General features: G+C 62.7%; 53 protein-coding genes and 1 tRNA gene (2 of these 54 running past the window's edge). 20 read left to right on the forward strand and 34 right to left on the reverse strand.

What is annotated here, in order from left to right; translation table 11 throughout:
- The 3 genes in view from tssK to tssM are tightly spaced (at most 22 nt apart) and all read left to right on the forward strand, a layout consistent with a single transcriptional unit that may run on beyond the window.
- Positions 1-1,206, forward strand: partial view of a type VI secretion system baseplate subunit TssK gene (tssK, locus tag ACIPZF_RS00635; protein ID WP_400794266.1) — the 3' portion only. It extends 126 nt beyond the left edge of the window; only the last 1,206 of its 1,332 coding nucleotides appear in the window; its start codon lies off the left edge, out of view; the stop codon is at positions 1,204-1,206.
- Positions 1,207-1,228: 22 nt separating this feature from the next.
- Positions 1,229-2,509 (forward strand): type IVB secretion system protein IcmH/DotU, encoded by a 1,281-nt coding sequence (gene icmH / locus ACIPZF_RS00640; protein WP_400794268.1) that lies wholly within the window; start codon positions 1,229-1,231, stop codon positions 2,507-2,509.
- Between the two features lie 9 nt (positions 2,510-2,518).
- Positions 2,519-5,926 (forward strand): type VI secretion system membrane subunit TssM, encoded by a 3,408-nt coding sequence (tssM, locus tag ACIPZF_RS00645; RefSeq protein WP_400794270.1) that lies wholly within the window; start codon positions 2,519-2,521, stop codon positions 5,924-5,926.
- Positions 5,927-5,947: 21 nt separating this feature from the next.
- Here tssM and ACIPZF_RS00650 read toward each other — a convergent pair whose 3' ends face one another.
- The 4 genes from ACIPZF_RS00650 to ACIPZF_RS00665 form a co-directional block, all read right to left on the reverse strand.
- Positions 5,948-7,015, reverse strand: a complete 1,068-nt coding sequence (locus ACIPZF_RS00650) for a serine/threonine-protein kinase (RefSeq protein WP_400794272.1) — start codon at positions 7,013-7,015, stop codon at positions 5,948-5,950.
- Positions 7,008-7,907 carry a DUF3365 domain-containing protein gene (locus tag ACIPZF_RS00655; protein WP_400794274.1) on the reverse strand — a complete coding sequence of 300 codons (900 nt, stop codon included), beginning with the start codon at positions 7,905-7,907 and terminating at the stop codon, positions 7,008-7,010. Before ACIPZF_RS00655 ends, ACIPZF_RS00650 begins: the two co-directional genes overlap by 8 nt.
- A gap of 150 nt (positions 7,908-8,057) precedes the next feature.
- Positions 8,058-9,017 (reverse strand): MBL fold metallo-hydrolase, encoded by a 960-nt coding sequence (locus ACIPZF_RS00660; protein ID WP_400794276.1) that lies wholly within the window; start codon positions 9,015-9,017, stop codon positions 8,058-8,060.
- A 61-nt stretch (positions 9,018-9,078) separates the two neighbouring features.
- Positions 9,079-9,642, reverse strand: a complete 564-nt coding sequence (locus ACIPZF_RS00665; protein WP_400794278.1) for a lipocalin family protein — start codon at positions 9,640-9,642, stop codon at positions 9,079-9,081.
- A gap of 152 nt (positions 9,643-9,794) precedes the next feature.
- Between ACIPZF_RS00665 and ACIPZF_RS00670 the strand changes: the two genes are divergently transcribed.
- Together ACIPZF_RS00670 and nudC are read left to right on the forward strand one after the other, a co-directional pair.
- Positions 9,795-10,607, forward strand: a complete 813-nt coding sequence (locus ACIPZF_RS00670) for a crotonase/enoyl-CoA hydratase family protein (RefSeq protein ID WP_400794280.1) — start codon at positions 9,795-9,797, stop codon at positions 10,605-10,607.
- A 34-nt stretch (positions 10,608-10,641) separates the two neighbouring features.
- Positions 10,642-11,472, forward strand: coding sequence for an NAD(+) diphosphatase (nudC, locus tag ACIPZF_RS00675; protein WP_400794282.1), 831 nt, complete (start codon positions 10,642-10,644; stop codon positions 11,470-11,472).
- Here nudC and ACIPZF_RS00680 read toward each other — a convergent pair.
- The 5 genes from ACIPZF_RS00680 to ACIPZF_RS00700 form a co-directional block, all read right to left on the reverse strand.
- A complete protein-coding gene (locus tag ACIPZF_RS00680; RefSeq protein WP_400794284.1) occupies positions 11,440-12,219 on the reverse strand; it encodes a TSUP family transporter in 780 nt (259 codons plus the stop codon). The two genes, nudC and ACIPZF_RS00680, sit on opposite strands and share 33 nt — an antisense overlap.
- A 156-nt stretch (positions 12,220-12,375) precedes the next feature.
- Positions 12,376-13,206 (reverse strand): alpha/beta fold hydrolase, encoded by an 831-nt coding sequence (locus tag ACIPZF_RS00685; RefSeq protein WP_400794286.1) that lies wholly within the window; start codon positions 13,204-13,206, stop codon positions 12,376-12,378.
- 187 nt (positions 13,207-13,393) lie between these two features.
- Positions 13,394-14,749, reverse strand: a complete 1,356-nt coding sequence (locus ACIPZF_RS00690; RefSeq protein ID WP_400794288.1) for a glutamine synthetase family protein — start codon at positions 14,747-14,749, stop codon at positions 13,394-13,396.
- 9 nt (positions 14,750-14,758) lie between these two features.
- Positions 14,759-15,310: a helix-turn-helix domain-containing protein gene (locus ACIPZF_RS00695; protein WP_400794290.1), complete on the reverse strand. Its 552-nt coding sequence runs from the start codon at positions 15,308-15,310 to the stop codon at positions 14,759-14,761.
- Entirely contained in the window at positions 15,303-16,592 is a 1,290-nt protein-coding gene (locus ACIPZF_RS00700) for an NAD(P)/FAD-dependent oxidoreductase (RefSeq protein WP_400794292.1), read from the reverse strand. Before ACIPZF_RS00700 ends, ACIPZF_RS00695 begins: the two co-directional genes overlap by 8 nt.
- 123 nt (positions 16,593-16,715) lie before the next feature.
- Between ACIPZF_RS00700 and ACIPZF_RS00705 the strand changes: the two genes are divergently transcribed.
- The 3 genes from ACIPZF_RS00705 to ACIPZF_RS00715 all read left to right on the forward strand — a co-directional run bounded on the left by ACIPZF_RS00705 (position 16,716) and on the right by ACIPZF_RS00715 (position 19,903).
- On the forward strand, positions 16,716-17,603 hold the full coding sequence (locus ACIPZF_RS00705) for a LysR substrate-binding domain-containing protein (RefSeq protein WP_400794294.1): 888 nt from the start codon (positions 16,716-16,718) through the stop codon (positions 17,601-17,603).
- A gap of 93 nt (positions 17,604-17,696) precedes the next feature.
- Positions 17,697-18,806 carry an agmatine deiminase gene (gene aguA, locus ACIPZF_RS00710; RefSeq protein WP_400794296.1) on the forward strand — a complete coding sequence of 370 codons (1,110 nt, stop codon included), beginning with the start codon at positions 17,697-17,699 and terminating at the stop codon, positions 18,804-18,806.
- On the forward strand, positions 18,806-19,903 hold the full coding sequence (locus tag ACIPZF_RS00715; protein ID WP_400794298.1) for an extracellular solute-binding protein: 1,098 nt from the start codon (positions 18,806-18,808) through the stop codon (positions 19,901-19,903). The genes aguA and ACIPZF_RS00715 overlap by 1 nt, the downstream gene beginning before the upstream one ends.
- Before the next feature lie 116 nt (positions 19,904-20,019).
- On the opposite strand, the gene ACIPZF_RS00720 is transcribed toward ACIPZF_RS00715, so the two are convergent.
- The 8 genes from ACIPZF_RS00720 to ACIPZF_RS00755 form a co-directional block, all read right to left on the reverse strand.
- A complete protein-coding gene (locus ACIPZF_RS00720; RefSeq protein ID WP_400794999.1) occupies positions 20,020-21,963 on the reverse strand; it encodes a DNA topoisomerase III in 1,944 nt (647 codons plus the stop codon).
- Positions 21,964-22,118: 155 nt separating this feature from the next.
- On the reverse strand, positions 22,119-22,553 hold the full coding sequence (locus tag ACIPZF_RS00725; protein WP_400794300.1) for a GNAT family N-acetyltransferase: 435 nt from the start codon (positions 22,551-22,553) through the stop codon (positions 22,119-22,121).
- Entirely contained in the window at positions 22,546-23,712 is a 1,167-nt protein-coding gene (locus ACIPZF_RS00730; RefSeq protein ID WP_400794302.1) for a JmjC domain-containing protein, read from the reverse strand. The genes ACIPZF_RS00725 and ACIPZF_RS00730 overlap by 8 nt, the downstream gene beginning before the upstream one ends.
- Positions 23,713-23,793: 81 nt before the next feature.
- Positions 23,794-25,164: an adenylosuccinate lyase gene (purB, locus tag ACIPZF_RS00735; protein ID WP_400794304.1), complete on the reverse strand. Its 1,371-nt coding sequence runs from the start codon at positions 25,162-25,164 to the stop codon at positions 23,794-23,796.
- A gap of 138 nt (positions 25,165-25,302) precedes the next feature.
- Positions 25,303-25,929: a high frequency lysogenization protein HflD gene (gene hflD, locus ACIPZF_RS00740; RefSeq protein WP_400794306.1), complete on the reverse strand. Its 627-nt coding sequence runs from the start codon at positions 25,927-25,929 to the stop codon at positions 25,303-25,305.
- Positions 25,926-27,050, reverse strand: a complete 1,125-nt coding sequence (gene mnmA, locus ACIPZF_RS00745) for a tRNA 2-thiouridine(34) synthase MnmA (RefSeq protein WP_400794308.1) — start codon at positions 27,048-27,050, stop codon at positions 25,926-25,928. Before mnmA ends, hflD begins: the two co-directional genes overlap by 4 nt.
- 59 nt (positions 27,051-27,109) lie before the next feature.
- Positions 27,110-27,550: an NUDIX hydrolase gene (locus tag ACIPZF_RS00750; RefSeq protein WP_400794310.1), complete on the reverse strand. Its 441-nt coding sequence runs from the start codon at positions 27,548-27,550 to the stop codon at positions 27,110-27,112.
- Between the two features lie 202 nt (positions 27,551-27,752).
- The gene (locus ACIPZF_RS00755; protein WP_400794312.1) at positions 27,753-29,978 is read right to left on the reverse strand and encodes an NADP-dependent isocitrate dehydrogenase; all 2,226 of its coding nucleotides are present in this window, start codon (positions 29,976-29,978) and stop codon (positions 27,753-27,755) included.
- Between the two features lie 415 nt (positions 29,979-30,393).
- Here ACIPZF_RS00755 and icd point away from each other — a divergent pair, with 415 nt between their 5' ends.
- Entirely contained in the window at positions 30,394-31,650 is a 1,257-nt protein-coding gene (icd, locus tag ACIPZF_RS00760) for an NADP-dependent isocitrate dehydrogenase (protein WP_400794314.1), read from the forward strand.
- 73 nt (positions 31,651-31,723) lie between these two features.
- On the opposite strand, the gene cspD is transcribed toward icd, so the two are convergent.
- Complete coding sequence (cspD, locus tag ACIPZF_RS00765; RefSeq protein ID WP_400794316.1) at positions 31,724-31,975, reverse strand: cold shock domain-containing protein CspD; 252 nt, start codon at positions 31,973-31,975, stop codon at positions 31,724-31,726.
- 230 nt (positions 31,976-32,205) lie between these two features.
- On the opposite strand from cspD, the gene clpS reads away from it, so the two are divergent.
- Together clpS and clpA are read left to right on the forward strand one after the other, a co-directional pair.
- A complete protein-coding gene (gene clpS / locus ACIPZF_RS00770; protein ID WP_012315251.1) occupies positions 32,206-32,568 on the forward strand; it encodes an ATP-dependent Clp protease adapter ClpS in 363 nt (120 codons plus the stop codon).
- Between the two features lie 30 nt (positions 32,569-32,598).
- The gene (gene clpA, locus ACIPZF_RS00775; RefSeq protein ID WP_400794318.1) at positions 32,599-34,869 is read left to right on the forward strand and encodes an ATP-dependent Clp protease ATP-binding subunit ClpA; all 2,271 of its coding nucleotides are present in this window, start codon (positions 32,599-32,601) and stop codon (positions 34,867-34,869) included.
- A gap of 166 nt (positions 34,870-35,035) precedes the next feature.
- Here the strand turns inward: clpA and infA are convergent, their stop codons facing one another.
- From infA to aat, 3 genes are all read right to left on the reverse strand, one after another.
- Positions 35,036-35,254: a translation initiation factor IF-1 gene (gene infA / locus ACIPZF_RS00780; protein ID WP_002553999.1), complete on the reverse strand. Its 219-nt coding sequence runs from the start codon at positions 35,252-35,254 to the stop codon at positions 35,036-35,038.
- Between the two features lie 102 nt (positions 35,255-35,356).
- On the reverse strand, positions 35,357-36,064 hold the full coding sequence (locus ACIPZF_RS00785; protein WP_400794320.1) for an arginyltransferase: 708 nt from the start codon (positions 36,062-36,064) through the stop codon (positions 35,357-35,359).
- A gap of 56 nt (positions 36,065-36,120) precedes the next feature.
- Positions 36,121-36,801 carry a leucyl/phenylalanyl-tRNA--protein transferase gene (aat, locus tag ACIPZF_RS00790; RefSeq protein ID WP_400794322.1) on the reverse strand — a complete coding sequence of 227 codons (681 nt, stop codon included), beginning with the start codon at positions 36,799-36,801 and terminating at the stop codon, positions 36,121-36,123.
- Positions 36,802-37,113: 312 nt separating this feature from the next.
- Between aat and ACIPZF_RS00795 the strand changes: the two genes are divergently transcribed.
- The 6 genes from ACIPZF_RS00795 to cysG all read left to right on the forward strand — a co-directional run bounded on the left by ACIPZF_RS00795 (position 37,114) and on the right by cysG (position 44,736).
- A complete protein-coding gene (locus ACIPZF_RS00795) occupies positions 37,114-39,639 on the forward strand; it encodes a DNA translocase FtsK 4TM domain-containing protein (RefSeq protein ID WP_400795001.1) in 2,526 nt (841 codons plus the stop codon).
- A gap of 61 nt (positions 39,640-39,700) precedes the next feature.
- Positions 39,701-40,324: an outer membrane lipoprotein chaperone LolA gene (lolA, locus tag ACIPZF_RS00800; RefSeq protein WP_400794324.1), complete on the forward strand. Its 624-nt coding sequence runs from the start codon at positions 39,701-39,703 to the stop codon at positions 40,322-40,324.
- A 12-nt stretch (positions 40,325-40,336) separates the two neighbouring features.
- Positions 40,337-41,662, forward strand: a complete 1,326-nt coding sequence (locus ACIPZF_RS00805) for a replication-associated recombination protein A (RefSeq protein WP_400794326.1) — start codon at positions 40,337-40,339, stop codon at positions 41,660-41,662.
- On the forward strand, positions 41,659-42,033 hold the full coding sequence (crcB, locus tag ACIPZF_RS00810) for a fluoride efflux transporter CrcB (RefSeq protein WP_346612129.1): 375 nt from the start codon (positions 41,659-41,661) through the stop codon (positions 42,031-42,033). Before ACIPZF_RS00805 ends, crcB begins: the two co-directional genes overlap by 4 nt.
- 30 nt (positions 42,034-42,063) lie before the next feature.
- A complete protein-coding gene (gene serS, locus ACIPZF_RS00815; RefSeq protein ID WP_400794328.1) occupies positions 42,064-43,344 on the forward strand; it encodes a serine--tRNA ligase in 1,281 nt (426 codons plus the stop codon).
- Positions 43,345-44,736 (forward strand): siroheme synthase CysG, encoded by a 1,392-nt coding sequence (gene cysG / locus ACIPZF_RS00820; RefSeq protein WP_400794330.1) that lies wholly within the window; start codon positions 43,345-43,347, stop codon positions 44,734-44,736. It begins immediately after the preceding gene.
- A 34-nt stretch (positions 44,737-44,770) separates the two neighbouring features.
- Here the strand turns inward: cysG and ACIPZF_RS00825 are convergent, their stop codons facing one another.
- The 8 genes from ACIPZF_RS00825 to ACIPZF_RS00860 form a co-directional block, all read right to left on the reverse strand.
- On the reverse strand, positions 44,771-45,727 hold the full coding sequence (locus ACIPZF_RS00825; protein WP_400794332.1) for a glutathione S-transferase family protein: 957 nt from the start codon (positions 45,725-45,727) through the stop codon (positions 44,771-44,773).
- A gap of 92 nt (positions 45,728-45,819) precedes the next feature.
- Positions 45,820-46,824: a glycosyl transferase family protein gene (locus ACIPZF_RS00830; protein ID WP_400794334.1), complete on the reverse strand. Its 1,005-nt coding sequence runs from the start codon at positions 46,822-46,824 to the stop codon at positions 45,820-45,822.
- Entirely contained in the window at positions 46,821-47,156 is a 336-nt protein-coding gene (locus tag ACIPZF_RS00835) for a TusE/DsrC/DsvC family sulfur relay protein (RefSeq protein ID WP_400794336.1), read from the reverse strand. The genes ACIPZF_RS00830 and ACIPZF_RS00835 overlap by 4 nt, the downstream gene beginning before the upstream one ends.
- On the reverse strand, positions 47,153-47,449 hold the full coding sequence (gene tusB / locus ACIPZF_RS00840; protein ID WP_400794338.1) for a sulfurtransferase complex subunit TusB: 297 nt from the start codon (positions 47,447-47,449) through the stop codon (positions 47,153-47,155). Before tusB ends, ACIPZF_RS00835 begins: the two co-directional genes overlap by 4 nt.
- Entirely contained in the window at positions 47,449-47,808 is a 360-nt protein-coding gene (gene tusC, locus ACIPZF_RS00845; RefSeq protein WP_400794340.1) for a sulfurtransferase complex subunit TusC, read from the reverse strand. Before tusC ends, tusB begins: the two co-directional genes overlap by 1 nt.
- A 1-nt stretch (position 47,809) precedes the next feature.
- The gene (tusD, locus tag ACIPZF_RS00850) at positions 47,810-48,202 is read right to left on the reverse strand and encodes a sulfurtransferase complex subunit TusD (RefSeq protein WP_400794342.1); all 393 of its coding nucleotides are present in this window, start codon (positions 48,200-48,202) and stop codon (positions 47,810-47,812) included.
- 85 nt (positions 48,203-48,287) lie between these two features.
- Positions 48,288-49,667: a nucleobase:cation symporter-2 family protein gene (locus ACIPZF_RS00855; protein ID WP_400794344.1), complete on the reverse strand. Its 1,380-nt coding sequence runs from the start codon at positions 49,665-49,667 to the stop codon at positions 48,288-48,290.
- Positions 49,668-49,852: 185 nt separating this feature from the next.
- Positions 49,853-50,524, reverse strand: a complete 672-nt coding sequence (locus tag ACIPZF_RS00860) for a Bax inhibitor-1/YccA family protein (RefSeq protein ID WP_400794346.1) — start codon at positions 50,522-50,524, stop codon at positions 49,853-49,855.
- Positions 50,525-50,658: 134 nt separating this feature from the next.
- Here ACIPZF_RS00860 and ACIPZF_RS00865 point away from each other — a divergent pair.
- Positions 50,659-50,746 (forward strand) — tRNA-Ser (locus ACIPZF_RS00865).
- A gap of 64 nt (positions 50,747-50,810) precedes the next feature.
- Here ACIPZF_RS00865 and arfB read toward each other — a convergent pair.
- From arfB to ACIPZF_RS00885, 4 genes are all read right to left on the reverse strand, one after another.
- Positions 50,811-51,224 (reverse strand): alternative ribosome rescue aminoacyl-tRNA hydrolase ArfB, encoded by a 414-nt coding sequence (gene arfB, locus ACIPZF_RS00870; RefSeq protein WP_400794348.1) that lies wholly within the window; start codon positions 51,222-51,224, stop codon positions 50,811-50,813.
- 68 nt (positions 51,225-51,292) lie between these two features.
- Complete coding sequence (locus ACIPZF_RS00875; RefSeq protein ID WP_400795003.1) at positions 51,293-51,733, reverse strand: YqaA family protein; 441 nt, start codon at positions 51,731-51,733, stop codon at positions 51,293-51,295.
- Between the two features lie 148 nt (positions 51,734-51,881).
- Positions 51,882-52,142, reverse strand: a complete 261-nt coding sequence (locus ACIPZF_RS00880; RefSeq protein ID WP_400794350.1) for a DUF3077 domain-containing protein — start codon at positions 52,140-52,142, stop codon at positions 51,882-51,884.
- A gap of 148 nt (positions 52,143-52,290) precedes the next feature.
- A complete protein-coding gene (locus ACIPZF_RS00885; RefSeq protein ID WP_400794352.1) occupies positions 52,291-52,533 on the reverse strand; it encodes a hypothetical protein in 243 nt (80 codons plus the stop codon).
- Between the two features lie 349 nt (positions 52,534-52,882).
- Between ACIPZF_RS00885 and ACIPZF_RS00890 the strand changes: the two genes are divergently transcribed.
- Positions 52,883-53,761, forward strand: coding sequence for a LysR substrate-binding domain-containing protein (locus ACIPZF_RS00890; protein WP_400794354.1), 879 nt, complete (start codon positions 52,883-52,885; stop codon positions 53,759-53,761).
- Positions 53,762-53,769: 8 nt separating this feature from the next.
- Here the strand turns inward: ACIPZF_RS00890 and ACIPZF_RS00895 are convergent, their stop codons facing one another.
- A complete protein-coding gene (locus ACIPZF_RS00895) occupies positions 53,770-54,987 on the reverse strand; it encodes an amidohydrolase family protein (RefSeq protein WP_400794356.1) in 1,218 nt (405 codons plus the stop codon).
- A gap of 234 nt (positions 54,988-55,221) precedes the next feature.
- Between ACIPZF_RS00895 and ACIPZF_RS00900 the strand changes: the two genes are divergently transcribed.
- A protein-coding gene (locus ACIPZF_RS00900) for an MFS transporter (RefSeq protein ID WP_400794358.1) crosses the window boundary here: on the forward strand, positions 55,222-55,961 show its 5' portion. The gene runs 415 nt beyond the window's last position; the window shows 740 of its 1,155 coding nt (coding positions 1-740); it begins with the start codon at positions 55,222-55,224; the stop codon falls past the right edge of the window.

Below are 55,961 nucleotides of genomic sequence, written 5' to 3' on the forward strand. Positions count from 1 at the left end.
TGGGGCTTTTCGCGTCTGGAGATCGATGAGCAGCACCTGGCGTTCGGCAAGCTGGCGCTCAAGGCATACAGTGGCGTAATGCCTGACGGTACTGCAGTCGGCTTGCCCTTCGACGAGATGCCGCTGGCGCTTGAGATCCCCGCCGAGGCGCGCGACCTGATCGTGGTATTGGCGCTCCCCACTGCGCGCCATGGGGTAGCTGACACAGATGACAGCGCCAGCGTCGAAAATTTTGCGCGCTTTCGCAGCGTCGAGTATGAAGTGTGGGACAGTAACGGCCTGGACAACAGCGCGCTGTTGAACGTGGGCAAACTGCGCCTGCGGCTGGCGCGCGCCGGGGACGTTGCCGACGCTTACACCACACTCGCTGTGGCGCGGGTGCTGGAGCGCCGCGCCGATCAGCGGGTGCTGCTGGATCCCGAGTTCTGCCCGCCAAGCACCGACGTGAGCGCCGCGCCCAGCCTGGGGCAATTCGCCGAGGAACTGCTCGGGTTAGTGCAACAACGTGCCGACGCCATCGCCAAGCGGCTGGCGCAACCGGGCACCAGTGGCGTGGCGGAGATCGCCGACTTTCTGCTGTTGCAGCTACTCAATCGCAGCGAACCGTTGGTTCGCCACCTGACGAGCATGGCCGGGCTACACCCGCAAGCGTTATACCGTGAACTGAGCCAGTTGGCGGGAGAGCTGGCGACCTTTACCCACGCCGAGAAGCGTGCCACCCGCTACCCCCCATACCGTCATGACGCCTTGGCCGAAACCTTCTCCCCGTTGATCCTCGATCTGCGCCGTGCCCTGGCCACGGTCAGTGACGCGCGGGCCGTGCAAGTTCATCTGGAAGAGCGCCAGTTCGGTATCCGCGTGGCGGTGTTGTCGGACCGCACGTTGCTTCATTGCGCCACCTTTGTCTTGGCTGTGCGCGCGCAGATGCCGAGCGAAGCGGTGCGCAGCGCTTTTCCACGACAAGCCAAGTTGGGCTCTGTCGAGAAGATTCGCGACATGGTCAACCTGCAATTGCCCGGTATCGGCCTGAGCGCGTTGCCGGTTGCGCCGCGCCAAGTCCCCTTCCATGCAGGTTTCACTTATTTCGAACTCGACCGCAGCAGCCAGCAGTGGCAACAAATGGCTCAGTCGGCGGGCTTCGCCCTGCATGTGGCTGGCAGTTTCCCCGGGCTGGAAATGCAGTTCTGGGCCATTCGTAACGGTTGATCAAAAGCGCAGGTGCACAAACGTGAACGTGAAAGATCCCCTGGCGGCTGGGCTGGACCCCGATCGCACGATGCTGCTGCCCAGGTCCAACGGTCGCCCGGCAGTCGCGGGTTTGCCGAGCAGGCAGGGCAACGCGTTCGAGGCGGTCACACCCTGCGCAGCAGGCCTCAATCCGCTGGTTCGAGCCGCCCACCCGTTGTTGGCGTTGGTGATGCCGCTGCGCTGCATGGCGCGCCCCCCGGACATGGCCACGCTGCGCCAGCGCCTGATGCACGCGATCCGCCAGTTCGAAACCCAGGCTCGGGCCTGCCGGGTGGAGGTCCAGACCATTGCCGTTGCGCATTATGCGTTGTGTACCCTGGTCGACGAGACCATTTCCTGCACCGCCTGGGGGGCGGGTGTGTGGAACAGTCGCAGCTTGCTGGTGACCTTCCACAACGAAGCCGGGGGTGGTGAGCGGTTCTTTCGGGTGCTTCAGCGCATCAGCATGGATGCACGTACCCACCTCGAATTGCTGGAACTCATGTACCTGTGCCTGGCGCTTGGCCTGGAAGGGCGGTATCGCGTGATCGACCGCGGCTCCGATCAACTGGCGGTATTGCGCGAGCGTCTGTACGGGCAGATTCGTTTGCAGCGAGGGGCTATCGAACACGACCTGTCGCCTCGCTGGCGTGGTGCCGCCACGCGGTTCAAGCCAGTGCGCAAAGGCATGCCGTTGTGGGCAATGGCAATCGGGGCTGCAGTGTTGGTGGGTGCGCTTGAGCTGACCTGCCGTTGGCTGCTCGACCGTAGTTCGGCATCGCTGCGCTCGCAACTGGCCGAAATCCGCCTGGCAGCACCAGTAATAACGCCGATTGCATCGATGGAGTTGTCGTCTTTGCTGGCCGATGACATCGAGCAAGGTCTGGTGAGCGTGCGCGAAACAGCCGGCCGCTGGGTGATTTCCCTGAGTGGACAAGATGTTTTCAACTCGGGCAGTACCGTCGTTCTGCCCAGCGCGCAAGCGTTGTTGCAGCGCATAGGTGACGCACTGAGCAGGATACCTGGTGAGGTCCTGGTAGTCGGCCACACCGACAACCAACCACCATCGCCCCGCGCGCGGCTGAGGACCAATGCCGAGCTTTCCGAAGCGCGGGCCCGCGCCGTGGTGAATTTACTGGGCAGTCGGACTGGCCCATCGACCCGTTACCGCAGCGAGGGGAGGGGCGCAGCCGAACCGCTCGCGCCCAACGATTCACCGGCAAATCGTGCGCGTAATCGACGGGTGGATATCACCTTCTCCAATCCAGTACAGCCGCAGTAAGGACAGGCGATGTCTTATTTCATACCCTTACTCGATGTGTTCAAACGCGTGTTGCAGTGGCTGGCCAGTGCCTGGTTCTTCTCGTTGATCGGGGTGCTGTTGATCGCTGCGCTGCTGTGGTATCAGGGGCCATCGCTGACATTCGATGGATACGCACCGTTGGCCTCGGAACACTGGCGATTGGCTGTGATTACACTGCTATTGGTCGCGTGGGGGCTGTATGTCGCTTGGTGGCTTGCTCGGCGCGCCAGGCGCGAACCAGGGTCAAGCGACGTTGAGCGGCAAATGCAGGACGAGGTCGGGCTTCTGGCCGAGCGCATGGACGCAGCGATGGCGCTGTCGCGTAGAGGCAAAACTCGGCGGCAACAGGCCCTGAACCCTTTGCCGTGGTACCTCATCATGGGCGCCCCGGGCAGCGGCAAAACCACTGCCATCGCTCACTCGGGCCTGCAGTTCCCGCTAAGTGAAACGCCAGGTGCAACGGCTATCGACGGATCAGGCGACACCCGCCCTTGCCGCTGGTGGTTCAGCAACGAAGCGGTGTTTCTCGACACGGCAGGACGATACACCTGCCAGGAACACCCCACGGATTCGACAGCGTGGAACGCCTTGCTCGACCTCTTGCGAAATCACCGGCGCCGTAGCCCGTTGAATGGCGTGATCGTTACCCTCAGTGTGAATGACCTGTTACAGCCCAGCGATGCTCAGACCCTGCAGTCCAAGGCCATCCGCTTGCGTATCGACGAGTTGTACAAGCGGCTGGGTGTTGTCTTGCCCGTCTATGTCATGGTCACCAAATGCGACTTGCTGCCGGGCTTCGCCGAGTTTTTCGAACACCTGGGCCGTGATCAGCGCAGCCAGGTTTGGGGGATGACGTTCCCGATGCGCCAGGCTCAGCAACTGGACGCGGGGCTGGCGAGTTTTCCGGCGGAGTTCGATGCGCTGGAGCGCCAATTGCAGGTCCGCGTACTCGCTTGCATGCAACAAGAGCGCGAACTCTCCCGGCGCGCCTTGCTGTACGATTTCCCCAACCAGTTTGCCAGTATCAAAGGCGAGCTCGGGCACTTCATGACCCGTGTTTTCCAGCCCAATCGTTACCAATTGCCGACCCTGGTAAGAGGCGTGTATTTCACCAGTGGCACTCAGCAATCCCGAGGGCGCAGCTACTTCATCACGCGCCTGATGCAAGAGGTGATCTGCAAGGAAATGGGATTGATCGGCTCTCGTCTCACGCGCGAGCGCCGTCGTTGGCTACGAGCGGGGAGGTTGTGCCTGGTGGTCCTGACTGCGCTGCTGGCGCTGGGCGTTGGTATCGGCTACCAGCATAAACAGTCCGCAGTCGAACTGATGCAGCAACGCACGCTCGAGCTGGCAAGACTGACCCGGGCTTTCACCGACAACGGCAACGTTGTTGCGGCCCTGCCACTGCTCGATGAAGCCCGTCAATTGTCAGCGAACGCGCTCGTGCGTGAAGAGCGCCCCGGGTTGCTCGAACGCATTGGGCTCAAGCAGGTCGACCCGCTCGGGGATGAGGCGTTGGCACTGTACCGACGTCTATTGCACGGCACCTTGATGGTGCCGCTCGTTGCCAACCTGGAAACCGCTTTGCGCCGTGGCGATACCGCCAATCAGGACTTCTTGTTCGAGACCCTGCGGGTCTATCTGATGCTTGGCAAGCGGCAGCATTTCGATGCCGTTTCGGTGCAGGCGTGGGCCGATGTCGCCTGGTTCCGGGAGCTGTCCCAGGCCAGCGAGATGCAGCGCCAGGCGTTGTCGTCGCACCTGGCGGCCTTGCTCGAGGATGGCACTGCAGGCCCTGAGCCGCTCGACAAGGAACTGGTCGCCCACACTCGCCTCACGCTTGCCTCGCTGTCACTGTCACAGCGTATCTACAGTCGCCTCAAGCGCCAGGTGCTTCAGCAGGATCTGCCAGCCTTCAGTGTCGACAGCGCTGCCGGGCAGGATGCATCGTCGCTGCTCGGCCGCGGTAGCGGAGCGCCCTTGTCTCGTGGCGTGAGTGGGCTGTTCACGGTGGCCGGCTATCGGGCGTTGCGGACGATGCATGAGCAAGCGGTCGCCAATATGGCCAAGGAAAGCTGGATTCTCGATCGCCATGAAGCAGCGTTGGCCGCAGGCAACACGCAAGGCATGATGGCTTCTGTGCTGGGCTTGTATTACGCCGATTACATCGGCGAATGGGATAACTACCTCAAGGATCTGCAGCTGGTGTCGTTGGGCACCTTGGGTCAGGCTGCGAGGGTCAGCAACGCGTTGTCCGCTGCAGATTCGCCGCTGCGCGCCGTCCTGATGGCCGCTGCACGTGAGACCAGGCTTGAAGACGCTACCGCGCAGGAGAATGACCAGCAACTGCAGCGTCAGACTGGCACAGGGCTGGACATCGCTCACGAACGTTTGCAAAGCTCATTGGATGATGGCGCCCCAGGCAGGGTAGTGGAGCCATCCAGCCACCCTGTGAACCAGCATTTCGCCAGTTTGCACGCCTTGATCGATCGGCCGGGTTCGCCGCTGCTTGTCGAAAGTCTGGATTTGCTGAAGGAAGCTGCGCAGTTCTTCGCCGGTGCCGAGGACGCTCGCCACGCAGGCACTTCCGCACCGAGCCCGGAGGTACTCGGGCGCATCAAGCGTATGGCGGAGCAGCTGCCCGTTCCGCTTTCGACCATCTTGCTCGCTATCGGCAACCAGGGCGGCGCGCTGGCGCTGGGTAATGAGCGTGAGCGGCTCAGTGCCCTGTGGCGTGTCAGCGGCGCGGCATTCTGTCGCGATGCCATCGCCGGCCGCTACCCCCTGGTGCGCGGCGCCAGCCGTGAAGTCACCGCCGATGACTTCGGTAAGTTTTTCAGCCCCGGCGGGCTGATGGACGAATTTTTCAATAATCAGCTGGCACCCTACGTTGATACGAGCACCAGCCGCTGGCGCTGGAGAACGACTGGCAATGTGTCCATGATCAGTAGCCAGGCCGTACTCGACCAGTTCCAGCATGGCGCACGCATACGCGACATGTTCTTTGTCAGCGGAGCGCGACAGCCGTCCTTGCGCTTTGCCCTCAAACCCCTGGAGGCCGACGCGGCGCTGGGTGAGGTGAGCCTGGATATTGCCGGCCAGCCTGTGGTTTTCGATACCGACACGCCCCTTGGCTTCACGTCCATCACCCTGCCAAGTGGCAAGGGCAAAGACTTGGTGCAACTGCATGCAGGCGATGGCTTGCGCAGTGAGGGCCCGTGGGCTTGGCTGCGACTGCTGGACCAAGGTCGGCTCAGCGTCGAGGAAGGTGAGCGTTTCGTATTGAGCTTCGACTTTGCGGGGCGCAAGGTGCGTTATCTGTTGCAACCCAGTAGCGTGGTGCATCCATTCCAGCGTGACACCCTGGAACAGTTCCGTTGCCCGGCACCTTTTTAGTCATCGACTGGAAGCCACGATTCACAGTGGTGGTTGCAGAAATGCACGGCGCTGAGCATCTTCGTCGATATGTTGAGCCAGTGTCTGCAGCAACGCCTGGCGAGTCATGCAGTCCTTGAGCGCGTGGCGTACCAGGATGCGCGCGATCGGGCCGATCAAGTAAGTCAGGCGTTTTTCGCACTGTTGCAGGAAGTCTGGGTCCAAGCCGGTGGCGGGCGTGCAGGGCAGATCCAGCCGTGTGCGGTCGTCATCCTGCATCGGCGAGTCTGGCAGCGGTGGCGATGGCAGGGCTTGCAATGCGCTGAGAAAATCCAATGCCGAAGCGAAGCGATCGTCCGGGGATTTCGCCAGGGCCTTGGCGATCAGGCGATCACACTGCAAGCCCAGTGCCGGGTTGAGACGCGACGGTGGCACCGGTACCTGGCTGAGTACCTGGTGCATGACCATGGCTGCCGACCCCGAGAACGGCCGTTCGCCGGTGAGCAGCTGGTAGAGCAGGACGCCAGTGGAGAACAGGTCCGAACGGCCATCCACACTGGCACCGCGAAACTGTTCGGGTGACATGTAGCAGGGCGTGCCGACCATCGAACCGGTTTGCGTCATGCTCGTATTGTCCAGGTGCGCGACGCCGAAATCGGTGACCTTCAGCTGCTGGTCAGCAGTGATGACCAGGTTGGCGGGTTTGATGTCACGATGAATGACACCCTTGCAATGAGCATGATGCAACGCGAGCAGCAACTGACACATCCAGCTGATCACTTGGGGTATCGGCTGCGTTTGTCGGTGTTGTAGCAGGGTATCGAGGGCGATACCGTCGACGAACTCCATCGCGATGTAGGCGAAACCGCCAGCCTCGCCGTACTCGTAAACCGTGACGATGTTAGCGTGATTCAGCCGGCCAGCGGCTTGGGCTTCATTCTGGAAGCGGCGCGACAATTGCTGCAGATGGCCATCGCCGAGCAGCTCCATGCGCACTGTCTTGAGCGCCACGATCCGAGCAATGTCCGGGTCGAAGGCCCTGTAGACGGTGCCCATGGCGCCTTCGCCAAGCACGCTGTCGATGCGATACTTGCCCATTCGTTCAAGCATGATCGGCGCCCGACTTCGCTTCGAGCATGTTCATGGCGCAGGCCAGGCTGGTGCGCATGCGCGTGAATGACTGGCCCATGCGCGCCAGATCATCAGGGGCACCTGGCGTTATTTCCGGCGTTGCTCGCTCGCCCAGGCTGACGCGCTCGGCAATGTCGGCCATCGCCTTGAGGCGCCGGGCGACCAAGCGGTGGAAGGTCCAGCTCAACGCGCAAAACAGAAACACATCGATCGCCAGCAGCCACAGCATGAGGCTGTTCAGGCGCTCGCTGGCTTGTTGCAGCGGTAGGCCAAGCGGTACCGATGCATAGCGCATGCCGATGATCTCGTTGAGTTGCCAGTCAAAACCGTGGTGCCTGCCGTAGAGGTCGGTCACTGTCTTGGGCGCGGAGTCGGGCGAGCCATGGCAGATCAGACAGGCTGCGTCGGCGACCTGGATGGGCTGTGCGACGAAGAGGGTCAGGCCATCGCCATGATCGCGTTCACCGACCAGTTCCTTGGCCTGAGGTTTCTCACGCAATTGCTCGATGACTTCAGTTTCCCAGCCGGTCGCCTGATTGCCCGGGTTGGGCGGGTTCAAGGTGGCTTGTCGATAGACGTGACCCGGATAGGCCATGAGCATTTCGCGCATCTGTTGGCTGGCGGCCAGCGATGGGGTCAACTGGGGCAGAAACTCGACCTCCAGGCGCTCTGCCAGCAGTGGCACGACATGCTTGACGGTATAAGCGTTGCTGGCCGCCGCAGCGCCGAGGAGCAGGCGTGCCCTTTCCAGCGATTGCTGACGTACGCTGTTCTTCAAGTAGTAGTTGGCGAGGAGGCTGCCGGCGACAAAGGCGACGATGAGCACAGCCAGGAGCACGACGTTGAATCTGATTGCCAGTGACGATTTCATGGAGGCTTCCCTTGCATGGCGTCTATGGCGACACCGTTGAAACGAGGGCAGCGTAACGATTCCACGGTGATGGGGAACGGTAATTCTCTCAATGCCTTTGAGGTGAAGGGATTGAATGAAATCATGGAATACAAGGGGAGCGTCGGGTGTTCAGGTGACGGGAAGCAGGATTCCATCACGTCCGATATGGTAGCGCTGCAGGTCCCGCGCCAACGTCAGGTGCCCGGTGTAGTGGGCCAGAGCTTCATTGCGCACATCATCGATGCAGGGGCTGCGCCGCGGGTCGCTTTGATAGCGGGCACTGAAATGGGTGAGCACCAGGTTGCGTACCTTCGCCACTTCGGCAAACTGGGCGACGGCCGCCGCCGTGCTGTGGCCGAAGGCATTGCCGCTGCGCTCGACGGTGGGCTGGGTGAAGGTGGCTTCGTGCACCAGTACATCAGCGTCTTGGGCTACAGCAGTCAAAAGGCCAGGGTCGTCGTTGTCGCCGCATACGATCACCCGCCGGGCGGGCCGTGAGGCCAGCAGATAGTCGCGGGCATCGAGCCGCTGCCCGTCGACTTCGACCGACAGCCCCTTGGCCAGGTCACCCCACAATGGGCCGCGCGGGATCCCTTCGGCATCCAGGCGCCGTATGTCCAGGCGGGGCTCGGGGTTGAGCTCGGTGAATACATAACCGACACTCGGGACCCGGTGCGATAGCTGGACAGTGCTGACCCGCAGCGTATCGCTGTGCCAATGGTCCAGCCCCTCGACTGGCAGCAGGCGCAGTTCGAAGGGCAAGTAGCTGTCGCTGGCCGTCAGGCTCAGGCGTACCCATTCGCGCAGCGCATCCGGCAGGATCAGGTCCAGGGGTTGCCTGCGCCCACTCATCGCGGCACTGGCCAGCAGGCCGGGCAAGCCGAAACAATGATCGCCATGCACGTGGGTGATGAAGATGGCCCGCAGGTCACGCATGGACAATGGCGTGCGCAGCACTTGATGCTGAGTGCCTTCGCCGCAATCGACAAGGTACCAATGCTGACCCGTAGGTTCGATGACTGCGGTGGCGCTGACGTTGCGCATGCGGGTGGGCACCCCCGCCGAGGTACCCAGAAACTGCAGGTCCACTGTCTGACTCCAGCATTTGCGGGACCCTACCTTAGCCGGACTGAGCCGGGCCGTCGATGGGTCATGGGGTGGTCGTATTCTCTTGGCGCCAGATCAGCTTGCTGGTGTCATACCCTTGCTTCTGCGCGATCGCTACCAGTTGCTCACGCGTCTGGTCGGTGATGGCTGGCGAGCGCGACAACAGCCACAGGTACTCGCGATTCGGATGCCCGACCAGTGCCACGCGATAGTCCTTGTCGTGATACAGCACCCAATAGTCGCCCTTGGTCAGCCCAGGCGCCAAGCGGCTGAACCAGTTGTCGAACTGCACCCAGAGCTTGTCCGTCTTGCCGGATTGCTGGGCCTCGGCAATGCCCTTGGCCTCGTTCCACTCGCCGTCGTTTTCCTTGCAGCGGTTGGTCACGTCGATACGCCCGTCTTCGCGCAAACCATAGTGCGCCTCGGACTGCACGCAGTTGCGCTGGAAGAACATCGGCAAGCGTGCCAGCTCATACCAGGTGCCCTGATAGCGCTGCAGGTCGACCTGCTGGGTGGTGGGTGGGGCGCGGTGTTCGTCGCTGGAGCCGGCGCAGCCCGCCAGGGCCAGCGTCATGCAGGATAGGACAAGGGCCTTGCGCATTGCCATGGCAAATCTCCTGGAAGCGGTTGTAATGCTTACCTGTGCTTCGATGCGCACGCCGAGTAAAAGTTGTATGCAGTCTCGCTTTTGGCACAAGCACGGCAACGCGCCTGGGTTACCATCGGCGACGTGACCCTTTGCCTGCAGGAGTGCAGCCCGTGACCGAGTACAGCGCATTCAAAGTCGAACTGACCGACAACATCGCTCATGTCCAGATCAATCGCCCGGAAAAGATCAACGCGATGAACGCGGCCTTCTGGGAGGAGATCGTCGATATCTTCCAGTGGATCGACGACACCGACGCGGTTCGCGCAGTGGTCATCAGCGGCGCGGGCAAGCATTTCTCTTCAGGCATCGACCTGATGATGCTGGCCTCGCTGGCCGGCCAGATGGGCAAGGATGTAGGCCGCAACGCGCGGTTGCTGCGCCGTACCATCCTGCGCCTGCAGTCTTCGTTCAATGCCGTGGACAATTGCCGCAAGCCGGTGCTGGCGGCCATCCAGGGCTATTGCATCGGCGGCGCCATCGACCTGGTGTCGGCCTGCGACATGCGCTACTGCAGCGCGGATGCGCAGTTCTCGATCAAGGAAATCGACATGGGCATGGCCGCCGATGTCGGCACCTTGCAACGTTTGCCACGTATCATCGGCGACGGCATGATGCGAGAGCTGGCCTTCACCGGGCGCACTGTCGAGGCTGCCGAAGCGCTGCGCATCGGCCTGGTGAACCGGGTCTATGATGATCAGGCCGCGCTGCTCGACGGGGTCTTTGCCATCGCCCGCGAGATTGCCGCAAAATCGCCGATCGCCGTGGCCGGCACCAAGGAAATGCTCAGCTACATGCGCGACCATCGCATCGACGATGGTCTGGAATACATCGCCACCTGGAATGCCGCGATGCTGCAGTCCGAAGACCTGCGCGTGGCGGTGGCGGCGCACATGAGCAAACAGAAACCGACGTTCGCCGACTGACCGGGCCGGGGGACGCAACACAGGACCCCCCAACATGTCAGCACGCTGGACTACCGCAGTACTCGACCCGCAGATCACCGGGGGCTGGGCCGTCGCCCGCAGCCCGGAAGGGTTTTTGGTGGACGCCAACGGCGCGTTGTTCCCCCGCGACTGGCTCAAACGGCAGGACCTCGACGTGCTGGCCGAGCATGGCATCGGCCATTTCGACGGCGAGCCGGTGTTCCTGCTGGAACTGCGCAGCGCCGCCGAAGTGCCCGGCTGCGGCTGGCGCGGCCTGCGGGCGTTCATGCTGGAAGGCGACTTCGACCTCTATAAAGTGCTGGGCTACGCCGCGCAGATCGGCACCTGGGCCCGCGAGCACCGCTTCTGTGGCAGCTGTGGCCAGGCGATGACGCAGATACGCTGGGAGCGGGCGATGTATTGCCAGCCTTGCGATTTGCGCAGCTATCCACGGATTTCGCCGAGCATGATCGTGCTGGTGACCCGTGGCGACGAGATCCTGCTGGCCCGTTCACCGCGTTTCGTCACGGGCGTCTACAGCACCCTGGCGGGTTTCGCCGAACCAGGCGAATCGGCCGAGGACTGCCTGGTGCGCGAGGTGCGCGAAGAGGTGGCGGTCGAGGTGCGCAACATCCAGTACGTCGGCAGTCAGTGCTGGCCATTCCCGCATTCGATGATGCTGGGTTTCCATGCCGAGTACGCGGGTGGCGACATCGTCATGCAGCCGGATGAAATCGAGGATGCCCAGTGGTTCAACGTGCACGACCTGCCGCCGCTGCCGGCCGGGCGCTCCATCGCCCGTTACCTGATCGATCTGTATGTGGCGCGCCGCCTAGGCCTGGCCGAACCAGTGCTGCCACGCTAGGCGCACGGTCAAGGCCAGCACCACGGTGATGAATACCGGGCGGATGAACTTGCTGCCGCCGCTGATCGCCGTGCGTGCGCCGAAGAACGCGCCGACCATCACCGACAGGCCCATGCACAGGCCGACCACATAATCCACCTGCCCGGAAATCACGAATACCGTCAGCGCCGCGATGTTGCTGACGAAGTTCATGCTGCGCGCCACGCCGCTGGCGCGGACCAGGTCGATGGGGTAGAGCAGCAGCGTGCTCACGGTCCAGAACGCTCCGGTGCCAGGGCCGGCCACGCCGTCATAGAAGCCCAGGGTGAAGCCTTGCGGGAACTGCCACTTCTTCTTGATCGGCGCATCGGCATCCAGCGGCGCCTTGGGCGTGCCGCCGAACAGCAGGTAGATGCCGCACGCGAAGACGATCACCGGCAGCATCTTGTTCAGCCATTCGGCCGGCATGTAGTGGGCGACGACCGCACCGATCGAGGCACCGACCAACGTCGCGAACAACGCCGGGCGCCACTGCGCCGGGTGGAACAGCTTGCGTTTGTAGTAGGTGAAGCCGGCGGTGGCCGAGCCGAAGGTCGAGCTGAGCTTGTTGGTGCCCAGCACCAGATGCGGCGGCATGCCGGCGGTGAGCAGCGCCGGGGTGGTAAGCAGGCCGCCACCGCCGGCAATGGCGTCGATGAAACCGGCGACGAAGGCGACCAGGGCGAGGATCAGCAGGGTGAGGGGTTCTACGGTGAGTTCGAAGGGCATTGGGGGGCTGGCAGGCAGGGAGATAGAGGTGTGGATGGTAAACCTGGGAAGTATGGGTTGCCAGTGCCGGCCTCTTCGCGGGGCAAGCCCGCTCCCACGGGCTCAACACTGTGGGAGCGGGCTTGCCCCGCGAAGAGGCCGGTACAGCCATTCAAATCAGCTCTGGATGAACGCCAGCAAGTCCGCATTGATCACATCGGCATGGGTGGTCGGCATGCCATGCGGGAAGCCTTTGTAGGTCTTCAGCGTGCCGTTGGGGAGCAGCTTGGCCGACAGCGGCCCTGAGTTCTCGTACGGCACGATCTGGTCATCATCGCCGTGCATCACCAGCACCGGCTGGCTGATACCCTTGAGGTCCTCGGTAAAGTCGGTCTGGGAGAACGCCACGATGCCGTCGTAGTGTGCCTTGGCACTGCCGATCATGCCCTGGCGCCACCAGTTGGCGATGACCCCTTCGGCCGCTTGCGCGCCAGCACGGTTATAGCCATAGAACGGCCCGGCCGGCACATCCCGGTAGAACTGGGCGCGGTTGTTCGCCACCTGCGCCTGGAAGCCGTCGAACACAGACTTGGGCAGGCCGCCGGGGTTGCCTGGGGTTTGCACCATCAACGGCGGCACGGCCGCGATCAACACGGCTTTGGCCACTTTGTCGCCGGGGTAGCGGGCCATGTAGCGCACCACCTCGCCGCCACCGGTAGAGTGGCCGACATGCACCGCACCCTGAATGCCCAGGTGCTCGACCACGGCGGCCACGTCATCGGCGTAATGGTCCATGTCGTGGCCGTCCCACACCTGGCTGGAGCGCCCGTGGCCGCGACGGTCGTGGGCCACTACGCGAAAGCCTTTGCCGAGGAAGAACAGCAGCTGCGCGTCCCAGTCGTCGGCGCTGAGCGGCCAGCCGTGGTGAAAGTGGATGACCGGCGCATCGCGCGGTCCCCAGTCCTTGTAGAAGATTTGAACGCCATCCTTCGTGGTCACGTAGCTCATGGTCGCGTCTCCTCTGTGCAGGGGGGTTGCCGAATGAGCTATTGAGAATAGGAGAGATTTTCGTGTTGTCATCACCGGCCCTTTCGCGGGCGGTCCGACGTCTCGGCAAGCCCGCCCCCACAGGTTGGCCTGAGCACCTGTGGGAGCGGGCTTGTCCCGCGAAAGGGTCGTACTGACAATCAAAAAATCACAGGAACCACCGGTACTCGCGGGCGCTGACCTCGTGCATGAACGCCAGGTGATCCTGGCGCTTGTTCTCGCAGTACACCATCACGAATTCCTCCCCCAGCCCCTCATTCACGGCCGGGTGCCCACGCATACTCGCGACCGCACTGAGCATATCCTTGGGGAAGTCGATCCCGCTGGCGCGGTCTTCGTTCAGCGGCGCGATCGGCTCCTGCCCGGCCTCCAGCCCGTGCTCCATGCCGCACAGGATGGCTGCCAGCACCAGGTAGGGGTTGGCGTCCGCCCCTGCCAAGCGGTGCTCGATGCGCAGGTTGCGTGCGTCCGAATCGGGAATGCGGATGCACGCGTCACGGTCTTCAAAACCCCAGCTGGCACGGCTGGCCGCATTGACCATGGCGCCGTAGCGGCGAAACGCGTTGTGGTTGGCGGCAAAGATCGGCATGCAATGGGGCAGCAAGGCCAGGCAGCCGGCCACCGCATGGCGCAGCGGACGTTGCTGGTCGGCCGCCAGCAGGTTGTTGCCTTCCTTGTCGTACAGGCTGACGTGCACGTGCATGCCACTGCCCGGCGCCTGCAGGTAGGGTTTGCTCATGAACGAAGCGCGCAGCCCGTGCTTGAGCGCCACGCCGCGCGTGCTGCGGCAGAACAGGGCGGCCCAGTCGGCGGCGCGCAGGCCATCGTCACAGTGACCGAAGTTGATCTCGAACTGGCCAGGGCCGAGTTCGGCGGTGATGACGTTGGCATCGACCCCTTGAGCGTTGGCGGTGTGCACCATGTCAAGGAGCACATCGCTGAACCGCGACAAGCGTTCGATGTGCATGTTCGGCTGGTCATCCGGGTCATCGCTGAATGGGTCGCGCGGAAACTGCGGCAGGCCTTGCTTGAGCGCTCGGTCGAACAGGTAGAACTCCAGCTCGAATGCCACCACCGGGCGAATTCCGCGACGTTCAAGGCGCTGCAGCACGCGGGCAAGCACTTCGCGGGGCTCGAATTCGATGGGGGCGGCGGTGCCGTCGGAGCTGATCAGCATCTGGCCCAGCGGTTCGCGCTCCCAGCTGACCGGCTTTAACGTACCCGGCACCAGGCGCCGCAGCGCATCCGGATCGCCGTCGTTGAAGCAGTAGTCGCCAATCGGGAACAGCCCACCTTGCACGCCCAGCAGCACGCAGTTCTGCGGCAGCTTCAGCGGGCTGCCGCTGGCGACCTTTTCCAGCATGTCGATGGGGTAGCGCTTGCCGTAGAAGTGCCCGGGGATGTCCAGGCTGAGCAGGTCGATGTGGGTGACTTCGGGGTAACGGGCGCGGAAGGCGCGTACTTCACTGAGCAGATCGGCAAAGCTTGTCGTTGTGGTTGTCATGCTGTGCTCTCATCGGAATACCCAGAGGACGCGGGTCGTCTGGTCGGTCAGGTTGGCGTAACGGAACTGGCTGTGCGGGGGCAGCTGAAAGCTGTCGTTGGGGCCAAGCGTCACCGCGCCGTCGCGGCCCGCCAGCCAGACCGTCAGCTCGCCCTCCAGCACGAAACCGCCTTGCTCGGAGCTGTCGTTCAAGTGCCCCTCGCCGCTGCTGGCGCCGGGCGCCAAGTGGCTTTCGAGCATGGCGAAGCTGCCGTTGAGCGTGGGCGACACCAGCACATCGCTGATGCCTTCGGCGTAGTAGATCGTGCGCCGTTCGCCTGGGCGGGTGACCCAGTCCAGCTCGCGCGGTTGGCTGGCCTGGTAGAAGTAGGTGGTGGGTACGTGCAGCGCTTCGCTGATGGCGGTCAGGTCGGCCACGGTGGGCTGCGACAGGCCGCGTTCGACCTGGGACAGGAAGCCCAGCGAGCGCTTGACCTGGGTCGCCAGCTCGCCGAGGGTCAGCCCCCGGTGCTTGCGCAGGTCGCGGATCAGCTGGGCCAGGCCTTGGGCATCCTCAGACATGGTCACGCATCCTGTACCAGGCCTTGGCGGCAGCCTCCAACGGGGCGGCCAATAGATCGCCGCCTGGGAAGCAGCCATTGTCGATGCCCTGGTACAACGCCAGCAGCTCGTCGTCGCCGAGGATCGCGTCGCTCACCGCCCGCGCACCGGCCAGGGTCGGCAGCACGCCATGGCCAGAGAAGCCCTGCAGCCAATAGCGCTGGCCCTCGCGGCCGATGTCCGGGGTGCGCTGGATGCTGCAGTCGATGTGCCCGCCCCAGGCATAGTCGATGGCCACGCCGGCCAGTTGCGGGAATACCCGCTCCAGGTAGGGGCGGGTGGCGCTGGCGACATCCTTGGGGATACCACCCAGGTAGGTGCAGCCACCGCCGAACAGCAGGCGGTGGTCCGGGGTGAGGCGGAAATAGTCGGGCACGAACTGGTTGTCGATCACGCAACTGTTGCGCGGCAGCAGCGAGCGGGCGAGATCCGCTTCCAGAGGCGCGGTGGCTACCTGGTACGAACCGACCGGCAGCAGGCGGCGTGACAGCGTGCGGTCGAGGCGGTCGATGTAGGCGTTGCAGGCCAGTACCAGCACGTCACAGTGCACTTCGCCCTGCACAGTGCGGGCGACGTAGCCGCTGGCGGTCTGTTGGTAATCAACGACGTGGCTCTGCTCGAAAATCTGCCCGCCAGCGGCTTCAAGCGTGGTGGCAACGCCCTGGGCCAGCTTCAGCGGATTAAGGTGTGCGCCCCTGGCGTCGTACAGCGCGGCCTGGTAGCGCGGACTGTCGATCCATTCTGGCAGTTCGTCCCGGCCGATCAAGCGCAAGGCGTCATAGCCCCACTTCTGCTCGGCGTCTTGCAACGCTTCCTGCAACAGCTTCACCCGACGCGGCAAGACCGATGTCCACAGGCTGCCGATCCGGTAATCGATATCGAAGCCATGGCGCTCTGGCAGTTCACGCATTTCATCGGCGGCCCAGCACATACTCTCCCACAGGCGCCGAGTGCGCTCCACGCCCAACGCCTTCTCCATGGGCGGCATGTCGCAGGACCAACCCAGCAGTGCCTGTCCGCCATTGCGCCCGGAAGCGGCCCAGGCCACCCGGCTGGCTTCCAGCAGGGTCACGCGCTTGCCGGCCAGGGCCAGGCGCAGGGCGGTGTGCAGACCGCTGAAGCCTGCGCCGATGATCAGTACATCGGTGTCGTGCCGGCCTTGCAGGGTAGGGCGCAGGGGAATGGTGGCGGGGTAGGTCTGGGCGTAGTAAGTGGCGACGTGCTGGGCGGATTGCTTGAACATGCCGAGGCCTCGTGAAATTTATTGTGATTATTTTCATGAAAATCTAGCAGGTAATTTTCATCGCGCCAGTTCCTGGCGGTTGGCGATATGATCGGGAGACGTCACCTTTCACTGGAACCGCCCATGCGCCGCCTGCCTTCCCTGACCGCCCTGCGCACGTTCGAGTGCGCGGCACGCCACGGCCACTTCGGGCGCGCCGCCGCCGAGCTGTGTGTCACCGACAGCGCCGTGAGCCACCAGATCCGCCAGTTGGAGGAACAGCTGGGTGTCAGCCTGTTCGAACGCGTAGGTCGCCAGGTGCGTCCCAGTGCCGAGGCCGAGCGTTTGCTGCATCACTTGCAACAGGCCTTCGAGCTGATCGGCAAGGCCTGTGACGAACTGCGCGACCCGGCTTCGCAAGCGGTCCTGCGGGTTGCAGTGACGGCAGAGCTGGCGCAGAAATGGCTGGTGGCACGGCTCGCCGACTTCAGCAGCCGTTACCCGCACATCACCCTGCACCTGCACGAGCAGCCCATCGATGCTGGCTCGCCGGCGCTGGACGTGGACCTGGCCGTCACCTACGGCACCAGCAGCCTCGACGCCAGTACCCACTTCGTCCGCCCCTTGCCGCTGCTGCAATTCTTCCCAGTGTGCAGCCCAGGCCTGTTCAACCAGGGTGGCCTCAAGCGCCCGCGCGACCTGGTGCGCCATTGTCTGCTGCATGACGATCAGGATGGCCGGACCTGGACCAGCTGGCTGGCCACCCACGCCGACGATGCCTTGCCTACCCGGCAGCTGTACTTTCCGCACGCGGCATTGGCGCTGGAGGCGGCGCTGCTCGGGCAAGGGGTCGCCATGGGTGACAACCTGACCTGCCATGCCGACTTGCAGAGTGGCAGGCTGGTACGGCCCTTCAACGCCAGCGTGACCGCCCAGGGGCAGTACACGCTGGTGTGCGAACGGTTGCGCCTGGAGCGTGTTGCAGTCGCGCAATTCATCGAATGGTTCATCGAACAGCTGGGCGATAGCTGAAATGAATTCAACTATCGCTGAGTTTTCATCGTTGGATGCCTGAAGCGGGCCGGCGTAGCGTGCAGTCATCACTCACAGACCCGAGGTTGACCCATGGCACGTTCGCTCACCACCACTCCCAAGGCCGATGGTTTCCGCCTGCCTGGCGAATTCGAACGCAAGGCCGGCTGCTGGCTCGGCTGGCCCGAGCGGCCTGATGTGTGGCGCAATGGCGCCAAGCCTGCGCAGAAGGTCTGGGTCGAGATTGCCACTGCGATCGCCTCCAGCGAGCCGGTCACCGTCTGCGCGTCGGCTGCGCAGTATGCCAACGCCCGGCGCCTGCTGCCGCCACAGGTGCGGGTGGTGGAGATGACCTGCAACGACACCTGGTTCCGCGACAGCGGCGCCTGCTTCGTGGTCAACGACAGCAGCGGTGAAGTGCGTGGTGTGGACTTTGAATTCAATGCTTACGGTGGCCTGGATGGCGGCCTCTATTACCCGTGGGACAAGGACGACCAGATCGCCCAGAAAATCCTCGAGATCGAAAACCTGGACCGCTACCGCGCGCCGCTGATTGCCGAACTCGGTGGCATCCAGAGCGACGGCCAAGGCAGCCTGTTGACCACCGAGCAGTGCCTGCTCAATCGCAATCGCAATGCCCACCTGGGCAAGCACGAAGTGACCAGCAGGCTGCAGGACTACCTGGGCGCCGACCAGGTGATCTGGCTGCCGCGCGGCTGCAAGTTCGACGAGACCGATGGCCACGTTGACGATCTGGCGTGCTTCGTACGGCCGGGTGAGGTGGTGCTGCAATGGACAGACAACCGCGACGATTCGCAATGGGAGATCTACCAGGAGGCCTACGACATCCTGCGCAGCACGCGCGACGCGCGTGGCCGTGAACTCAAGGTGCACAAGTTGCCCCAACCCGAGGTCTTGCAATGGACGGCCGAGGAGGCCGCCGGCCTCGATCAGGTTGAGGGAACGCACCTGCGCGAAGCCGGAACTCGCATTTGCGCTTCGTATATCAATTACTACGCCGGCAACTCGGCGATCGTCGTGCCGCTGTTCGGAGATCGCAACGACAGTATCGCCCAGGCGACCCTGGCCGAGCTTTTCCCCGAGCATCGCATCATTGGCATCGACAATTCTCGTGAGATCTTGCTCGGTGGCGGCAACGTCGCCTGCATCACCATGCCGCAATACGCCGGAGGCCGACGCTGATGAACTATCCGATGCTGGCGGCAGCAACCGTCTTGGGTTGCGCCGCGTCGGTGGTCCAGGCAGCCGACGCACAACAGCCGACCGTCAACCTGTACATCTGGGGCGAGTACCTCGCCCCGGACACCCTGAGCAATTTCGAGAAGGAAACCGGCATTCGTGTGGTCGCCGACCACTTCGACTCGCTGGAAACCGCCGAGACCAAGCTGCTGACCGGTGGCAGTGGCTATGACGTGGTGCTCAGTGCCGGCCAGCACCTGAGCCGGGCGATCGCCAGCGGCGCGCTGCAGCCGCTGGACAAGGCGCAGTTACCGCACCTGGCGGGCGTTGGCGAAGAGTTCCGCCAGCACATGGCGATGTTCGACCCCGGCAATCGCTATGCCGGGACTTACGCCTGGGGTACGACAGGCGTGGGCTACCAGCAGCAGGCGGTGACGGCGCGCATGGCCGGGGCGCCGGTGGGCAGCTGGGCGATGCTGTTCGACCCGCAGGTGGTGGCGAAATTTGCCGATTGCGGGGTGAGCCTGCTCAACGACCCCAACGAGGTGTTCGCCGCTGTGATGCGCTACATGGGCCTGGACATCAACCAGCAACGCATCGAAGACCTGAAGGCGGCAGAAGCACAGCTGCGCAAGATCCGCCCGTATATCCGCTACTTCGACAATGACCGCAACATCAACGACCTGGCCAATGGCGAAACCTGCGTGGCGATGTCGTGGAACGGCAATGTGGCGATTGCCCAGGGCCAGGCGCAGCAGGCGGGTAAGTCGTTTGAGCTGGATTACAGCATTCCCGAGGAAGGTACGCTGATCTGGCTGGACGCGCTGGTGGTGCCCAAGGATGCGCCGCATCCGCAGGCGGCCTGGAAGCTGCTGGACTACCTGATGCGGCCGGAGGTAATCGCGCCGATCACCGATACCATTCATTACGCCAATGCGATCACGGCGGCGGATGGGTTGGTGGAGGCGAGTATTCGCAATGCCCCGGGGACGTACCCGCCGGCGCAGGTGAGGGCGCGGTTGTATGGCAAGAATGACAATGGCAAGGCGTTCAATCGGGAGCTGACGCGGGCGTTCAGTCGGTTGAAAAGTGGAACCTAGGCTGGATTGATGTGTTGTCGGAACCGGCCTCTTCGCGGGCAAGCCCGCTCCCACAGGTTCTGAGCAGTTCTTGTGGGAGCGGGCTTGCCCGCGAAGAGGCCGGTTCCGACAACCATTCAGCCAGATGTTTTCCGCTTCGACCGTCTCGGCTTGCCGTCGGCACTGGGTGCCTTGCCCTTGCTCCGGCCCTTCTTCTTCCACGGCGCCGCCTTGCCCACCGGGGGCCCGCTGATGGTCATGCGCATGCCGCTGCAGCGCTCCACCAGCTTGCCCATCCACGCCGATTGCCGGGCGACGAATTCTTCCAGGCTCATCTCGCCACTTTGCACCATGTCCAGGGCCTGCTCCCAGATGGCTGTGGTCCCGGGGTCGGCGATGGCGCGGGGCACGGCGTCAATCAGGCTGAAGGCGGCCGCAGTGGCGGCCAGGGCCTTGCCGTTCTTGGTCAGATAACCACGGTCCAGCAGGCCCTGGATGATGCTGGCGCGGGTCGCCTCGGTGCCGATGCCGGTGGTTTCCTTGAGTTTCTGCTTCAGCCGCGGATCGTCAACCAGCTTGGCGACGTTCTTCATGGCCTTGATCAGGTCGCCTTCAGTGAACGGCTTGGGTGGCTGGGTCCACAGGTCTTTCAGTTGAAGCCCCTGGACGTTGCAGTCCTGGCCTTCGCGCAAAACCGGCAGCACTTGTGCCGGGGCTGCCTCGCGCCCCTTGGCCGGTGTCAGCGCTTCGGGCAGCGCACGGCGCCAGCCTGGTTCGACGATCTGTTTGCCGACGGCGCGCAGGGCGTGGCCTGCGCAGTCGAATTCGGCCTGGGTACGGTCGTACTCGTGGTTGGGCAGAAACTGCGCCAGGTACCGAGCGCGGATCAGGGTGTAAACCGCCTTGTGCTTGGCCGGCAGGCGTGACGGGTCGCTGGCGGCGGCCGTGGGGATGATGCCGTGGTGGGCGCTGACCTTGGCGTCGTTCCAGGCGCGCGAGCGACGCTGGGGCTCCAGGTGCGACTGCAGCGGCGCCAGGCTGGCGTCGGCACGTTGCAGGGCATTGAGAATTGCGGGTGCTTCACTGTGCTGGCTGACGGGCAGGTAGCCGCAGTCACTGCGCGGGTAAGTGATCAGTTTGTGGGTTTCGTACAAAGCCTGGGCGATGTCGAGGGTTTCCTGGGCGCCGAGGCCGAATTTTTTCGAGCAAAGTTCTTGCAGGGTGCCAAGGTCGAAGGGCAGCGGGGCTGCCTCGCGCACACGCTCGGTGGCGACTTTGAGCACCCTGGCTGTGCCGGCGTTACCCATAGCGGCGGCGGCCCGTTGTGCCAGGGCTTGGTTGAGGCAGCGGCCCTGGTCGTCGCAGGTGTCTTCCGGCGCACGCCATTGGGCGTTGAACGCCTGGCCAGCATGCTCCAGCTGCACGTCGATGGCCCAGAACGGTACGGGTACGAAATCGGCGATGCTGCGGTCGCGGTCGACCACCAGCCGCAGGGTCGGGGTTTGCACCCGGCCCACGGGCAGTACGCCCTGGTAGCCGGATTGCCTGCCGAGCAGGGTGAACAACCGGCTCATGTTCATGCCGATCAGCCAGTCGGCGCGCGAGCGGCCCAGTGCCGAGTGATAGAGGTTGAAGGTTTCCTGGCCGGGCAGCAGGCGCGCCAGTGCCTTGTGAATGGAAGCGTCGTCCAGGGCCGAGAGCCACAGGCGTTGAATCGGGCCACGGTAGCGACAGTGTTCGACCAGCTCGCGGGCGATCATCTCGCCTTCGCGGTCGGCGTCGGTGGCGATCACCAGCTCACGTGCTTCGCCGAGCAGGCGTTTGACGGCCTTGAACTGACTGGCGGTCTTGGGCTTGACCAGCATTTTCCACTTTTCTGGAATGATGGGCAGGTCGGCGAGATTCCAGCGTTTGTAGCGCTCGTCGTAACTGTCGGGCGGGGCGGTTTCGAGCAGGTGGCCGATGCACCAGGTCACGCAGACGTCGGTGCCTTGCCAGCAGCCGTCGGCCTTGCGGGTAGCGCCAAGGACCTTGGCGATGTCTTTTGCCTGTGAGGGTTTTTCGCAGAGGAACAGGCGCATGGCCGGAAACGCTTCATCGGGGGTGATGGGCACTAGGATGCGCAAGCGAGGGCGCGGAGGCAAGTTTTATCTGGATGGATGTACAGGTTTTGTCGGTCGAAATGTTTTTGGCTGCACTGGCCCCATTGCGGGGCCAGTGAAACAATGCCTATGAATCAGGCGATTTCGCGAGAATCGCGCACCATGTCCACATGCGGGATGCCGGCTTCGAGGAACTCCTCGCTGACTACCCGGAAACCCAAGCGCTCGTAAAATGGTGTGGCGTGCACCTGGGCGCTGAGCATCTGCTGCTTCAGGTCGCGGTTCTGTGCTTCGGCGATCACTGCATGCATCAGCGCATCGCCTACTTTCAGCCCGCGCCAGTCCTTGAGCACCGAGATGCGCCCGATGGTGCCGTCCGCCAGCAGGCGGGCGGTACCAATTGGGTAATCACCTTCCAGCGCCAGAAAATGCAGGGCGTCCTGGTCTTCCGAGTCGAACTCCAGTTCCGGTGGAATGTGCTGTTCGGCGACGAATACTGCTTCGCGGATACGGCGGATATCGGCGTTGTCCTTTTGCCAATCGGCGAGGCGCACACGAATCTTATTCATTGGCGAATCCCAAGCTTCCTTGTTTGATCAACTGCTGTACCAACATAAGGCCATCTTCGTCCTGCAGCCACGCCTCAAGGTTGTCGATATGTAACGCGTCGGCGGAGCACACCAGCTTCAGCAGCTCCCGCAGCTTGGCCGGCAGCGGGCAGCTGCGGCCGCTGGCGAACAGCATCAGGTCGTCGCCCAGCTCCGACCAGGCCATGCGTGCGCTTGGGTTACGGATCAGGATCGCGCCATCTTCAAGGGCCTCGATCAGCTCCTGCTCTTCAAGGTCTTCACCGACGACCTGCTCCGGGTAGCGCGGCTCGGTCATGAACTGGCCGAACCAGGTCAGCAGCAGGTCCTTGTCGTTGGTGTGCTTGTCGATCAGCGCCTTGAGGCGGTCGAGGGCGTCATGCTGGATCTGGTGCGGGTCGCTTGCAGGCGCGGCGTCGGCGTCGCTGTAGCGCTCTTCGTCCGGCAGGAACTGGCCGAGGAAGTCGGTGAAGTGGGTCAGCACTTCGGCGGCGCTCGGTGCGCGGAAGCCGACCGAGTAGGTCAGGCAGTCATCTACTGCCACGCCGTAGTGAGCCAGGCGCGGTGGCAGGTAGAGCATGTCGCCGGGTTCCAGGGTCCATTCGCCGCTCTGTTCGAATTCAGCGAGGATGCGCAGGTCGGCGTGCTCCAGCAGCGGGCTTTCGCTGTCGCACATCTGGCCAATCTTCCAGTTGCGCTGGCCGTGGCCTTGGAGCAGGAACACGTCGTAGTTGTCGAAGTGCGGTCCAACGCTGCCGCCGGGGGTGGCGAAGCTGATCATCACGTCATCGATGCGCCAGCTCGGCAGGAAGCGGAACTGCTCCAGCAGTTCGGCGACTTCCGGCACGAACTGGTCGACGGCCTGAACCAGCAGGGTCCAGTCCTTTTCCGGCAAGTCGGCGAAGGTGTCTTCGTTGAACGGGCCGCGGCGCAGCTCCCAAGGGTGGGCGCCGTGTTCGAGCACGATACGCGACTCGACTTCCTCTTCCAGGGCCAGGCCGGCCAGCTCGTCGGGGTCGATCGGGCTTTCGAAGTCCGGGAATGCCTGGCGCACCAGCAGCGGCTTCTTCTGCCAGTAGTCGCGCATGAATTCGCGGGCCGAGATGCCGCCGAGCAGCTGCAGTGGAGTATCAGGATTCATGTTCAACCTATTGAAAAAACGTAATTTTGGTCCGGGAATAAAAACGCCCGGCGAGGCCGGGCGTTATACGCGACGGTCAGCTTAGATGCGTTTGGCCTGTGCTGCCGCGTTACCGATGTAGGTCGCGGGGGTCAGCAGCTTGAGTTCGGCCTTGGCTTCGGCAGGCATGTCGAGGCCGTCGATGAAGGTCAGCAGCGCTTCTGGCGTGATGCCCTTGCCACGGGTCAGCTCTTTGAGCTTCTCGTAGGGATTCTCGATGTTGAAGCGGCGCATCACGGTCTGGATCGGCTCGGCGAGGACTTCCCAGCAGGCGTCCAGGTCGGCGGCGATGCGCGCTTGGTTGACTTCCAGCTTGCCGATGCCCTTGAGGCTGGCCTCAAAGGCGATGACGCTGTGGGCGAAGCCCACGCCCAGGTTGCGCAGCACGGTGGAGTCGGTCAGGTCACGCTGCCAGCGCGAAATCGGCAGCTTGCTGGCCAGGTGCTGGAACAGCGCGTTGGCGATACCCAGGTTGCCTTCGGAGTTCTCGAAGTCGATCGGGTTGACCTTGTGCGGCATGGTCGACGAGCCGATTTCGCCGGCAACGGTCTTCTGCTTGAAGTAGCCCAGCGAGATGTAGCCCCAGACGTCGCGGTCGAAGTCGATGAGGATGGTGTTGAAGCGGGCGATGGCGTCGAACAGCTCGGCGATGTAGTCGTGCGGCTCGATCTGGGTGGTGTACGGGTTGAACTGCAGGCCCAGCTCGTCCTCGATGAAGGCGCGGGCGTTTTCTTCCCAGTCGATCTGCGAGTAGGCCGACAGGTGGGCGTTGTAGTTGCCCACGGCACCGTTGATCTTGCCCAGCAGCGGCACGGCGGCGACCTGGGCGATCTGGCGCTCCAGGCGGTACACGACGTTGGCCAGCTCTTTGCCCAAGGTGGTCGGCGATGCCGGCTGACCGTGGGTGCGTGACAGCATCGGCACATCGGCGTGGGCGTGGGCCAGAGCGCGGATGGCTTCGGCGATCTGGCGCATCAGCGGCAGCAGCACGTCGTCACGGCCAGCGCGCAGCATCAGCGCGTGGGACAGGTTGTTGATGTCCTCGCTGGTGCAGGCGAAGTGGATGAACTCGCTGACCTTGGCCAGCTCAGGCAGTTGCGCAGCCTGCTCCTTGAGCAGGTACTCGATCGCCTTGACGTCGTGGTTGGTGGTGCGCTCGATTTCCTTCACGCGTTCGGCGTGCTCGAGCTTGAAGTCGTTGGCCAGGCCGTCCAGCAGGGCGTTGGCTTCGACGGAGAACGCCGGCACTTCGCCAATCTGCGGGTGGGCGGCCAGACGCTGCAGCCAGCGTACTTCGACCAGGGCGCGGAAACGGATCAGGCCGAATTCGCTGAAAATGGGGCGCAAGGCCTGGGTTTTGCCGGCGTAACGGCCGTCTACAGGGGAAACCGCAGTGAGCGAAGAAAGCTGCATGGGGTGTTCTCGGACAGTCAGGCTTTTGGAAGGGCGCATATCATACATGAAAAATGCGCCGAGGTCGGGTGGCTGACCAAAGGTCGGCCGTTGAAAGGCGTGTCGGGTTCCCTGTGGGACCGGGTTCGGCGTCGCCTGTCAGGAAGGTGCGCGCATCATGTCGTACAACTCGTTGAGCAGCTTGCGCCGGCTGAACACCAGTTGCCAGCGATGCCCGCCCAACTGCCGCCACAGGCGCGCGGCGCGGATGCCGGCGAGCAGCAGGGCGCGGATTTTCGAAGCGTTGCTGGACTGCTGCAGGAAGCGCATGTCGCCATGCACCTGAATACGCTGGCGCAGGGTGCTCAGGGTGTCCTGGTACAAGGCTCCACTGGAAGCGATGACGTTTTCGTGAACCAGGCCGAAATGGTCAGCCTGGGACTGGATTTGCGGCAGGCGGTTGCCGATGGTCTCGAGCAGGTCGCCGCGCTTGTTCAGCTGGCGCTCCAGGCCCAGCATCGACAGGGCGTAGCGCAGCGGCTCGCGCTGCAGGCTGCTGGGGTCGCGCTCCAGTGCGCCAACCAGCGCGCGGTAGCCGTCGCGCAGGTTGATGTCATCGCCGCCGAACACCTCCAGGGTGTCCTTGGGGTCACGCACCAGCAGGCTGCCGAGCATGCAGCCGATATTGGCTTCACTGGCCTGGCCGGTGCGGGCGATGCGGTCGACCAGCACGGCAGCCTGGAATACACCGCCCAAGGCAATCAACTGCTCCTGCAGGTTGCTCATGCGCGTGGGCTCCACGGCTCGGCGGTTTCGATCACGCCGCCGCCCAGGCACACTTCACCGTCGTAGAACACCACCGATTGGCCCGGGGTGACGGCGCGCTGAGGCTCATCGAACACGGCGCGGTAGCCGCTCTCGGTCAGCTCCAGGGTGCATTGCTGGTCGCTCTGGCGGTAGCGCACCTTGGCGGTGAGCCTGCGCGGGGTGCTCAGGTCGATCGGGTTGACCCAGAAAATCTCCGAAGCGAGCAGGGCGCGGGAGAACAGCCACGGGTGTTCGTTGCCCTGGCCGACCACCAGCACGTTGCGCGCCAGGTCCTTGTGCAGCACGTACCACGGCTCGTCGCCTGCATCTTTGAGGCCGCCAATGCCCAGGCCCTGGCGCTGGCCGATGGTGTGGTACATCAAGCCGTGATGACGGCCGATCACTTCACCCTCGGTGGTCTGGATTTCACCCGGCTGGGCTGGCAGGTACTGCTTGAGGAAATCGCTGAAGCGGCGCTCGCCGATGAAGCAGATACCGGTGGAATCTTTCTTCTTGGCGGTGGCCAGGCCGTGTTTTTCGGCGATGGCGCGTACTTCGGGCTTTTCCAGCTCGCCGACCGGGAACAGTGTGCGGGCGATTTCCTTGCCGCCAACGGCGTGCAGGAAGTAGCTCTGGTCCTTGTTCGGGTCCAGGCCCTTGAGCAGCTCGGTGAGCTCGCCAGTATCACGGCGGCGCACATAGTGGCCGGTGGCAATCAGGTCGGCGCCCAGCGACATGGCGTAGTCGAGGAACGCCTTGAACTTGATTTCGCGGTTGCAGAGGATGTCCGGGTTGGGCGTGCGACCGGCCTTGTACTCTTCGAGGAAGTGTTCGAAGACGTTGTCCCAGTATTCGGCGGCGAAGTTGGCCGTGTGCAGCTTGATGCCGATACGGTCGCACACGGCCTGGGCGTCGGCCAGGTCTTCACGGGCGGTGCAGTACTCGGTGCCGTCGTCTTCTTCCCAGTTTTTCATGAACAGACCTTCCACCTGGTACCCCTGCTCGATGAGCAGAAGGGCGGAGACGGAAGAGTCCACGCCGCCGGACATGCCGACGATGACGCGGGTCTTGGCGGGGTCTTTGAGTGCTGGGCTGGTCATGGCTACCGATGTGTATCAAGGGGGAAAAGCGCCGATTCTATCAAACCCGAGGCGGCGCGTCAGTCGCGCAGCAGGTCGAGGCTGTGCAGCGGGCCTGCGAGGTAGTCGTCGAGGCAGCGGGGCACCAGTTCGCTGCGCCAGCGGGTAGGGTTGGCAAGCAACTCTTCGCGGGTCAGCCACACGGCGCGGACGATGTCGCTGTCCAGGGCCAGGTCGGCGTGGTGGCGCAGCGGGCGGGCGGCGAAGCAGATGCGCTGGTAGGTCACGCCATTGCTGGGGGCGGTGTAGAGGTAGATGCCGACTACGCCCGTCAGTTCGACTTCCCAGGCGGTCTCTTCCAGAGTCTCGCGCAGGGCGGCCTGGGGCAGGGTTTCGTTGGGTTCGAGGTGGCCGGCGGGTTGATTGAACACGTGCTGGCCGGCTTTGAATTCTTCGACGAAGAGGAACTTGCCGTCGTGCTCGACGACGGTGGCGACGGTGATGTGGGGTTGCCAGGTCATTCGTGTTTCCCTTTAGATCGCTGGGGCCGCTTTGCGGCCCTTCGCAGGCAAGCCAGCTCCCACAGGTACTGTACAGGTCTCAGGTTTTGCACGGTTCCTGTGGGAGCGGGCTTGCCCGCGAAGGGCTGTGCAGCAGCCCCAATTCCAGAAAGCACAAACCCCGGTGCGTGGCCGGGGTTTGTGGTGTTACTTCAAGCGAGCCTTACAGTGCCGCGATGGCGCTGTTCAGGGTCTGGCTTGGGCGCATCACCTTGGCGGTCAGCTCGGCATCCGGGGCGTAGTAGCCACCGATGTCGGCCGGCTTGCCCTGGACGGCGTTAAGCTCGGCGACGATGGTCGCTTCGTTTCCAGCCAGGGTTTTTGCCAGCGGAGCGAAACGCGCCTGCAGGGCGGCGTCGTCAGTCTGAGCGGCCAGGGCTTCGGCCCAATACAGGGTCAGGTAGAAGTGGCTGCCGCGGTTGTCGATACCACCAACCTTGCGCGAAGGCGACTTGTTGGTGTCGAGGAACTTGCCGGTGGCCTGGTCCAGGGTGTTGGCCAGGACCTTGGCGCGCGGGTTGTCGTAGGTGTTGCCCAAGTGCTCCAGGGAAGCGGCCAGGGCCAGGAATTCACCCAGCGAGTCCCAACGCAGGAAGTTCTCTTCGACCAGCTGCTGCACGTGCTTCGGTGCCGAACCGCCGGCGCCGGTTTCGAACAGGCCACCGCCGTTCATCAGCGGCACGATCGACAGCATCTTGGCGCTGGTGCCCAGCTCCATGATCGGGAACAGGTCGGTCAGGTAGTCGCGCAGCACGTTGCCGGTCACCGAGATGGTGTCCTTGCCTTCGCGGATGCGGGCCAGGGAGAACTTGATGGCATCGACCGGTGCCAGGACACGGATGTCCAGGCCAGCGGTGTCGTGGTCCTTCAGGTAGGCCTGCACCTTCTCGATCATCACGCCGTCGTGGGCGCGGGCCGGGTCCAGCCAGAACACCGCCGGGGTGTTGCTCAGGCGGGCGCGGTTAACGGCCAGCTTGACCCAATCCTGGATCGGCGCGTCTTTGGTCTGGCACATGCGGAAGATGTCACCGGCTTCGACGTTCTGCTCCAGCACGACCTTGCCCTTGCCATCGACCACGCGGACGACGCCGTCGGCCTTGATCTGGAAGGTCTTGTCGTGGGAACCGTACTCTTCGGCCTTCTGCGCCATCAGGCCGACGTTCGGTACGCTGCCCATGGTGGTCGGGTCGAAGGCGCCGTTGACCTTGCAGTCTTCGATGGTGGCCTGGTAGATGCCGGCGTAGCAACGGTCCGGGATGATCGCCTTGGCGTCCTGCAGTTCACCGGCGGTGTTCCACATCTTGCCCGAGTCACGGATCATGGCCGGCATCGAGGCGTCGACGATGACGTCGCTCGGCACGTGCAGGTTGGTGATGCCCTTGTCGGAGTTGACCATGGCCAGGGCCGGACGCTCGGCGTACAAGGCCTGGATGTCGGCTTCGATCTCGGCCTGCTGCTCGGCTGGCAGGTCCTTGATGCGGGCGTACAGGTCGCCGATGCCGTTGTTGGCGTTGAAGCCGACCTGGCTCAGCGCAGCCGCGTGCTTGGCCAGTACTTCGCCGTAGAACGCTTCGACGATGACGCCGAACATGATCGGGTCGGAGACTTTCATCATGGTGGCTTTCAGGTGCACCGACAGCAGCACGCCTGCGGCCTTGGCATCGGCGATCTGCTCGACGATGAAGGCTTTCAGGGCCTTGCGGCTCATGGTGGCGCAATCGATGATTTCAGCGGCTTTGACAGCGGTCTTTTCTTTCAGGACGGTGGTTTTGCCGTCTTTGCCGACCAGCTCGATGCGCAGGCTGTCGTCAGCCTCGATCAGTGCGGCCTTTTCGCTGCCGTAGAAGTCGCCCTGGGACATGTGGGCAACGTGCGACTTGGAGTCTGCGGCCCAGGCGCCCATCTTGTGTGGGTGCTTGCGCGCGTAGTTCTTGACCGACAGCGGCGCGCGGCGGTCGGAGTTGCCTTCGCGCAGTACCGGGTTCACGGCGCTGCCCTTGATGCGGTCGTAGCGCGCGCGGGATTCTTTTTCTTCGGCAGTCGACGGCTCGTCGGCGTAGTCCGGGATGTTGTAGCCCTTGCCTTGCAGCTCTTTGATCGCCGCTTTCAATTGCGGGACCGAGGCCGAGATGTTCGGCAGCTTGATGATGTTGGCTTCAGGGGTGGTGGCCAGCTGGCCCAGTTCCGCCAGATGATCGGCTACCTGTTTTTCGGCGCCGAGTTGCTCCGGGAATGCCGAGAGGATACGGCCTGCAAGAGAAATATCGCGGGTTTCGACGGCGATGTCAGCCGAAGCGGTGAAGGCTTCGACGATCGGCAGCAGCGAATAGGTGGCGAGGGCAGGGGCTTCGTCGGTGAAGGTATAGATGATCTTGGAACGGGTGGGCATGCGGGTTAACTCTCTATGTGCTGAGCGTACTCGAGTCTCGAGGTGCGCAGGGTAGGCGCTTCGCCCTGGCGACGCCATGAGCGGAAAGTCGAGAGGCTGCGAGCGGTGATGGTGGATGCATCAGTCGAGCGTCAAGTGCTGGGCTGCGGTAACAGCGCAGGCTTAATGGCCATCGCTGGCCGAGGGCGAGCCGCATTTTCCTGGGTTTCGCCCCGATGACCCTTCGGTCGCGGCGCAGTATATCAAACCATTCGGGCTATTCAGCAAGGCCAAGTGACATTGGCGCCATTTATAAGACCAAAGACGTAGGGGCAATGTGGTGCATTGTCGCAGTGCTTGCAGGTCGGCGGATGTGGTTTAGGCTCAGTGGGATCGCATGAAGTCCAATCACACCCGAAAGCGGAGTAGTGCAAGCATGGGATACCAGAAAATCAAGGTTCCGACCGACGGCACCAAGATCACCGTCAATGCAGACCATTCGCTCAATGTACCCGACAACCCCATCATTCCTTATATCGAAGGCGACGGGATTGGCGTCGATGTCTCGCCGGTGATGATCAAGGTGGTCGATGCCGCCGTGCAAAAGGCCTACGGCGGCAAGCGCAAGATCGCCTGGATGGAGGTGTACGCCGGGGAGAAGGCCACCCAGGTTTATGACCAGGACACCTGGCTGCCTCAGGAAACCCTGGATGCGGTGCGCGACTATGTCGTCTCGATCAAGGGGCCGCTGACCACGCCGGTCGGTGGTGGCATCCGCTCGCTCAACGTGGCCCTGCGCCAGCAGCTCGACCTGTACGTCTGCCTGCGCCCGGTGCTGTGGTTCGAGGGCGTGCCGAGCCCGGTCAAGAAGCCGGGCGATGTCGATATGGTGATCTTCCGCGAGAACTCCGAAGACATCTATGCCGGCATCGAGTGGAAGGCTGGCTCGCCCGAAGCGAACAAGGTGATCAAGTTCCTCAAGGAAGAAATGGGCGTCACCAAGATCCGTTTCGACCAGGACTGCGGGATCGGCGTCAAACCGGTATCGAAAGAGGGCACCAAGCGCCTGGTGCGCAAGGCCCTGCAATACGTGGTGGACAACGACCGCGAGTCGCTGACCCTGGTGCACAAGGGCAACATCATGAAATTCACCGAGGGCGCCTTCAAGGACTGGGGGTATGAGGTGGCCAGGGACGAATTTGGCGCCGAACTGCTCGATGGCGGCCCGTGGATGAAGTTCAAGAACCCCAGGACCGGCCGCGAAGTGATCGTCAAGGATGCCATTGCAGACGCCATGCTTCAGCAGATTCTGCTGCGTCCGGCCGAATACGACGTGATCGCCACGCTCAACCTCAATGGCGACTACCTGTCTGATGCGCTGGCGGCGGAAGTGGGGGGTATCGGTATCGCGCCGGGGGCCAACCTGTCCGACACGGTGGCCATGTTCGAGGCTACCCACGGCACTGCGCCCAAGTATGCTGGCCAGGACAAGGTCAATCCGGGGTCGGTGATTCTGTCGGCCGAAATGATGCTGCGCCACATGGGCTGGACCGAAGCGGCCGACCTGATCATCAAGGGCACCAACGGTGCAATCGGGGCCAAAACTGTGACTTATGATTTCGAGCGGCTGATGGAAGGGGCAAAGCTGGTGGGCAGTTCTGGCTTTGGTGATGAGATGATCAAGCACATGTAAGAGGCAATTTAAAACCGGCCGTCTCCTTTAAAGAGGCGGCCGGTTTTTTCGTATACCGGCATAAAGCAGGGAATCAGGCTTGAGCGGTGCTTGGCTGAGATACTCCCGTGGGGGCGCTGACGCTGGCATTGGTGATTTCGGTCGCATGCAGCCCCTTGGGGCCTTGTATGATCTCGAATGTCACGGCTTGTCCGGCCTTGAGCGTCTTGTAACCGTCCATCTTGATCGCCGAATAATGGGCGAACAGATCATCGGTTTTGCCGTCTTCATTGATGAATCCGTAGCCCTTGGCATTGTTGAACCACTTGACTTTACCGCTTGCCATCCCTATGTCCCTCTGCAAAGGACTCCATCACTGGAGTATCATCCACTTCATCCGCATACGAACCTTGCGAAAAATCTGGTTGACTGCGCGGATCTTTATCGACCACGGTGGGTTCTTATTGGTTGTAACACCGTTTTGCCGATAGTCAAGGTCGCCCGGCGCGTGCGCTGGAGGCGGCTTGTGCGGTCAACCCACAACCTTAACCTGACGATCATGATGAAATTCTTTCCATGCATGCACGTAGCGAGATTCGACTAACATTCAATCAGGATCGCCCGCAATCGAATGAGGACGACGGCTCAGGTCTTGCGGTACAGGAAGCCAAGCCGATCCTGCAGGCGCCACCGATGTACAAGGTGGTTTTGTTCAACGATGACTACACGCCGATGGATTTCGTCGTCGAAGTGCTCGAAACGTTCTTCAGTCTGAACCGCGAGCTGGCGACCAAGATCATGCTGACCGTCCATACCGAAGGGCGGGCAGTGTGCGGATTGTTTACCCGTGACATCGCCGAAACAAAGGCCATGCAGGTCAACCAATACGCCAGGGAAAGCCAGCATCCGCTACTCTGTGAAATCGAGAAGGACGGTTAATCGCCGACCACTTGGGTATGAGGTGAAGCTATGTTAAACCGCGAGCTCGAAGTCACCCTCAATCTTGCCTTCAAGGAGGCACGTTCGAAGCGTCATGAGTTCATGACCGTCGAACATCTGCTGCTGGCACTCCTTGACAATGAGGCTGCTGCGACCGTTCTGCGCGCCTGTGGCGCCAATCTCGACAAACTCAAGCACGACCTGCAAGAGTTCATCGATTCCACTACACCCCTGATCCCCGTCAACGACGAAGACCGTGAAACCCAGCCGACCCTGGGCTTCCAGCGTGTCCTGCAGCGTGCCGTGTTCCACGTGCAAAGCTCCGGCAAGCGCGAAGTGACCGGTGCCAATGTGCTGGTGGCGATCTTCAGCGAACAGGAAAGCCAGGCCGTGTTCCTGCTCAAGCAGCAGAGCGTGGCCCGTATTGACGTGGTCAACTACATTGCCCACGGCATTTCCAAGGTGCCAGGCCACGGCTCGCATGCCGAGAGCGACCAGGAAATGCAGGACGAGGAAGGTGGCGAAACCTCTTCCTCGAGCAATCCGCTGGATGCCTATGCCAGCAACTTGAATGAACTGGCCCGTGCCGGGCGTATCGACCCGCTGGTCGGTCGCGAACAGGAAGTCGAGCGCGTCGCGCAGATTCTCGCCCGCCGCCGCAAGAACAACCCGCTGCTGGTCGGTGAGGCCGGCGTGGGCAAGACCGCCATCGCCGAAGGCCTGGCCAAACGCATCGTCGATGGCCAAGTGCCCGATCTGCTGTCGCAGAGCGTGGTGTATTCCCTCGACCTTGGCGCGCTGCTGGCTGGCACCAAGTACCGTGGTGACTTCGAGAAACGCTTCAAGGCGTTGCTCGGCGAGCTGCGCAAGCGCCCGCAGGCGATCCTGTTCATCGACGAGATCCACACCATCATTGGTGCGGGTGCCGCGTCGGGCGGGGTGATGGATGCCTCCAACCTGCTCAAACCTCTGCTCTCGTCTGGTGAGATCCGCTGCATCGGTTCAACGACCTTCCAGGAGTTTCGTGGCATCTTCGAGAAGGATCGTGCCCTGGCGCGGCGTTTCCAGAAGGTCGATGTCAGCGAGCCTTCGGTCGAAGACACTGTCGGCATCCTGCGCGGCCTGAAAGGGCGTTTCGAGAGCCACCACAATATCGAATACAGCGATGAGGCACTGCGCGCCGCTGCCGAACTGGCATCGCGCTATATCAACGACCGTCACATGCCGGACAAGGCCATCGATGTGATCGACGAGGCAGGTGCCTACCAGCGTCTGCAGCCTGAGGCGAACCGGGTCAAACGCATCGACGTACCGCAGGTCGAGGACATCGTCGCCAAGATCGCGCGCATTCCGCCGAAGCACGTCACCAGTTCCGACAAGGAGCTGCTGCGTAACCTGGAGCGTGACCTGAAACTGACCGTGTTTGGCCAGGATGCGGCGATCGACTCGCTGGCCACCGCGATCAAGCTGTCCCGTGCGGGCCTCAAATCGCCTGACAAACCAGTCGGCTCGTTCCTGTTCGCCGGGCCTACCGGCGTCGGCAAGACCGAAGCGGCGCGGCAGCTGGCCAAGGCGCTGGGGGTCGAGCTGGTGCGCTTCGACATGTCCGAGTACATGGAGCGGCACACTGTGTCGCGCTTGATCGGTGCGCCGCCTGGCTACGTTGGTTTCGATCAGGGCGGTCTGCTGACCGAAGCCATCACCAAGCAGCCGCACTGCGTGTTGCTGCTCGATGAGATCGAGAAGGCCCACCCGGAAGTTTTCAACCTGCTGCTGCAGGTGATGGACCACGGCACCCTGACCGACAACAACGGGCGCAAGGCGGACTTCCGCAACGTGATCGTGATCATGACCACCAACGCCGGTGCGGAAACGGCGGCGCGGGCTTCGATCGGCTTCACTCATCAGGACCATGCGTCAGATGCCATGGAAGTCATTCGCAAGAGCTTCACGCCGGAATTCCGCAACCGTCTGGACACCATCATCCAGTTCGGTCGCCTGAGCCACGAAACGATCAAGAGCATCGTCGACAAGTTCCTCATCGAACTGCAGGCGCAGCTGGAAGACAAGCGTGTGCTGCTGGAAGTCAGCGATGATGCCCGCGGCTGGTTGGCGGCCTCTGGTTACGATGTGCAAATGGGCGCGCGGCCGATGGCGCGGCTTATCCAGGACAAGATCAAGCGGCCGCTGGCTGAGGAGATCCTGTTTGGCGAGCTGGCCGAGCATGGCGGTGTGGTGCACATCGACCTGCGTGATGGCGAACTGGTGTTCGACTTCGAGACTACGGCCGAGGTTGCGTGACAGGCGGGGCCTCTGTGGGAGCGGGCTTGCCCGCGAAGCTAGCTCCGCGATGCATGGCACCGGCTTTGCCGGTGTTCGCGGGGCAAGCCCGCTCCCACAGTGTAGTTCTGCATCTTAGAGGCACAAAAAAGCCCGGCACATGGCCGGGCTTTTTCATGGCTTGAGCTTAGCGCGCACGGTAAGTGATGCGGCCCTTGCTCAGGTCGTACGGCGTCAGTTCGACGCGGACCTTGTCGCCAGTGAGAATACGGATGTAGTTCTTGCGCATCTTTCCGGAGATGTGCGCGGTTACGACGTGCCCGTTTTCCAACTCCACGCGGAACATGGTGTTGGGCAGGGTGTCGACGACAGTACCTTCCATTTCGAAGCTGTCTTCTTTCGACATGCAGTTGAGCCCTCGGTGTCCAGTGTTGGCCCGACGCATAACCGCACCGGGCAAAAAAGTGGCGTGGATTATGCCGGAAAATAGTGTGTCAAGCCAATGCTTTCAGTTGAGGGTGACCCAACGCTGGTTGATCAGCAGTTCGATCGGGCGGTACTGGGTCTTGTAGTTCATCTTCTTGCAGTTCTTGATCCAGTAGCCGAGGTACACCGCTTCGAGGTTCTGGCGCAGGGCTTCGGTGATCTGCCAGAGGATGGCAAAGCGACCCAGGCTGCGCCGTTCTTCATCGGGCTCATAGAGGGTGTATACCGCCGACAGGCCATTAGGCAGCAAATCGCACACGGCTACTGCCAGCAGGCGGCCCTCAAGGCGAAATTCGTAGAACCAGCAGAACGGCAGGTCGCGCACCAGGAAGGTAGAAAACTGATCGCGGCTGGGCGGGTACATGTCGCCGTCGGCGTGGCGGGTCTCGATGTAGCGCCGGTACAGGTCGAAGTACTCTTCCTTGAAGGCCGGCCTCGCCGCAGACACGGTGAGGTCGGCATTGCGCTTGAGGATACGCCGCTGCTGGCGATTGGGAATGAAGCGCGCAGCAGGAATGCGCGCGGGCACGCAGGCGCTGCAATTCTGGCAATGCGGGCGATACAGGTGGTCGCCACTGCGCCGAAAACCCATTTCCGACAGGTCGGCGTACACGTTCACGTCCATCGGCTGGCTGGGGTCGAGGAACAGGGTGGTCGCCTGCTCGTCCGGCAGGTAGCTGCAGGAGTGGGGCTGAGTGGCATAGAACTTCAACCGCGCCAACTCTGTCATGATCGACCCCTTCGGTGAGACTTTGTTTTAAGTGTAAGCCAGCTCCAGAAACTCGCCTAGTTGAGCCAGCTGGCACTGTTCGGCTGATCCAGGTAGCGATCCAGATACTCGGCGAAGCGGGCGCGGCTGATGGCGCGGGCGCCCAGGCTGTGAAGGTGGTTGGTGGGCATCTGGCAGTCGATCAATACGAAGCCGGCCTCGCGCAGGTGGTTGACCAGGGTCACGAAGCCGACCTTGGAGGCATTGTCGGCGCGGCTGAACATCGATTCGCCGAAGAACAGGCGGCCCATGGCCAGGCCATACAGCCCGCCGACCAGCTCGCCGTCCTGGCGCACCTCCACCGAATGGGCAATGCCGCGTTCGTGCAGTTCGCAGTAGGCATTGCGCATGGTGTCGGTGATCCAGGTGCCGTCGGCGTAGTCGCGGGGTGCGGCGCAGGCCTCGATCACGGCGGCGAAGGCGGTATCGAAGCTGACCTGATAGCGCCCCTGGCGCATCAGCTTGGCCAGCGAGCGCGACACGTGCAGTTCCTCCGGCAGTAGCACGGTGCGCGGGTCGGGTGACCACCATAGGATCGGCTGACCGTCCTGATACCAGGGGAAGCATCCATGGCGATAGGCCTGCACCAGGCGCTCGGGGCTCAGGTCGCCGCCGGCGGCGAGCAGGCCGTTGGGGTCATGCAGGGCCTTTTCCAGGGGCGGGAAGGTCAGCGAGTCGCGGGTCAGCCAGGTGAGCATGGTCTATCGTGCGGTGGGGGAGGGGAGAGGCCAGCATGGCAAGGCGGGCTGGCGGGGTCAATGCTGTGCGTGGGTTTGCCGGAGAATGAGCTTGTTCAGATGAAACAATAGGCATTTTCCTACGCATTCGTGAGGCCGCAGGCACCATCTGGTACATTTGCTGTCACACCTGTGCAAAAACACAGCATAAGCCTTTGTCACAAAAGAAAATGCATGCTCAAATTGCAGCTATACGAAAGTCGCCCCCAGCCAAGCTCCATACGGCGTGCCGCCATGGCGGCCGGCGGGCAGTAATGTTAAAAGTGGTGGTTCATTGGCCGGGCGCCGGCCGATCACCACTGGACGCGCAGCACGCGCAGGAATAGACGCGTTTTGAAGAAATCCACCGCAACTCCAGCTCCTTTGCCAGTGCCCCTGTGGCGGCAGCAGCTGCATTACCGCCTCAAGGAAGGTGCGTTGATCGCTGTCGGCGCCCTGTGCCTGTACTTGTGGATGGCACTGCTGACCTACGACACCTCGGACCCTGGCTTCAGCCACACCAGCAATGTCGACCAGGTGCAGAATGCCGCCGGGCGTGCCGGTGCGTACTTCTCCGACATCCTGTTCATGGTGCTCGGCTACTTCGCTTACATCTTCCCGCTGCTGCTGGCGATCAAGACCTGGCAGATCTTCCGTGAGCGCCACCAGCCCTGGCAGTGGAGCGGCTGGCTGTTCTCCTGGCGCCTGATCGGCCTGGTGTTCCTGGTGCTGTCGGGTGCCGCGCTGGCACATATCCACTTCCATCCGCCGGCCAGCCTGCCATTCTCCGCAGGCGGCGCCCTGGGCGAAAGCCTCGGCGACCTGGCGCGCAACCTGCTTAATGTGCAGGGCAGCACGCTGATGTTCATTGCCCTGTTCCTGTTCGGCCTGACCGTGTTCACCGACCTGTCGTGGTTCAAGGTGATGGACATGACCGGCAAGATCACTCTCGACCTGTTCGAACTGGTACAGGGCGCGGCCAACCGTTGGTGGGAGGCGCGCAACGAGCGCAAGCGTCTGGAGGCGCAGTTGCGTGAGGTTGACGAGCCAGCCTTCGATCTGGGCGCCAAAACCGCCGAAAAGCGCGAACCGAGCAAGACCCAGCTGCGCGAACGCCTGGTCGAGCGCGAAGAACCGCCTGCCCGGCCAGCCGCCCCGCGTGAGCCTGTGGTGCCGCGTGAGGTGCCCCGCGAGCCGGTGATAAGCCGTGAGCCATCCGTGGCGCCGGTGATCATCCCGCCAACGCCTGCCAAGGCAGTAGAGCCAAGCAAACGGGTCATGAAGGAGAAGCAAGCGCCGCTGTTCGTCGATAGCGCTGTCGAAGGCACCTTGCCATCGATTTCCATCCTTGACCCGGCCGAGGTCAAGAAGATCGAGTATTCGCCGGAATCTCTGGCCGGCGTCGGCCAACTGCTGGAGATCAAGCTCAAGGAGTTCGGCGTTGAGGTATCGGTGGATTCGATCCACCCGGGCCCGGTCATCACCCGCTACGAAATCCAGCCGGCCGCCGGTGTGAAGGTCAGCCGCATTGCCAACCTGGCCAAGGACCTGGCGCGTTCGCTGGCGGTGACCAGCGTGCGGGTGGTCGAGGTCATCCCCGGCAAGACCACCGTGGGTATCGAGATCCCTAACGAAAACCGGCAGATGGTGCGCTTCTCCGAAGTGCTCGCCACGCCTCAGTACGATGAGCAGAAATCGCCGGTCACTCTGGCCCTGGGCCACGACATCGGCGGCAAGCCGGTGATCACCGACCTGGCCAAGATGCCCCACTTGCTGGTGGCCGGTACCACCGGTTCCGGTAAGTCGGTGGGTGTGAACGCGATGATCCTGTCGATCCTGTTCAAATCCGGCCCGGAAGACGCGCGGCTGATCATGATCGACCCGAAAATGCTCGAACTGTCGATCTACGAAGGCATTCCGCACCTGCTGTGCCCGGTGGTCACCGACATGAAGGACGCTGCGAACGCGCTGCGCTGGAGCGTGGCCGAGATGGAGCGGCGCTACAAGCTGATGGCCGCCATGGGCGTGCGTAACCTGGCCGGCTTCAACCGCAAGATCAAGGACGCCCAGGAAGCCGGCGAAATCATTCACGATCCGCTGTACCGCCGCGAGAGCATGGACGACGAGCCGCCAGCGCTGAAGACGCTGCCGACGATTGTCGTGGTGGTCGACGAATTCGCCGACATGATGATGATCGTCGGCAAGAAGGTCGAAGAGCTGATCGCCCGTATCGCCCAGAAGGCGCGGGCCGCCGGCATCCACTTGATCCTCGCCACCCAGCGCCCTTCGGTGGACGTGATCACCGGCCTGATCAAGGCCAACATCCCGACCCGCATGGCATTCCAGGTGTCGAGCAAGATCGACTCGCGGACCATCATCGACCAGGGCGGCGCCGAGCAGTTGCTCGGCCACGGTGACATGCTGTACATGCCGCCGGGCACCAGTCTGCCGATTCGCGTGCACGGTGCGTTCGTCTCCGACGATGAAGTGCACCGGGTGGTGGAAGCGTGGAAGCTACGCGGTGCGCCGGACTACAACGATGACATCCTCAACGGCGTCGAGGAGGCCGGCAGCGGCTTCGATGGCGGCGGCGGAGGCGGCGGTGACGAAGATTCGGAAAGCGACGCGCTGTATGATGAGGCGGTGCAGTTCGTCCTCGAAAGCCGTCGTGCGTCGATTTCGGCCGTGCAGCGCAAGCTCAAGATCGGCTACAACCGCGCCGCCCGCATGATCGAGGCGATGGAGATGGCCGGTGTGGTCACCCCGATGAACAGCAACGGTTCGCGGGAAGTGATTGCCCCAGGCGGCCCGCGCGACTGATGAACACCTTGCCGGGCGCCTGCTGGGCGCCTGGCTCATTTACTGTGCTAAGAGGATTTCCATGCGCGCGATTCGCATGCTGTTGGTTTCTGCCCTGGCTATGGGCTCTGTGTCGGCCCATGCCGGCGAGCTGGACGTGAAGCGCCTGACTCAGTTGCTGGAAAAGTCGCAGACCATCGAGGCCAATTTCTCTCAACTGACGTTGGGCGCCGACGGCACCAGCCTGCAGGAAACGGCTGGCCAGATGACCGTCAAGCGTCCAGGCCTGTTCTATTGGCACACCGATGCGCCGCAAGAGCAGGTCGTGGTGTCGGACGGCAAGATGGTCACCCTGTGGGACCCGGACCTGGAGCAAGCCACGGTCAAGAAGCTCGACGTGCGCCTGAACCAGACCCCGGCGCTGCTGCTGTCCGGCGATGTGTCGAAGATCAGCCAGAGCTTCGACATCAGCTCCAAGGAGCAGGGCGAAGTGATGGACTTCACCCTCAAGCCGAAGACCAAGGACACCCTGTTCGACTCGCTGCGCGTGTCGTTCCGCAAGGGTTTGATCAATGACATGCAGCTGATCGACAGCGTCGGCCAGCGCACCAATATCCTGTTCAATGGCGTCAAGGCCAATCAGGCGGTGCCGGACAGCAAGTTCAAGTTCGACATCCCGAAAGGCGCGGACGTCATCAAGGAGTAAGCAGAGCTCACCATGGACCTGTTTCGAAGCGAACCCGTTGCCCAGCCCCTGGCTGCCCGCCTGCGCCCGTCCAACCTGGACGAGTACGTCGGCCAGGAGCACCTGCTGGCGCGCGGCAAGCCGCTGCGTGAGGCGCTGGAGCAAGGTGCGCTGCACTCGATGATCTTCTGGGGGCCGCCGGGCGTGGGCAAGACCACGCTCGCGCGGCTGCTGGCGCAATTCTGCGATGCGCACTTCGAAACGGTTTCGGCGGTGCTGGCCGGGGTCAAGGAGATCCGCCAGGCCGTCGAGGTCGCCAAGCAACAGGCTGGTCAGTATGGTCGGCGCACCATCCTCTTTGTCGACGAGGTGCACCGCTTCAACAGGTCGCAGCAGGATGCGTTTCTGCCCTACGTGGAAGACGGCACGCTGCTGTTCATTGGCGCTACCACCGAAAACCCGTCCTTCGAGCTGAACAATGCACTGCTGTCGCGAGCGCGAGTTTATGTACTCAAAAGCCTCGACGAGCCAGCACTGCGCAAACTGGTCAACCGGGCCCTGACCGAAGAACGCGGCCTGGGCAACCGCAACCTGAGCGTCGGTGACGATGCCTTCAAGATGCTGATGGCCGCCGCCGATGGCGATGGCCGGCGCATGCTCAATTTCCTCGAAAATGCCGCGGACCTGGCCGAGGACGGCAGTGAGATCGACGTCGAGATGCTGCAAAGCCTGCTCGGCGACAGCCGCCGCCGCTTCGACAAGGGTGGCGAGGCCTTCTACGATCAGATTTCCGCGCTGCACAAATCGGTCCGCGGCTCCAACCCGGATGCCGCGCTGTACTGGTTCGCACGCATGCTCGACGGTGGCTGCGACCCGTTGTACATCGCCCGTCGCGTGGTGCGCATGGCCAGCGAGGACATCGGCAACGCCGACCCGCGTGCCTTGAGCCTGTGCCTGGCGGCGTGGGATGTGCAGGAGCGCCTCGGCAGCCCCGAAGGCGAACTGGCGGTGGCCCAGGCCATCACCTACATTGCCTGCGCACCGAAAAGTAACGCTGTGTACATGGGCTTCAAGACTGCCCTGCGTGAAGCGGCTGAGCATGGCTCGCTAGAGGTGCCGCTGCACCTGCGCAACGCACCGACCAAGCTGATGAAGCAGCTGGGCTACGGCGATGAATACCGTTACGCTCACGATGAACCCGATGCCTACGCCGCGGGCGAAGACTACTTCCCCGACCAGCTCGAACCACGCCAGTACTACCAGCCGGTGCCCCGCGGCCTGGAGCTGAAGATCGGCGAGAAGCTACGCCACCTGGCCGATCTTGACCGCAACAGCCCCCGCCAGCGGAGAAAGCCGTGATTGCACTCATCGCCGCCGTCAGTGCGGGCGGGATCGCCGGTACCTTGTTGCGCTTCGCCACCTCGAACTGGGTTACGGCCCACTGGCCCCGGCACTTCTACCTCGGTACGCTGGCGGTCAACCTGGTCGGTTGTCTGCTGATCGGCCTGCTCTATGGCCTGTTTCTGCACAAGCCGCTGGCGCCGGTCGAACTGCGCGCCGGCCTGATCGTCGGCTTCCTTGGCGGGCTGACGACGTTTTCCTCCTTTTCGCTCGATACCGTGCGCCTGATGGAAAGTGGGCAAGTGCCCCTGGCCGTGGGCTATACCGGTATTAGCGTGATGGGCGGGCTCCTGGCCACCTGGGCCGGCCTGTCCCTGACCCGACTCTGAACCAACCTACACACATAACGAGAGAACGACATGCTCGATTCCAAACTGTTACGCGGCCAACTTCAGGAAGTGGCTGACCGCCTCGCCTCCCGTGGCTTCAGCCTGGATGTCGCGCGCATCGAATCGCTGGAAGAGCGCCGCAAGGCGGTACAGACCCGCACCGAGCAACTGCAGGCCGAACGCAACGCCCGCTCCAAGTCGATCGGCCAGGCCAAGGCCAAGGGCGAAGACATCGCGCCGTTGATGGCCGACGTCGAGCGCATGGCCGGGGAACTGGCCGCTGGCAAGGTCGAGCTGGACGAGATCCAGGCTGAATTGGACGGTATCGTCCTGACCATTCCTAACTTGCCGGACGCCAGCGTCCCGGTCGGCGCCAGCGAAGACGACAACGTCGAAGTGCGCCGTTGGGGTACGCCGAAAGCGTTCGATTTCGAGATCAAAGACCACGTCGCCCTGGGCGAAATCAGCGGCGGCCTGGACTTCGAGGCCGCAGCCAAGCTGTCTGGTGCCCGCTTTGCCGTGCTGCGCGGCCCGATCGCCCGCCTGCACCGCGCCCTGGCGCAGTTCATGATCAACCTGCACACCGGCGAGCACGGTTACGAAGAGCACTACACGCCCTACCTGGTCCAGGCACCGGCGTTGCAGGGTACCGGCCAGCTGCCGAAATTCGAGGAAGATCTGTTCAAGATCACCCGCGAGGGCGAAGCCGACTTCTACCTGATCCCGACCGCCGAAGTGTCGTTGACCAACCTGGTGGCCGGCGAAATCATCGATGCCAAGCAGCTGCCGCTCAAGCTGGTTGCCCACACGCCATGCTTCCGCAGTGAGGCCGGCGCTTCGGGTCGTGATACCCGCGGCATGATCCGTCAGCACCAGTTCGACAAGGTCGAGATGGTCCAGGTGGTTGAGCCATCCAAGTCCATGGAAGCGCTGGAAGGTTTGACCGCCAACGCCGAGCGCGTGCTGCAGCTGCTCGAACTGCCTTATCGCGTGCTGGCGCTGTGCACCGGCGACATGGGCTTCGGCGCCGTGAAGACCTACGACCTGGAAGTGTGGGTGCCGAGCCAGGACAAGTACCGCGAGATCAGTTCCTGCTCCAACTGCGGTGACTTCCAGGCGCGCCGCATGCAGGCGCGCTGGCGCAACCCAGAAACCGGAAAACCGGAGCTGGTCCACACGCTCAACGGCTCCGGCCTGGCAGTAGGCCGTACCTTGGTTGCGGTATTGGAAAACTACCAGCAAGCCGATGGTTCGATTCTGGTGCCAGAAGTGCTCAAGCCCTACATGGGCGGTGTCGAGGTCATCCGCTAAATGGATTACCTGCCGCTGTTCCACAAGCTGCAGGGCGGCCGTGTGCTGGTCGTCGGCGGCGGCGAGATCGCCTTGCGCAAGGCGCGCCTGCTGGCCGATGCCGGCGCCGCGCTGCGGGTGGTGGCGCCGGATGTCGACGGCCAGCTGGCTGCGCTGGCCCGTGAAGGTAGCGGTGAAGTGCTGGTGCGCGGCTATCAGGCGGCCGATCTGCTTGGCTGCCGCCTGGTAATTGCGGCCACCGATGATCCTGAGCTCAATGCCCAGGTATCGGCCGATGCGCAGGCGCGCAGCCTGCCGGTCAACGTGGTGGATGCACCTGCCTTGTGCACGGTGATCTTCCCGGCGATCGTCGACCGTTCACCCTTGGTGGTGGCGGTGTCCAGTGGCGGCGACGCGCCGGTGCTGGCGCGCCTGATTCGCGCCAAGCTGGAAGCCTGGATTCCGTCCACGTATGGCGAGTTGGCCGGCCTGGCAGCGAAATTCCGTCACAAGGTCAAGGCGTTGTACCCGGACGTCAATCAGCGTCGTGGCTTTTGGGAAACCGTGTTCCAGGGGCCAATCGCCGAACGCCAGCTGGCCGGGCAGGGTGCCGAGGCAGAGCGACTGTTGCAGGCGATGGTCGACGGTGCCCCGGTCCAGCAGGGCGGCGAGGTGTATCTGGTTGGGGCGGGGCCGGGCGATCCGGACTTGCTGACCTTCCGCGCCTTGCGCCTGATGCAGCAGGCCGATGTGGTGCTGTACGACCGCCTGGTGGCGCCAGCCATCATCGAGATGTGCCGCCGTGATGCCGAGCGAATCTACGTGGGCAAGCGCCGTGCTGATCATGCAGTGCCGCAGGACCAGATCAACCGCCTGCTGGTCGACCTCGCTCGTCAGGGCAAGCGTGTGTTGCGCCTGAAAGGCGGCGATCCGTTCATTTTCGGCCGGGGTGGCGAAGAGATCGAAGAGCTGGCCGAGCAGGGCATCCCGTTCCAGGTAGTGCCCGGCATCACAGCCGCCAGTGGTTGCTCCGCTTACGGCGGCATTCCGCTGACCCATCGTGACTATGCCCAGTCGGTGCGTTTCGTTACCGGCCACCTCAAGGACGGTACCAGCAACCTGCCGTGGGATGACTTGGTGGCGCCGGCCCAGACCTTGGTGTTCTACATGGGCCTGGTGGGATTGCCGACCATCTGCGCCGAGTTGATTCGCCATGGCCGAGCGGCCACTACGCCGGCCGCGTTGGTGCAGCAGGGCACTACGCGCAATCAGCGGGTGTTCACCGGAACCTTGGCGGACCTGCCGGCACTGGTGGCACAGCATGAAGTGCATGCACCGACCCTGGTGATCGTCGGGGAAGTGGTGCAGTTGCGCGAGAAGCTGGCCTGGTTCGAAGGCTCGCAGCAAGACTGAATTAAAAAGGGCCGCTTAGCGGCCCTTTTCATTTTCAGCTCCAGATCCCTTTGCCCGGCAGCCGCTCCCGGTCATGCGGCAGGTTGAAATCCTGCAGCGGCCCCTTGGGCACGATACCGGTCGGGTTGATGGTCTTGTGGCTCATGTAATAGTGCTTCTGGATGTGCTCCATGTTCACTGTCTGCGCCACGCCCGGCCACTGGTACAGTGCGCGCAGCCAGTTGGACAGGTTGGGGTAGTCGCTCAGACGGCGCAGGTTGCACTTGAAGTGGCCGTGATACACCGCGTCGAAGCGCACCAGCGTGGTGAACAGGCGTACATCGGCCTCGGTCAGATGCTCGCCCGCCAGGTAGCGGTTGCGGTTCAGCAGGTCTTCCAGGTAATCCAGTTCGTTGAACACGTCGTCGAACGCAGCCTCGTAGGCTTCCTGCGTAGTGGCGAAGCCGGCGCGGTATACGCCGTTGTTCACAGCCGGATAGATACGGGCGTTTAGTGCGTCGATGGTCGCGCGCAGCGGCTCGGGGTACAGGTCCAGGGTATTGCCCGTCAGCTCATTGAATGCGCTGTTGAAGATGCGAATGATCTCTGACGATTCGTTGTTGACGATGCGCTTCTCTTTCTTGTCCCACAGCACGGGAACGGTCACGCGCCCGGTGTAGTGCGGGTCATCCTGGGTGTAGCGCTGGTGCATGAATTGGAGGGCGTCGAGGTGGTCGCCGGTGGAGCCCTGCTGCTGGTCGAACGTCCAGCCGTTTTCCTGCATCAGCCAGCTCACCACCGACACATCGATCAGCGGCTCCAGGCCCTTCAGGGCGCGGACGATCAGGGTGCGGTGTGCCCATGGGCAGGCCAGCGAGACATAAAGGTGGTAGCGACCGGCTTCAGGGGCAGGCAGCTGATTGCGGCGTTGGGCGTTTTCTCGCTTGAAGGTGCCATCCTTGCCGTTTTCGTACCACTGGTCATGCCAGCGGCCGTCGATCAATAGGCCCATGGTGAGCTCCTCGGAACAAAGTTGTTTGTCGTTGGAGCCCAGTCTAGGGGAAAACGTTCGAAGAACTAGCGCAAAGACTGCGGGGTAATAATCTACTTATTCGATTGGTTGCGGACGCTCCAATAGCTACGGGCGGTCGCGAAGGCTTGATCGCGGTCTTGGCCCAAGCCGCGCAATGCCAGGGCCATGGTCGCGACCACGGCCATCTCGCCGTAGCTGTCTTCAGTTTCGCCACGCCAAACCGACAACAGCTGCTCGGGCTGCAAGCTCGCCGGCTTCACATGTCGCCTTTCGCTCAGGGCCGGCCATTCCTCGTCCCAGGCTTCACCGGCACTGGTGCCATACAGGTGGCTGATCACATCCGGATTGACTTCGATTTCGCCGCCATCGCCCTTGATCACCACTGCATGGTCGCCGAGCAGACGGCTGGCTTCGCGGTGCACGGCCTGATAGCCAGGGTGGAAGATGCTCTGCAGGCCGCAACGTGCGCTCAGGGGGTTGAGTACGCGGGCCAGCGAGTGGATTGGAGAGCGCAGGCCGAGGGTATTGCGCAGGTCGATCATTCGCTGCAGTTGCGGTGCCCAGTCCTGCAATGGGAAGAACGCCAGACGCTCGTGATCCAGAGCGTGCTCGACGGCAGCCCAGTCGCGGCACAATGGTATCTCCAGCAGCGCCAGCAGTTGCTCGGTGTACAGGCGTCCTGCGGTGTGAGCGCCGCCGCCATGCAGGAGGATGCGTACGCCGTTGTTTGCCAGGCACTTGGCGGCCAGCAAGTACCAGGGCAGGTGGCGCTTCTTGCCGGCGTAGCTCGGCCAGTCCAGGTCGACGGCGATACGCGGGGCTTGCAGGTGGGCACGCAGGGCTTCGGTGAAGCCGGCCAGTTCCTCGGCGCTCTCTTCCTTGTGCCGCAACAGCATGAGGAAGGCGCCCAGCTGGGTGTCTTCGACCTTGCCTTCCAGCAGCAACGTCATGGCTGCGCGGGCCTCTTCGCGGGTCAGGCCGCGGGCACCGCGCTTGCCTTTGCCAAGGATGCGCACGAATTCGGCGAACGGGTGTTCGGCCGGGGTTTCCAGGGTCAGCGGGCGAGCGTCGGTCATATGCAATTGGTCGGTTTGGGCAGGCCCGCCAGCTTGGCGGCAAGTTTGGCGGGGGTGCCGTTGAACAGGCGGTTCAGGTGCGGGCTGTTGCCCTTTTCCGGGCCCAGTTTGAGCGCGGTGTACTTGATCAGTGGGCGCGTGGCCGGGGACAGTTGGTACTCCTCATAGAACTGGCGCAGCAGTTCGAGGATCTCCCAGTGGTCGGCGGTCAGCGGGATGCTTTCGCGCTCGGCCAGCGCTTCGGCGACGGCGTGGGACCAGTCTTGCAGGTCGACCAGGAAGCCGTCTTTGTCCAGGGCTACCGTCTGGTTGTCTACCATAAGCGTGGTCATAGCCAGCTGTTGACCTTGTCGTAGTGCAGCGACAATGTGACGAACGCCTGATAGTCCACGGCCTTGGCCAGCTCGCTGGTGATGGCGCGTGCCTGCAGGTCTTCGTCGAGCGCGAAGAGGCGTTGCTCCAGCCCGGCCGATTGCAATAGGCGCTGCGTCTCACTGCCGTCGCGCAGGGCATAGACCGCATCGCCGCATAGGAGCAAGGCATCTTCGCTGCCGAGCAGGCGCAGGCAGCTGTCCAGTCGGTCGTCGCCAAAGGGAGAGTGGGATATCACATGCAAGGTTGGCATCAGAGGGTCACCACTTGGTCGAAACGGGCAATCAGTGCCTTCAGGGCGGCATTGTCCAGTACGTCTACCGGCAATTCCAGCGTGCCTGCAGCCAGCCCACGGACAGCCAGGCTATGCTGGCAGGCGAACAATTCCTCGACGCCGAACATTGGCAGGGCCTGCAGGTTGGCGGCCAGGTTCTTTTGCTGCAGCGCGGCAGGTTGCTGGCCTGGCGCGAGCTGGAATACACCGTCATCGAGAAACAGCATGCCCAGTGGCAGGTCGAAGGCGCCGCCAGCCAGGGCGATGTCCAGCGCTTCACGGGCCGACGGGCCATTCCAGGGCGCCTGACGGCTGATGATCAACAGGGATTTGGCCATTTCAATCGCCTCCAAAGCAGATTAGGCGGTCGGCCAGCTGTGCCGCTTCATGCAGTTGGCCCAGGCCTGACAGCTCCCACGGCTTGGGCAGATTTACCGCTGGACGCTGGTAGCGATTGGCTTCGGCTTCGTCGAGTACACCGCGGCGCAGGGCTGCAGCAATGCAGACCACGGCGTCGAGTTGGTGGCTGTCGATAAAGGCGCGCCACTGGGCGGCGATGTCCTGTTCATCCTGGGGCGCGACCACGTTGGCCGAGGCGCTGTGCACACCGTCCTGGTAGAAGAACAGCCGGGCAATCTCATGCCCGTCGGCCAGTACCGCCTCGGCGAAGCGCAGGGCGCGTCGCGAGGAGGGCGCATGGGCCGGGGAAAAAACCGCGAGTGCGAATTTCATGGACAACTCGTGCAAAGGAATGCCGCCATGATAAAGCAAAAAGCCCGCGCGGGTGGGCGCGGGCTTATTAGCCGGGGCAGGGCCGTCAGGCGTGTTCCTTGCTCTCCGGCAGGAACCAGTTCAGCACCAGGGCGCAGATGCCGCCGGTGGCAACACCGGACTCCAGCACATTGCGAATGGCCGCCGGCATGTGGGCCAGGAACTCCGGTACCTGAGCCACACCCAAGCCCAAAGCCAGCGACACGGCGATGATCAGCAATGCACGGCGGTCCAGGCGGGTGCTGGCCAGAATGTTGATACCCGAGGCGGCGACTGCACCGAACATCACCATGGCCGCGCCACCCAATACCGGCTCAGGCACCGCCTGAATCACGCCGGCAACGCTCGGGAACAAGCCCAGCACCACCAGCATCACGGCAATCCAGATACCGATATGGCGGCTGGCGATGCCGGTCAACTGAATCACACCGTTGTTCTGGGCGAAGATCGAGCTTGGGAAGGTATTGAACAGGCCAGCCAGCAGCGAGTTGGCACCGTTGACCAGCACGCCGCCCTTGATTCGTTGCATCCACACCGGGCCCTCGACAGGCTGGCGCGAAACCTTGCTGGTGGCGGTGACATCGCCGATGGCTTCCAGCGAGGTGACCAGGTAGATCACCAGCATCGGGATGAACAAGGCCCAGGAGAAGCCCAGGCCGAAGTGCAGCGGCGTGGGGACCTGGAACAGCGCGGCTTCATGCATGCCGGTAAAGTCCAGGCGGCCGAGGTAACCCGCCAGGGCGTAACCCACCGCCAAAGCGATGACGATGGCGCAACTGCGCATCCACACCACTGGGATGCGGTTGAGGATCACGATGATTGCCAGCACCACGCCCGACAGCAGCAGGTTTTCACCATTGGCGAAGGTGCCATTGGCCATCGCGCCGAAGCCGCCGCCCATGCTGATCAGGCCGACCTTGATCAAGGTCAGGCCGATCATCAGCACCACGATGCCAGTTACCAGCGGTGTAATCAGGCGTTTGACGAACGGCAGGATGCGCGACACGCCCATCTCTACGAATGAACCGGCGATCACTACGCCGAAAATCGCCGCCATAACGCTCTCAACCGGAGTGCCCTGCTTGACCATCAACGCGCCACCGGCAATCAGCGGCCCGACGAAGTTGAAGCTGGTGCCTTGCACGATCAGCAACCCGGCGCCAAACGGGCCGAAGCGTTTGCACTGGACGAAGGTGGCAATGCCCGAGATGACCAGCGACATCGACACGATCAGGTTGGTGTCCCGCGGCGAAACGCCCAACGCCTGGCAGATCAGCAAACCTGGGGTGACGATCGGCACGATGATCGCCAGCAAGTGCTGCAGCGCCGCCAGCAGGCCGATCAGCAGCCGTGGCTTGTCCTCGAGGCCAAGCACCAGTTCATTGGCAGGCGCATCCGCGCCCAGGCTGTGTTCGTGTGAGCTCATCGGTGAAGCTGCCCCGGAAGAAAAAAGGAGCGCATTCTACGGGCTCGAGCGCGAGAGGGGTAGTGGCAAGCACGATACCCGCATGATCGTGGGTTTATCGCTGAAGAAGCTGACTTTTAAGTCAGCCTTTAAACACGAAAAAGCCCGCCGAAGCGGGCTTTCGTGGTGCGGGCCACCGATCAGGATCAGTCGTCGCGACCCATGATGCCGAACAGCTGCAGCAGGCTGACGAACAGGTTGTAGATCGATACATACAGGCTGATGGTCGCCATGATGTAGTTGCGCTCACCGCCGTGGATGATCGCGCTGGTCTGGAACAGGATGCAGACCGACGAGAACAGCACGAAGCCAGCGCTGATCGCCAGTTGCAGGCCGCTGATCTGGAAGAAGAAGCTGGCCACGACCGCACCCAGCAGGACAAAGAAGCCGGCGGTGATGAAGCCGCTGAGGAAGCTCATGTCCTTGCGCGAGATCAGCACGTAAGCCGACAAGCCGCCGAATACCAGGGCGGTCATGGCGAATGCAGAGCTGACCACTTCGGCGCCGCCGCTCATGCCCAGGTAACGGTTGAGGATCGGGCCGAGGATGAAGCCCATGAAGCCGGTCAGGGCAAAGGTAGACACCAGGCCCCAGACCGAATCACGCAGTTTGGCGGTGAGGAAGAACAGGCCGTAGAAGCCGATCAGCACGACGAACACGTTCGGGTAGCCGACACGCATCTGCTGGGCTACGAAAGCCATGACACCACTGAAGGCGAGGGTGAGTGCCAGCAGGCTGTAGGTATTGCGCAGGACTTTGCTGACCTCGCGCTGCTCGACCTGCTGGCCGTTGTGTACGGCGTAATCCTGTTCGCGCATGGCGACACTCCTTGGTAAACCTGTGGTTTTGGAACGTTCAGATGCTAGGAGTCTATCAGAGCTCCTGCAACCGGCGACATAGAGAGTTTGACAGCGTGTTTCATTACGGTATTATGGCGGCCGCAAAACGAGCTGGAAGCGTGGCCGAGTGGTTTAAGGCAACGGTCTTGAAAACCGTCGATGGGCAACTATCCTAGAGTTCGAATCTCTACGCTTCCGCCACTAATTCTCATTAAAGCCCTGATCATTCAGGGCTTTTTTGTGCCCGATCGGTTTTCTCCCTACCCTAGAACTCCACCTTTCCCCGGCCTGCCTTGACAGTGCTCCGCCTGGCTTTCCCCTCCAGGCGACGGGTCTTGGACCCTAAGGTCGGCTTGGTCGGGCGGCGTTTCTTCTCGGTCTTGCCAGCAGTGATGATCAACTCGGCCAGACGCGCCAGTGCATCCGCACGGTTCTGCTCCTGAGTGCGGTACTGCTGGGCCTTGATGATCAACACACCGTCGCCGGTGATGCGACTGTCACGCAGCGCCAGCAGCCGCTGCTTGTAAAACTCGGGCAGCGATGACGCCGGGATGTCGAAGCGCAGGTGCACGGCACTGGACACCTTGTTGACATTCTGCCCACCGGCACCTTGCGCGCGGATGTAAGTCAGTTCGATGTCGGCATCCGGCAGATGCACGTTATTGGAGATGGTCAGCATGACAGGGCCCTTGTAGTTGCCCCCCCATTATCACAGCCTCCGCCACTCTCCCATAGAACAACGTTCATTCAAGGCATGCTTCCCAGGACAACCAACGCAAGAATGGCGTATCGGCCACCTTTGGCCAACGACACGATCAGCACAAAGCGCCACAGGGGTTCTCTCATTACCCCTGCGACCAGCGTCAATGCGTCGCCTATCAATGGCACCCAACTCAGCAAGAGAGACCAATAGCCATAGCGCTGGTACACATTCTGCGCTTTTTGCAGTTTGTCTGGCCCTACGGGAAACCAGCGGCGGTCCCGGTAATGATCGATCCCCCGGCCTAAAAGCCAGTTCACCAGCGAACCCAGCACGTTACCCAAGGTGGCAACGGTAAGCAGCGTCAAGGTTGCGTAGTGCTCTGACACCAGCATACCCACGAGCACCGCCTCGGACTGCATCGGCAGAATTGTCGCGGCGCCGAATGCAGCGAGGAAGAGGCCAAGGTAGCTGCCTATGGCAAACATCATGGCGACGGTCTCAGGAGGCGATGTCCAAGTTCTCGATTTTTCAGCACTGATAGCATGCAAAACTTCCTGCGGTGCGGCCTGCTTCGGACGCCAACGTGAGGCGAAAATTACACTAATGAAAGGCTCTGCAGGTGTGCCCAGCGAGTCAATGCATCATGCCCAACTCGGCATCATCCATTAGCGCCTTGGCCAGTGCACTCAGGTAGTGTGCAGCCCAGATCATCATCGGCTTTTCATCCATCACGCCGATAACCGTCAGTTCCCTTACATAGCCCATTAGTGCTGACGCTTGCTCGCGGGCATCCTGGCAAGGAATGCCGGCTTCGATGCGGTACAGTGGGTGGGTCTGGTTTTCGCCCTGAAAGAACGTGGTCTTGCCGACGGTAAATTTGATGTCATCAGTCATTGCTCAATCTCCCTGAAATTTTCTGTGACTGGGCGGGCCCTTTCGCGGGGCAAGCCCGCTCCCACAGTGTGAATTGTGTCGCGCTGATAATTGTGGGAGCGGGCTTGCCCCGCGAAAGGGCCCGCCCAGACAACTCATATGCTGGATCTCAGTGCAGCATCTGCAACTCTGCAGGCATCTGTACCTGAATCAATGCCGCTTCAAGCAACACACGGAGTGACTCGAGTTCATGTGTCGACGCCATCATCAGGGCCGACGCGGGCGACCTGGGCTGTAGTAGCAGCGCTTGATGCGAAACGGCTAGCGCGCAGCGAGCGTACTCCGCGGCTTGGATGAGTGTGTCTTCTAGACAGTGGAGTTTGTGAGGTGGATCGGGGACGATCTTTAACATTATCCAATTCCTTGCGAGTGCGGCGACCGTTCTGCTGTCAAACAGAAGGGTGGCAGCGGTACGTGGGTTGACAGACCGGTGGAATTGGCAAGCCCCGGCGCACGCAAGCGTGCCCCACGTACAGCCGCCATAAAGACGCGCCGTAAGCCAAAACCGTTGCGGCCTGTCAAAGCCGTGTCGCTGATGTGCAGCGACAGGCCGAGACTAGAGCGGTGATAGGGCAACCGCAACGGAAAACAGGCGGCAGCAGTATGTTTGGGAAATAGACTACAAGAAAGGGGCGAAATCTGATTTTTTGACACATTCTGGCATCATGCACCCAGCCAAAAATTCAAAAACTGAACTCCCAATGTCAGACTCCGCCAAACCCAATCGCCCGATCTACGACCTGGACATGCTCCGCACCCTGGTCATGGTCGCCGACTGCGGCAGCTTCACCACCGCCGCGGCTCGCCTGCACTCCACGCAGTCCACGGTGAGCCAGAAGGTCCGCCGCCTGGAAGAAATGGTCGGCCAGCAACTGCTCGACCGCAGCAACCGCGAGGTACACCCCACCGACGCCGGTGAAACCCTGTTGGGCTACGCGCGCCACCTGCTAGCGGTAAGCAACCAGCTTACCGAAGCGATGTCGGGTGGTATCACGGTCACCGTGCGCATCGGTCTACCGGACGATTTCGTAGCAGGCAAAACAATGCAGGCGCTGGCGGCGTTCAACCGGAAGAACCCCAAGGTCAAGCTGGAGATCACCGGCGGGCTGAGCCGTGACCTGATGACTACCTACGACCGGGGTGAACTGGACCTGGTGCTGGTCAAGCAGCGTCGCCACAGCCGTGAAGCGGTTGCCTGCCAGCCGGAGCGCATCGACTGGCTCGACAGCGCGCAGTTTCCGTGTTTCGTCCAGGACCCGATCCCGCTGGTGACCTTCCCGCCGCGCGGCCTGTATCGCGACGACATGATCAATGCCATCGAGGCCATGGGCCGTAATTGGCGCATCGGCTTTACCAGTTCAAGCCTGGCGGGTATCCAGGAGGCGGTGGCCAATGGGCTGGGGGTCAGCCTGCTGCCGCACCGGGTGGTGACGGCAGCGCATCGGATACTGGGGGCGGAGGAGGGCTTCAAGCCGATTACGGTATTCGAAGCCGCAATCTTCCATCGGCCTACTGCTGATTCGATGGTCAAGGCGCTGGCGCAGATCCTGAGTGACATCCTCAGGTCAGAGGCTGATTAAGCCAGGTTTTAGCGGCGCAGTTCTTCGACGAATTGCGCTGCCTTCAACTGCAGCTGCGCAGGCCCACCCCAGAACGCGCCATGGCGCACAATCACCCGCTCATGGATGGCCGCCGCCACCGCCGCTGCGGCATTCGGCGCCTTGAACAGCACAAAGCTCGCTTCGTTGCCAACCTTCAAGCCATAGTCCTGCTTGCCCATCACTCCGGCGCCGGCCTCGGTCGCCAATTCCAGCGCTACGCGCAGTTCTTCGTCGGTGTTGAACCCCGAGCGGTAGCTGACCAGCATGGCGCGTTGCAGCATGTCGCCGTTGCCGTAAGGCCACCAGGCGTCCTGGATGTTGTCATTGCCGGTGAACACCCGCACACCACCGGCGCGCAGGCGCAGCACGGGCGGGAAGGCGTGCTCGCCGGGGGCGTTGGTCATGATCGATATGCCAGCGCGGGCCAGTACTTCGGCAGTGCGGTCGACCACGCTCTCGGAGACATCGCCCAGGCCGTAGGCATGGCTGACCGCCACCAAGCCTTTCATACCCAGTGCCTGGGTCCGCGCGGCGATGCGTTCGAGCTGGGCGATGCAGATGTCGCCCGGCTCATGCAGGTGGATATCGACCTTCACGCCATGCCGGTCAGCAATGCCGAAGACGATATCGAGCTGGGTTTCGGCGTCGCCGTCCAGGGTGGTCGGGTCGATTCCACCGACCACCTGCACACCTTCGCGCACTGCGGCTTCCATCACTTCGGCGGTGCCGGGGCAAGTGACCACACCGGCCTGGGGGAAGGCGACCAGTTCGATGTCGAGCAGGTCTTTCCACTGCTCGCGGGCTTCGAGGATGGCGCGCAGGTGGGCGAGGCCAGTGGTGGCGTCCACGTCAACATGGCAACGCATGGCTATTGTGCCGAAGGAGGCGGCTTGGCGGATCAGCGCATTGGCGCGCTCGAGGATAGGCGGGGCGCTGGCCAGTTCGCGTTTTTCCACGGCCAGGCGTTCACGCAAGGACGCCACTGGTTGATGCGGGCGCCAACGGTCGCCGACGAAGCTCTTGTCCAAGTGGATGTGGCCGTCAACGAAGCCTGGCAGGGCCAACAGGCCCTCCAGGTCGATGGTTTCGCGGGACGCTTCAGCGGCGCGCTGCGCGCCGATGTGGGTAATGCGCCCGTTTTTCACGGCGATATGCAGGGGCAGGCCATCCTGGTCGATGGCGTTGATGAACTCACGGTCGTTCATGTTCGGGCCTGTTCTCCGAGGCTTGGATGAGCTGACACGGTAGGGAGGATCGGGATTGGGCTCAAATTAATTATCAGGATCGACGGCAGTGCATTTATGGATGCAGGTCTGCATTAAAAAGCCCACTGGAGTCGATTCCGATAATTAACTTTCAAAGCTTCCTGACTCCCCCCAGCATTGAGCGCGTGCCCCGTCCATCCAAAACAAAAACAAATGCCGTGTCGGAGTTTCCCCATGCTCAGTGATTCCAAGCGAGTGCGTGCCGCTCTCATCTTCATTGCCTGTACGTCATTCATCGTCTGTGGAGTGCAACCCATCTTCATGGGATTGCTCACCGAGCGGCTGAGCCTGTCACTCGACCTGCAGGGCTGGGTGGTGTCGGTCGAGATGATCGGCATGACCCTCGGCACCTTGCTGTGTCCGCTGCTGATGAAGCGCCATGGCGGGCGCAGCCTGTGCCTATTGGTCGGCATGCTGTGCTTGGTCTTGAGCATTGCTACGGCCTTCGCCACCACCAGCACGATGCTGTTGATCGTGCGCCTGGCGGCTGGGACCTGCGCAGGACTGGTCTATGCGTACGCCGTGACGACACTGGGGCGCTTGCCCAATCAGGACCGTTCCTTCGGGCTGATGTTGTTGTTGCAGACGCCGGAGTATTCGTTGTTTTCCGCCGCGTTGCCCTTGCTTGCCGCGCAGAGTGGAGCCGTGACCGCGTTGTGCTCCTTCGGTCTGTGGTACCTGCTGATCTGTGGCGCCAGCCTGGTTCTGCCACGTCGTCCGGTAGTCGTGCTGGAAAGCGGCGAAGCTACGCCGGCCCAGGGTGGTTCGGCGCGTACGGGGCGCAGCGCGCTGGTGGGCATGCTGTTCATGCAGGTCGCCATTTACTGTGTCTGGGGCTTCATCGACCAGCTGGCCCGTGACCAGGGGATCGGCGGCGTCGATATCGGCTGGGCGTTCGGCCTGTCGGCCATTGG

Source organism: Pseudomonas sp. NPDC089752 (assembly GCF_044748725.1).
In the GTDB taxonomy this organism is placed as follows: Bacteria; Pseudomonadota; Gammaproteobacteria; order Pseudomonadales; family Pseudomonadaceae; genus Aquipseudomonas.

What these genes read in the sequence shown, in the direction of transcription:
- tssM (WP_400794270.1), top strand. Translation starts at nt 2,519, where the DNA reads ATGTCTTATTTCATACCCTTACTCGATGTGTTCAAACGCGTGTTGCAG.
- ACIPZF_RS00650 (WP_400794272.1), bottom strand. Translation starts at nt 7,015, where the DNA reads ATGCTTGAACGAATGGGCAAGTATCGCATCGACAGCGTGCTTGGCGAA.
- ACIPZF_RS00655 (WP_400794274.1), bottom strand. Translation starts at nt 7,907, where the DNA reads ATGAAATCGTCACTGGCAATCAGATTCAACGTCGTGCTCCTGGCTGTG.
- ACIPZF_RS00665 (WP_400794278.1), bottom strand. Translation starts at nt 9,642, where the DNA reads ATGGCAATGCGCAAGGCCCTTGTCCTATCCTGCATGACGCTGGCCCTG.
- nudC (WP_400794282.1), top strand. Translation starts at nt 10,642, where the DNA reads ATGTCAGCACGCTGGACTACCGCAGTACTCGACCCGCAGATCACCGGG.
- ACIPZF_RS00680 (WP_400794284.1), bottom strand. Translation starts at nt 12,219, where the DNA reads ATGCCCTTCGAACTCACCGTAGAACCCCTCACCCTGCTGATCCTCGCC.
- ACIPZF_RS00685 (WP_400794286.1), bottom strand. Translation starts at nt 13,206, where the DNA reads ATGAGCTACGTGACCACGAAGGATGGCGTTCAAATCTTCTACAAGGAC.
- ACIPZF_RS00690 (WP_400794288.1), bottom strand. Translation starts at nt 14,749, where the DNA reads ATGACAACCACAACGACAAGCTTTGCCGATCTGCTCAGTGAAGTACGC.
- ACIPZF_RS00695 (WP_400794290.1), bottom strand. Translation starts at nt 15,310, where the DNA reads ATGTCTGAGGATGCCCAAGGCCTGGCCCAGCTGATCCGCGACCTGCGC.
- ACIPZF_RS00700 (WP_400794292.1), bottom strand. Translation starts at nt 16,592, where the DNA reads ATGTTCAAGCAATCCGCCCAGCACGTCGCCACTTACTACGCCCAGACC.
- ACIPZF_RS00705 (WP_400794294.1), top strand. Translation starts at nt 16,716, where the DNA reads ATGCGCCGCCTGCCTTCCCTGACCGCCCTGCGCACGTTCGAGTGCGCG.
- aguA (WP_400794296.1), top strand. Translation starts at nt 17,697, where the DNA reads ATGGCACGTTCGCTCACCACCACTCCCAAGGCCGATGGTTTCCGCCTG.
- ACIPZF_RS00715 (WP_400794298.1), top strand. Translation starts at nt 18,806, where the DNA reads ATGAACTATCCGATGCTGGCGGCAGCAACCGTCTTGGGTTGCGCCGCG.
- ACIPZF_RS00720 (WP_400794999.1), bottom strand. Translation starts at nt 21,963, where the DNA reads ATGCGCCTGTTCCTCTGCGAAAAACCCTCACAGGCAAAAGACATCGCC.
- ACIPZF_RS00725 (WP_400794300.1), bottom strand. Translation starts at nt 22,553, where the DNA reads ATGAATAAGATTCGTGTGCGCCTCGCCGATTGGCAAAAGGACAACGCC.
- ACIPZF_RS00730 (WP_400794302.1), bottom strand. Translation starts at nt 23,712, where the DNA reads ATGAATCCTGATACTCCACTGCAGCTGCTCGGCGGCATCTCGGCCCGC.
- purB (WP_400794304.1), bottom strand. Translation starts at nt 25,164, where the DNA reads ATGCAGCTTTCTTCGCTCACTGCGGTTTCCCCTGTAGACGGCCGTTAC.
- hflD (WP_400794306.1), bottom strand. Translation starts at nt 25,929, where the DNA reads ATGAGCAACCTGCAGGAGCAGTTGATTGCCTTGGGCGGTGTATTCCAG.
- mnmA (WP_400794308.1), bottom strand. Translation starts at nt 27,050, where the DNA reads ATGACCAGCCCAGCACTCAAAGACCCCGCCAAGACCCGCGTCATCGTC.
- ACIPZF_RS00750 (WP_400794310.1), bottom strand. Translation starts at nt 27,550, where the DNA reads ATGACCTGGCAACCCCACATCACCGTCGCCACCGTCGTCGAGCACGAC.
- ACIPZF_RS00755 (WP_400794312.1), bottom strand. Translation starts at nt 29,978, where the DNA reads ATGCCCACCCGTTCCAAGATCATCTATACCTTCACCGACGAAGCCCCT.
- icd (WP_400794314.1), top strand. Translation starts at nt 30,394, where the DNA reads ATGGGATACCAGAAAATCAAGGTTCCGACCGACGGCACCAAGATCACC.
- cspD (WP_400794316.1), bottom strand. Translation starts at nt 31,975, where the DNA reads ATGGCAAGCGGTAAAGTCAAGTGGTTCAACAATGCCAAGGGCTACGGA.
- clpS (WP_012315251.1), top strand. Translation starts at nt 32,206, where the DNA reads ATGCATGCACGTAGCGAGATTCGACTAACATTCAATCAGGATCGCCCG.
- clpA (WP_400794318.1), top strand. Translation starts at nt 32,599, where the DNA reads ATGTTAAACCGCGAGCTCGAAGTCACCCTCAATCTTGCCTTCAAGGAG.
- infA (WP_002553999.1), bottom strand. Translation starts at nt 35,254, where the DNA reads ATGTCGAAAGAAGACAGCTTCGAAATGGAAGGTACTGTCGTCGACACC.
- ACIPZF_RS00785 (WP_400794320.1), bottom strand. Translation starts at nt 36,064, where the DNA reads ATGACAGAGTTGGCGCGGTTGAAGTTCTATGCCACTCAGCCCCACTCC.
- aat (WP_400794322.1), bottom strand. Translation starts at nt 36,801, where the DNA reads ATGCTCACCTGGCTGACCCGCGACTCGCTGACCTTCCCGCCCCTGGAA.
- lolA (WP_400794324.1), top strand. Translation starts at nt 39,701, where the DNA reads ATGCGCGCGATTCGCATGCTGTTGGTTTCTGCCCTGGCTATGGGCTCT.
- ACIPZF_RS00805 (WP_400794326.1), top strand. Translation starts at nt 40,337, where the DNA reads ATGGACCTGTTTCGAAGCGAACCCGTTGCCCAGCCCCTGGCTGCCCGC.
- serS (WP_400794328.1), top strand. Translation starts at nt 42,064, where the DNA reads ATGCTCGATTCCAAACTGTTACGCGGCCAACTTCAGGAAGTGGCTGAC.
- cysG (WP_400794330.1), top strand. Translation starts at nt 43,345, where the DNA reads ATGGATTACCTGCCGCTGTTCCACAAGCTGCAGGGCGGCCGTGTGCTG.
- ACIPZF_RS00825 (WP_400794332.1), bottom strand. Translation starts at nt 45,727, where the DNA reads ATGGGCCTATTGATCGACGGCCGCTGGCATGACCAGTGGTACGAAAAC.
- ACIPZF_RS00830 (WP_400794334.1), bottom strand. Translation starts at nt 46,824, where the DNA reads ATGACCGACGCTCGCCCGCTGACCCTGGAAACCCCGGCCGAACACCCG.
- ACIPZF_RS00835 (WP_400794336.1), bottom strand. Translation starts at nt 47,156, where the DNA reads ATGACCACGCTTATGGTAGACAACCAGACGGTAGCCCTGGACAAAGAC.
- tusB (WP_400794338.1), bottom strand. Translation starts at nt 47,449, where the DNA reads ATGCCAACCTTGCATGTGATATCCCACTCTCCCTTTGGCGACGACCGA.
- tusC (WP_400794340.1), bottom strand. Translation starts at nt 47,808, where the DNA reads ATGGCCAAATCCCTGTTGATCATCAGCCGTCAGGCGCCCTGGAATGGC.
- tusD (WP_400794342.1), bottom strand. Translation starts at nt 48,202, where the DNA reads ATGAAATTCGCACTCGCGGTTTTTTCCCCGGCCCATGCGCCCTCCTCG.
- ACIPZF_RS00855 (WP_400794344.1), bottom strand. Translation starts at nt 49,667, where the DNA reads ATGAGCTCACACGAACACAGCCTGGGCGCGGATGCGCCTGCCAATGAA.
- ACIPZF_RS00860 (WP_400794346.1), bottom strand. Translation starts at nt 50,524, where the DNA reads ATGCGCGAACAGGATTACGCCGTACACAACGGCCAGCAGGTCGAGCAG.
- arfB (WP_400794348.1), bottom strand. Translation starts at nt 51,224, where the DNA reads ATGCTGACCATCTCCAATAACGTGCATCTGCCGGATGCCGACATCGAA.
- ACIPZF_RS00875 (WP_400795003.1), bottom strand. Translation starts at nt 51,733, where the DNA reads ATGTTTGCCATAGGCAGCTACCTTGGCCTCTTCCTCGCTGCATTCGGC.
- ACIPZF_RS00880 (WP_400794350.1), bottom strand. Translation starts at nt 52,142, where the DNA reads ATGACTGATGACATCAAATTTACCGTCGGCAAGACCACGTTCTTTCAG.
- ACIPZF_RS00885 (WP_400794352.1), bottom strand. Translation starts at nt 52,533, where the DNA reads ATGTTAAAGATCGTCCCCGATCCACCTCACAAACTCCACTGTCTAGAA.
- ACIPZF_RS00890 (WP_400794354.1), top strand. Translation starts at nt 52,883, where the DNA reads ATGTCAGACTCCGCCAAACCCAATCGCCCGATCTACGACCTGGACATG.
- ACIPZF_RS00895 (WP_400794356.1), bottom strand. Translation starts at nt 54,987, where the DNA reads ATGAACGACCGTGAGTTCATCAACGCCATCGACCAGGATGGCCTGCCC.